Origin of the sequence: Brucella pituitosa (assembly GCF_003049685.1) — a bacterium.
GTDB lineage: Bacteria > Pseudomonadota > Alphaproteobacteria > Rhizobiales > Rhizobiaceae > Brucella > Brucella pituitosa.
Genome location: NZ_PYSY02000008.1, coordinates 56,838 through 112,695 on the forward strand (window position 1 = coordinate 56,838; position 55,858 = coordinate 112,695).

Genomic DNA, 55,858 nt, shown 5'->3' on the forward strand with positions numbered 1-55,858 from the left:
TGGTCTGACAACATACATTTTCGGAAAACGATGGGATACGTCTACAATCCCTGTATTATAAAGTTTGCTCTCAGGCTCCAGCAGTGAAACCAACACCGCATACTCACAGCCCTTAGCGCTACGATCCTTGTCTAGCTCTTTGAAAAAGTCTTCATTCCTCTTCTTTGTGACCGTGTCCTCGTTCTCGTTCTTCATCTCGAACATGATCAAAACAATTTCAGAACCTGCATCGTCCACGTCACGGAAGATAAATCGCCCTTACTGCCGTTGCGCGCGTCGTTATTCTTCTCAAAATAAGCGCGGGGAAATGCAGTGGCGCGAATGCGGTCGAACTCAGTTGCGCAATGCTGTTCCAGCGTCTCACCGATCATTTTTGTCGATAGCTTCGCCTTCATATCACTCAGACGCTCAATAGCCTCGTCGCGATCCTTAAGCTGCGTTTCGTACTTGTCCTTGAGGGCAGTTTCAGCAAGTTGCTTTTCAAGTGCGACACGATCAAGACCGTTCTCAACTCGTCTCGCTCTTTCTCAACTACGAGGACACCTTCGGTCACGGCGATCTTCTGTGAAAGCTCACCCGCATCTAGCCTGGCCTTAAGACGCTCAATCTCAGCGTCCTTAATAGAAGCTGCTTTATGTAGTTCGGCATTAAGCTTCGCCTCGGCGAGTTTTGACGCAGCCTCCTGCTCTCGTCTGGCAGTTTCCAGGTCGTGCAGAAGGGTATCACGTTCTTTTTCCACGACACTTAAGGCCTCGGCTACCGCGAGTTTGTGCGACTTCGCTAGATTCGAGCCTCGCCTTCAGTTTCTGAATTTCAGTATCCCTGGCTGCAGCAGCTTTCTGCAGTTCACTGCTAACCTTGGCCTGTGCAAGCTCGACCGCGTTCCGCTTGTTCTGTTCAGCCAATTCCAGACGCTCATGCAGTTGCTTGTCGAAATCACTATCGCGAACCTGTTTCAGGATATCTGCATAACCTGCTTCATCAATCTTGAATGCCTTGTTGCAATGCGGGCAGATGATTTCATGCATATTTGTAGCGGCTTGCCAACATAAGCGCCTCTGCTCGCAAACATCGGCATTTTCTGCTCGAATTATCTGACAATGGAGCGGGCGTCGTGCTCACGCTCTTTGCCAATGTGCTCGCAAACATCCGGGTCTGCTTGCAAACATCCGCCACGTGCTCAGATTAATTGCCAGCGACGGCATGGTCAAACCGGGACGCCTGCCTGTCGTAGTTGCTCGGTCAGCTGACGGGAATATTCGGGATCAAGGGTGCCCGCCAGGAAGGCGCGGATATACGGACATGCGCTGTGGCTTTCCCTCCTTGGCGCTTCGGGTGCAGGAGGTTCTGCAGCATGATCCGTTGTCAGGGCATCTCTTCGTCTTCAGGGGCCGCAGATCGGATATTTTGAAGATCATCTGGCATGATGGTCTGGGCGCCTGCCTTTTTACCCGGCGGCTGGAGAAGGGCCGGTTTATCTGGCCGAATATGGGATAGCATCCGTCAAGGTGGTGTAGAATTGGGACCGGGCCGTCATGATCAGGCGGCTCTGGGTGAAATTTCTCCATCGCAGCTACGCGAGGAGGTAGAGCTGAGTTTAAGTGCTGTCATTGAAGTTTCACGAGCCTGATAAACGGACGTCATATGTCGCCCATAGTGATGCAAATATTCAATCGATGCACCACTAACGATCAGGATTATTGTGATGCTGGCTCTGAACGGAGTTGCCGTGACCTATGCCAACGGCACCCAAGCTTTGAAGACAACGACATTGACGTTCAACCAGGGTCAGTTCGTCGTGCTCCTCGGTAGATCCGGCGCAGGCAAATCTACCCTCATCCGGACACTCAACGGCTTGGTTGCGCCGACGTCTGGTTCGATCACTTCTAACGATATTGGTGCTCTGGATGCGGAAACTAAGCTTCGCATTCACCGAAGGCGAACTGGGATGATATTCCAGCAGCACCAACTCATAGGGCGCTTGAGCGCGCTCGACAACGTCATGACGGGCCGCCTGGGCTACCACTCTGGCTGGCGTACGTTGTTCCCTATGCCGCGTTCGGATCGAAGGCTGGGGTTGGAATGCCTTGAACGCGTAGGCCTTCTTGATAAGGCTCTCGTCAGGGCGGATCAACTATCCGGCGGTCAGCAGCAACGGGTGGGCATTGCGCGCGCGCTGGTCCAGAAGCCCCAACTGGTCCTTGCAGATGAGCCCGTTGCAAGTCTGGACCCTGAAACGGCTGTCGAGGTCCTGTCGCAGCTTCGCGAAATATGCACAGCCGACGGCATCACTGCTGTGATCAGCCTTCATCAGATCGATCTAGCTCGCCGGTTCGGCGACCGGGTCATTGCTATGCGCGACGGGGAAGTGGTTGCGGACGCCGCTGTCGACGAACTGACCGATCAAATGTGTGCGTCGATCTACCGCAGCGCCCCAAGAAATCCGACCACAACACAAGATTTGTCCAACTACGAGTATGATCAACCTTTAGCTGCCATGGAGGCCGCATTATGAAGAAGCTTCTGTCCCTCGCATTCCTCGCCGTTCTTGGCTGGAGTTCGTTGGCGCATGCTGGCTCAAATCCAGAGACATTGCGCGTCGCGTTGCTACCGGACGAGAACGCCGCCACTGTCATCAAAAACAATCGTCCTCTCGAGGAGTATCTTGAGAAGACACTCGGTCGGGAGATTGAACTGATCGTAACGACCGACTACTCGTCAATGATCGAAGCGATGCGTTTCGGCCGGCTTGAGTTGGCTTATTTCGGGCCGCTCTCTTACACGCTCGCGAAAACCAAGGCTGATATCGAGCCTTTCGCAGCACTTATGAAGGATGGCGAAACTACCTATCGCGCTGTAGTTGTCGCCAATGCAGAGGCTGGCATCGAAAGCCTTGAAGATGCAAAAGGGAAAAAGGTCGCGTTTGGGGACGTGGCTTCCACCTCAAGCCACCTTATCCCGAAATCTATGCTGCTTAAGGCCGGAGTTGAGGCTGGAAAAGACTATAGCGAGAACTTCGTAGGGTCGCATGATGCCGTGGCTATTGCAGTGCAGAATGGCAATGCTCAGATTGGCGGACTTTCGTTGCCCATCTACAATTCAATGGTCGCTCGTGGCACCATTGATCCTAAGAAAGTTATCGCCCTCGCCGAGTCCGATCCGTTCCCGCAGTACCCCTGGACCATGCGGTCGGATCTTGACACTTCGTTGAAAGAGGCGATCACCAAAGCCTTCATCGACCTTAAAGACGAAAAGGTATTGGCATCCTTCAAAGCCGATGGGTTCGCTCCGATCGATGACAAAGCCTACGACGTCGTCCGTGAGCTCGGTAAAGTGCTGAACTTGGACCTGAGTCAGTAAGGCGCGTTCGAGACAGTTTCTCACCTTTCGACGCAGGCGCTGGCCTGCGTCCTTTCTTCCAGGATATGTGATGACACAGCCGTCGGCCGACTACGACTCTATCCTTCAACATCAAAACAAAGCTTGGACCAGAGCTGGCGTGATCGCGTTGGCAATTGCGTGTGTGATCATTGTTAGCAGTTATCACTCCGGTCTTCTTGATCTGGAGCGTCTGGGATCTGGGTTTCCTGCGCTCTGGCAGCTCGGTACGGAAATGTTTCCCCCGGATTTCAACCGAGGCTTGGAGTGGATCAGCCCTCTCATCGACACTCTGGCGATGAGTATAGCTGGGACTGCGATCGCGGTACTGATATCACTTCCAGTTGGCTTTTTCGCCTCAGGGAAAACAGCACCCAACGCTGTCATCTATATGATCTCGCGTGGATTGTTGAATGGTCTACGGTCGATCCCGGAGCTGATTATGGGCATCGTCTTCGTGGCGGCAGTGGGATTTGGAGCGCTCCCAGGCGTGCTGGCTCTTGGTCTTCACTCGGTTGGCATGGTGGGCAAGTTCTTTGCGGAGGCGATCGAGCATTGCGATAATGCGCCTATAGAAGCCGCACGCGCAGCTGGTGCGTCGCCGTTCCAGATCGTGACGCGGGCGATCTTGCCACAAGTTCTACCGCAATTGGCCGATGTGACCATCTATCGGTGGGAGTACAACTTCCGCGCCTCGACAATCCTGGGCACTGTGGGAGCTGGTGGTATCGGTTTCGAGTTGATGACATCCCTCCGGATCATGAATTATCAGGAGGTTCTTGCGATCATGCTCGTTGTCCTTCTGATGGTCACCATCGTTGACCAGGTCGGCGCTCTCCTCCGCCGCCAGCTGCAATAGAAGGATAAATTAAATGCTCCCAAAGGTAGTAATCACCCATCGCGTCCACGAGGAGATTATCTCAAAGCTATCTCCCCACGCTCGTTTAGTTTGCAACGATACTGATGATACATGGCCCCGCGAGAAACTGCTCGCAGAATTGAGCGACGCCAAGGCGATGATGGCGTTCATGCCGGACATGATCGACGCGTCTGTACTCGCGCACGCTCCCGATCTTCAACTTGTGGCATGTGCGCTGAAAGGCTTCGATAACTTCGACATCGAAGCCTGCACGCAGCGTGGAGTCCACGTCACGATAGTGTCCGATCTTCTCACTGACCCGACAGCCGAACTTACAATCGGTCTGATGATTGCTCTTGGGCGGCACATTCTGCCAGGCGACAAGAGCGTCAGGAGGGATTACAAAGGTTGGCGCCCTCGGTTTTACGGCCTTGGGCTGCAGGGCACAGCAATCGGCATTTTAGGGATGGGAGCGATCGGAAAAGCTATAGCACAGCGCCTAAGTACCTTCGGCGCCATTGTGTCGTACTGGGATCGTCAATCCCTGGACAAAGCCGATGAGATCAGACTGAACGTAAAGCCTCTTGAATTTGACCAGTTGATCTCGTCGTCTACCTTTCTTGTGTGTGCACTCCCGCTTTCGGCCGAAACGAAGCATCTCCTCGGCGCTGAACAACTCGCCAAAATGCCCAAAGGAGCACTTCTTATTAATCCTGCACGCGGAAGCGTGGTTGATGAAGAGGCTGTTGTCGCTGCATTGCAGGCGGGGCGCTTGGGAGGCTACGCCGCTGATGTTTATGAGATGGAGGACTGGGCCAGACCCGACCGGCCTGACAAGGTCCACGGGGGTCTCCTCAATCGCGAACATGATTCGATCTTGACACCCCACATAGGCTCAGCAGTGGCGAAGTCGCGTTTGGCTATCGAGCACGAGGCTGCTGACAACATTATAGATTTTGTCCAAGGCCGAAGACCTCGTGCGGCAATTAACGAGGTTCAACTAATTCCTTGATTAGAGAAAGTAATGTTTAGCCTTTCGCATGTCGCAGCATTCATAGAGGTAATCGAAACTGGCAGCTTTCACGAGGCGTCGCGACGGCTTCAGATATCCCAACCGACTGTCTCACATAATGTGAAACGATTGGAGGATATACTAGGGGTGCGGCTGGTCGAGAGGAGGAAGGACAAGTGTGTGCCGACTCGGCAAGGGCTCGTATTCTTGCCATTCGCACGCAGCCTTTTGACCGTCACGAAGAGATCTCTGGACCGCCTGCACAGCGGCCGGATTACGTTGGGTGCCAGTACTAACATCGGTACCTATATTTTGCCAGTCCACTTGAAGCGTTTACAGGATGCTCAAGGCCGGCCACCTGAGGTGGCCGTTGCCTCAAATCCTGAAATCATCGAAAAGCTCTTGAGGAAGGAGATTGATCTAGCCTTTACCGAATGGTGGGACGATCGAAAAGGATATCAAGCCCGCCTTTGGCGGAAGGAAAAGCTGGTAATAATCGTATCCCCACAGCATAATTGGAGGACGCGAAAAACAATTGAAGCGGCAGAGTTATTTCAAGAGTCCCTCATTGGCGGAGAACGTGGAACCGGTACCGGATCCGTGCTCCGCGAGGCCTTCGGCCAAGCGGCAGAGCAATTCCCAATCTCATTCAATGTCGGGAGCACTGAGGCTGTGAAGCATGCAGTTCGAGCTGGTCTCGGCATTTCGATCGTGATGAGGAGCACTGTCCTCGATGAGCTCGCGTCGGGTAGGCTTTATGAGGTTTCTGTTGAGAATGTGGTTCTCGAAAAGTCTGTGTGGGCTGTACATCCCGTACATATGGAGGATGGTTCACCGGAAGCAATCGCGCTTAAGGTTATACTCGATGCGAGCGCCCCTCTGGGTGACCTAGAGCACGTCCACATTACTCGGGGTCATATCCGCAAGATTTGAAGTAGTTGGCGCATTCCTGCGGCTCGAACATGGTAACGGCCTGGCCGACCGCATCCTTTGGTATCGCCGCCTCAATTCCCGGAGTATCCCATACAAGGGGGACAAGATCGGGGACCGCCCGATTTTCGATGCGTAAGGTTCCCTGCTCCATGTCGCGAATATTCGGCCGTCAGACACATAGTTGGTTTCCATGGATCGTTTGTCATAAACGAGGGTTTTTGAGCATGCCATAGCGCATGCCGTCACGCCCCTTGAATGGCGCGATGGAATCTTCTCAAAACTGTTATAGAAACGGTTGTCGCAAAATGCTATGTGTCCAACGACTTTCAAGAACATTTGGATGGCTATGCGGGTCGGGTACGCCAGGGTCAGCACGATCGATCAAAATCCGGAGCTTCAGCTTGAGGCGCTGAGACGCGCCGGTTGCGAGAAGGTGTTTACCGAGCGCGGGTCAGGCGCTCGCGATGACCGCCCGGAATTGGGCCGAATTCTCTCCGACGTGCTTCGCACTGGTGACACGCTCGTTGTCTGGAAACTCGATCGGTTGGCGCGATCGCTAAAGAAGCTCATCGCGACGGCGGAAGAGTTGGAGCGCGCGAAGATCGGGCTCGTGTCCTTGACCGAGAGCATTGATACGACGACGCCGGGCGGCATGCTGACCTTCCATGTCTTCGGTGCGATCGCCCAGTTCGAACGTGCTCTGATCCGCGAACGCACGACGGCTGGACTGGTCGAGGCGCGGCAACGTGGCCGCAAGGGTGGCCGCCCGCCCGCGATGCGCCCGGGCGATATTGCCGCGGCGCGCGCCCTGATGAAGGAAGGCAGCATACCGGTACGCAATATTGCGCAGCGCATGGGGGTTTCTGTTGCAACCCTCTATCGTCATATCGGCAAGAAGGGTGGCTCTCCCAAAACAGTGGAATCCGAGGACGTCCATGGCTGAGCGGAGAAAGCGGCCGCCCGGAGAGGCTCTTGTCGATCTTCGACGCCGATTGTCGCTGCTTTCTCCCCGTGATCCAGGCCGTACCGAGATTGTTGCTCGTGCCGCCGATGCCTACGGCATCTCGATCTGGACCCTGTATCGGGCGCTGCGGGAGTTGAACCGCCCGAAATCCGTACGGCGCGCCGATCACGGAACCTCCCGGATCGCCCCGCAGCCGGAGATGGAAACCTATGCCGAAATCATCGCGGCCCTGAAGATCAGAACGGCGAACCGGAAGGGGCGGCATATCTCCACGGCGCGCGCCATCAAGCTGCTTGAGGAAGACGGCGTGGTGACGCCCGATGGCCTGGTCCGTGCACCGCCCGGCATCTTGAAACGCGCAACGGTCGATCGGCTGCTGCGTGTTTCCGGCCTGGATTATGCGCGCGTCACCCGCCCGGTGGCTGCCGTCCCATTCCAGGCGCGGCGTTCCAACGAACTCTGGCACTTCGACATGAGCCCGTCCGACCTGAAGCAGGTGGAAGCGCCGCTTTGGGTCGAGGAAGGGCGCGGCCGGCCGACGCTGATGCTGTTCTCCGTGGTCGATGATCGCTCCGGCGCGAGCTATCAGGAATACCGCTCCGTCTACGGCGAGGACGCGGAGTCCGCCTTGCGCTTTCTCTACAATGCCTTCGCCGCCAAGCCTGAACCGGAACTGCCGCTTCAGGGGATTCCAACGACCATCCATATGGATAACGGGCCGGTGAGCCGCTCGCGCGTTTTCCAGTCCGTCATGGGTAGCCTTGGTGTCCGGGTTCTCACGCATATGCCCCCGTCGGACAGCGAGCGGCGCACGCCGGCGCGAGCGAAAGGCAAGGTCGAGCGGCCGTTTCGCACGATCAAGGAAGTGCACGAGACCCTCTATCATTTCCACAAGCCGAAGGACGAAGAGGAAGCCAACCTTTGGCTCAGGCGCGCCTTGGTCACCTACAATAACGGCGACCATCGCACAGAGTCTCATGCACGCATCGAGGATTGGCTGCGGCATCTTCCTCCTGACGGGGTGCGGGCGATGTGCTCCTGGGAGCGGTTCTGCGCCTTTGCGCGCGAACCGGAACGACGGACGGTTGCTGGAGACGCGACCGTATCGGTCGAAGGCGCATCCTATGAGGTCGAGCCCGAACTTGCCGGCGAAACGGTGACCTTGCTCTGGGGCCTGTTCGATCAGGAACTGTTCGTCGAGCATGAGGGCAAGCGCTTCGGTCCATTCCAACCTTCGCGCGGGGCGGTTCCCCTCTTTCGCTATCGCAAATACCAGAAGAGCAAGCTCGAAGAGCGGCTCGACAAGGTGGTGCGCCTGGCAGACCAACTTGGGCTCCCCCGCGCCGCGGTCACCGGCGGGGATCGTCCATTGCCTTCGCTGCCCCCGACCACGGCTGGGCTGAGTGTACGGCGGACACCGTTTCCGGAACCCGCAATAGAGACCGCTTATCCAAATGGCCTCGCAGCCCGTGGGGCCATCGCCGACCAGCTCGGCCGGCCGATCGGCGCGATGAATGCCGGTGACCGCGCCTTCATCAATGAACTGCTTGGAGAAACACTCGACAAAAAGATGATCGCGGCCCGTATCCGCGAACGCTTCCAGGCGCGAAGAAAGGAAGAATGATGCTCGCTGACGTTCAATCCAGTTACGGCCTCGACCGGCCTTTCCAAGGGGCCGGCAACTTTGAGACCGAGCATCAGCGCACGATCATCCGCGAGGTGTGTGCGGCCGTCCAGACCGGTCGGCTTGTCGTGGTCTCCGGCCTGGTCGGTTCGGGGAAAACCCACCTTTTGCGCCGCATCGAGGCCGAACTCACCAAAGCCGGCAAGGTCGCACTCGCCAAATCGCTGGCGGTCGACAAGCGGCGCACTTCGCTGCCATCGCTCATTGAAGCCCTGTTCTACGACTTGTCTCCCGGCGATCGTGCGCAGGTCAAGATCCCCAAGCAGGCCGAGCGCCGGGAGCGCGACCTGCGCGACATCATGAAAAAAGGCAAACGGCCGATCGTCCTCGTGGTCGACGAGGCCCATGACCTGCACCACAAGACCTTAACCGGCCTGAAGCGACTGATGGAGGTGGTCGCCGACGCCGGCGTGCTCCTTTCCGTACTTCTTGTCGGGCATCCCCGGTTGCGCAATGATCTGCGCCGGCCGCAAATGGAGGAGATTGGCTACCGCACGACCATTTTTGACTACGAGGGGATCGGCTCCGCGCGCCGCGACTATGTTGCCTGGCTGCTTGGCGCCTGTGCGGCCGAAGGCGTAAAGGTTGGCGAACTCCTCGAGGAAGAAGCCATCGACCTCATCGCCGAACGTTTGCGCACGCCGCTTCAGATCGAGATGCATCTCACCCTCGCATTCGAGCAGGGCTTTCGCCTCGGCGCCAAGCCGGTTACCGCCGAAATCGTCGAGCAGGTCCTGTCCCGCGCCATCGACGATCTCGAACCGACGTTGACCCGAAATGGTTACGATGCGACGGCTCTGGTCACGCACCTCAATGCTCGGCCGTCGGATATCCGCGCCTTCCTGGCGGGCACCCTTGATCCCGAATATTCCCGTCAGCTGACCGAGCAACTACGACAGGCAGGCGTCCCGGTTTGACCATGCCGTCGCTGGCAATTAATCTGAGCACGTGGCGGATGTTTGCAAGCAGACCCGGATGTTTGCGAGCACATTGGCAAAGAGCGTGAGCACGACGCCCGCTCCATTGTCAGATAATTCGAGCAGAAAATGCCGATGTTTGCGAGCAGAGGCGCTTATGTTGGCAAGCCGCTACACATATTTATTTCGTTTGGCCTTAGCGCCAACCTGTCAGAGGATCTCGTTGCCCATGATCCAGAGCCACCTTTGACCTTCCCTTGCGGTCGTAGAATAAAAGTCATCGATCCTTGCACCATTCACGGCAGGTTGGGAGTAACCAGCACGACGGTTGGAAAGTATGTCCGGTAACGTCCGACATCTCGTGTCAAAAGTGGAATTTTTTGTACTGCAGCATGTGCACCAATGAAAAAATCGGGCAGCACACCAGTTCGCGAGCCGCCTGCCCTTCGATATCGGGTAAAGACTTTGCCTGCCAGAAAAAGTGCCTCTCTGGGAAAAGATGTAATTTGAAGACCGGCCGTTTCAATAAATTGGTCCAGTTCCTCTATTCGCTCGTAACGAACTGAAAGTTCTGCGTAGATCACATCATTAATAAGCAATGGCCCCGTCAAACTTGCGGTTTCGAGTTGTCCAATCGACCATTCCGCCCACTGTGGATCATCTGTCACAAGATCCAGAAGAACATTTGTGTCAACGAGCGTCACTTTTCACCGCGTGTCAGCGCCATAATTGCATCTGTATCGAGCCCCTTGCCAGCGTGACCACGCAGCTTCTGGAAGCGATTTAATGTTTTTGGCGCATCAGCCTTAACAAGAAATACGTTTCCATCAGAAGTTCGATGAAAATCCACTCTGGTCCCAGGCCTGATCCCAAGCAATTCACGAACTGCTTTTGGGATCGTGACCTGGCCCTTCGATGTCACTGTCGTTGTCATTGCCGCACCTATGTAATACCAGATTTTGATAAGGTAATACCATCGTGGTGCGATTTCAAGCGCCATGTAAACCACGCAACTTCTTGCATAGTCTCTGAATCCGCACACAATCCGTGAAAATCGTAATGCGTGGAAGCGCAGGGCCGCTCCACATTCCAGGTCGAAAGGTAACGACCCTGATCTATTCAAGCAGATAGCCAAGGGACCGATATCCTGTGCGACGTTTTGCTGCCATAGGCTCGCAGACGTTCTGACCGACCAAGATGTCGAGACGCTTCGCCATCTGGTCAATGAAGGCAGGGGAAAAACACCCTGCGTGCCCTGACTTCGGACCTGGCCTATCTCGAGGCATGGGCTTTTGCCGCAACCTGTGGTCCCCTCCCCTTGGGGGGTCCGTGTTACCGGCGTGCAAACGCCAGGGTGCGTCTGCAAAAGCCAGTAAGCTCCTGATCGTTGATGACGGCTGTTTGCCAAGCCGCGTTGCTATCGTGGTGGAAACGATTACCGTAGTCTTTAAGCGCTTCCAGTTCTGTGATGTCGGCCTGTGATAAAATCTCATCTGCAGTTCCAACGCGCTGCCGGCAAAGTCCCAGGAAGGGACCGAGCAAAGTCTCCGGGGGATAGTGCGCTGGGAAGGCGACACGCATGAAAGCCTCCAGGATCGGGCGTAGTGCTTGCGCCGCCTCGCGTTCGGTCTGCGGGCTGCCGTTTGCAATATAGTCGCTGACGAGGGCATGCCTACGGTCATGTTCGGTGACCGCGTCCTGCGTCACGTCCCAGGCGGACAGGGTTGATCCGGCACCCTGCCGGGCGATCCGGATGGCAGTACGGCTTGCAGCCCGGTCGGCGCCATTCCAGACACCAAGAAGGAACGGCTTGGAGTGCGAAAGCACGATCATCTGGCTGACGCGATCGTGGAGCGCCCGCATTTCGTGGACGGTGGTCAAGGAGCGGTGCTCATCGAGGCTCGTCATGGGGTCGTCGATCACGACGATCTTGTCGGCGAGCGACGGGTCGCGATCGAGCGAAGCAAAGAAGAACGCGAGCGCCAGCGTGTTACGATCGCCGGCACTCAGGGTGTTGCGGAAAGACGGGCCGGTTCCCGTCAGTGCGACCGAGGCGTTGTTTATCACAACGTTATAATTGGCCGACGAACCACTACGGCTGTTGACCGAAGCAACAGCGCCGATGCGGAACCCCGCATTGAATCGTTGGAGGTAGACGTTGATGGCCGTCTGGTAGGCCGGAAAGACTCTCTGGCGATACTGGTCGAGCGCATCACGGGCATTGTCGCGCAGCGTCTCTGTTGCGGTTTTAGCCTGCTTTTCGGCCAGATAGGCCGTGCAGAGATCCGTCGCAGGTTGTGTATGGCGTGTTCGCACTAGAACAAGCCGCTGCAAGTCGGCCGTGAGGGCTGCAAGGTTGGCGCCCGCCGCACGCTCCTTGACGATGGCGATATTTGCGTTGGCGGCCTGCAGGCCTCCGGAGAGCGCCTCGATATCGCGACGCGCGGCTTCATAGGCATCGATCGCAGCCTGCGCCTCAGCCGAAAGCGCCGACGGCTCAAGCGGGGAAGCCTGCTTGCTCCGCAGCGCAGCCACAACAGCGGTGCGCGCCGCGTTCCAGACGCGGGCAATTGCCGCTGTATCAACCCCGATCGCAGGGACGTCCTGTGTAAAGCGCGTCCAGAACTCGCTGGTCTGCGCGGCGGTGCGGATACCGCGCTCGAATGCGGCCGGGATGTCGCCGGCATGGGCGGTGTTGACGCCCGATATCGCGGTAGCGATGTCCGTCTTTAGCGTCTGATATTCGGCGCTGAAATACGCCTGGTAATGAGCAATGAGCGGCGAACCTCTTAGATCTTGGGCACAAAACGGACAGACCTCGTGATCTTCACCGGCCGAAGCCGGTCCGATGCGGCTCATCCCCTGGTTGACCCAAGCTTCGCCGCCCTGGCCGAGCACGCCGAAATGCGCCTGAACCTGGGCGGCGGCAGCGGCTTCCAGAGCGGGGCAGATTCCGCGCGAGCAGGCTGTTGATCGCAACCGCGTCGAATGCCGGCAGGCTCACGAGCTGGAACGCGTCCTGGCGCTGGACCGCGTCGGCAGCCCGCGCAGCAGCCAATTGACGTTCCGCCTCTTCAATCTTGCCGTCCACCCGCGCATCGGCCTGGAGTGCACAGAACGCATCAGCCGTCAGCGCCCCGCGCATGGCTGCAGGAATGGCGTCGGTCCGTTCCTTCAGCGTCCGGTTATGCTGTTCTATCGCGGCGATATGCTGAAGCACCGTCGCATTGAGCTGTACCCCCCTGCCCGCCGAGGATTAGTTCATGCAGGTTCTGGCGATGGGCCGTTTCGATCTCGATGCCGGAGCAGACATTTTGCGCCACAAAGGCATCGTCGAAGACCGCAATATGCGGAAGCGGCTGGCTCCAGGCACCGTTTTGAAACATGTGAGGTGCCATGCCCTGCCGGGCCACGATGATATGTGGCGGATGTTGCGCTCCGAGGCGCTGTCGCTCGCTGACTAGATCCGCATCACCCGAGCTGAGCGACCGAAGGATGGTTGCCAGCGTCGTCTTGCCTCGGCCATTCTCCGCGTATATGAGCGTCAGCTTGCCGAACGGCAGCTGCGTTCCCGTGGCGACATTGTCAAACTGCCCGACATTGCGCAAAAGTTGAATTCGATCGACCGTCATATCCCCCCCCGAAGTTGCATGCAATGTGCGCCACTCACGTAGTTTATTTCAAGCAAAATCGCTTGCTTAGTCTGCATTACATTGAAGCTCGCAGTGTCGCTATCAAGCAGCACGCTATTTGCAAGCGCGTTGTGGCCGAGTTCTTGAGCTTTTTTTCGCTGAGCGGATGTCAAGGCTTTCCAGATCCGATGCACATTGCGCGATGGCATCGCGCCGAGATCCGTGACGTTGCTTGCTTTGCCGAAGCGCACCTTAAAAAACGACGGATCATGATCCATGGCGTTAGCTGTTGCTGTTCTTGACTATACGTCAACACACGCCTTTCAGACGGGGTTCTCAGCTGAGAACCTCCTGAACGCTAAACGCGGGTTCTCAGCTGAGAACCCGGCATGCTTCGCAAGCAATTTTCGTCGCGTCGCTCCCGAAAGTGTCGTTAACCAAGTATTAACTTTAAAGTTGTTGACGACTCAACAAAACGAAGCCATCTTGACGCTCAATATCTCAAATAATGAAGTTGAGCGCTTTTAATGATCACCACCGCCAATGCTGAAACGAAGCAATCACCAATCGAGAAGTCGCTCACCCGGCTCATCGAAGGCGACGCTGACACATTGAGCGCACAGCTTCAACAGTTACGCGCCCGCGCTTTTCCTCCAACAGCTCAGAAAGAACTGAGAAAATTTGCTCCAGGTGAAGCTGCAAAGTTGTTAGGTATCAGTGACGTTTATTTGCGAACCCTCGTTAACGAGGGCGTTATCGGCGACGCTGAAAAAAATGCCGCTGGGCGCCGCCTGTACTCACTTGAGCAAATCCATGCTCTTCGCGAGCATCTGGGAAAAAATAAGAAAGCTTACATTCAGCGTCGCGAAGCAGATGATCGTCTTCAGGTCATCGCGGTCACTAACTTCAAGGGTGGCTCGGGCAAAACCACAACGGCCGCACATCTCGCGCAGTATTTCGCGCTTCGCGGCTACAGAGTACTTGCTGCCGATCTCGATCCCCAGGCCTCACTCTCGGCTCTGTTTGGGATTCAGCCCGAATTCGATCTAGAGCCAAACCAGACACTTTACGGCGCAATCCGCTATGACGACGCGCAAAGACCGTTAAGGGACATTATCAGAAAAACGTACTTTACCGGTCTCGACATTATCCCAGGCAACCTGGAGCTTCAAGAGTTCGAACATGAAACTCCGAGAGCACTCACATCCTCGACCCGTTCAAGCGATAAGATGTTCTTCACACGGGTCGCTTCTGCTCTGAGCAGCGTCGAAACCGATTACGACGTCGTTGTGCTCGATTGCCCACCGTCCCTTGGTTATCTCACGCTCTCTGCCTTGTGTGCTGCAACATCTGTGCTGGTTACGATCCATCCCCAGATGCTCGACGTCGCTTCTATGAGCCAGTTCCTGCATATGACGGCAGGGCTGTTCGATGTCGTCGAGAGGGCAGGGGGGAATGCTAGCTACGACTGGTTCCGCTATGTTCTCACCCGTTACGAGCCCAATGACAGTTCCCAATCGCAAATCGCCGGATTGCTGAAGAGCTTGTTCGGAGATCGTGTTCTTACCAGCTCGATGGTTAAATCTGCAGCAATTTCTGACGCCGGAATCACAAAACAAACTCTTTACGAGGTCGGCCGGGAGAATTTCCATCGTCAAACCTATGATAGGGCAATCGAGGCTCTCGATGCGGTCAATGGTGAACTGGAGCAACTCGTAAAAGAAGCATGGGGTAGGTGATGAGTAAACGTCGGGACGCCCTCAAAGATTTTCTGTCGCCGATAAAACAGGATGCGGAGTTCTCAGCTGAGAACTCTCCGCGTCGACCTCAGGTCACATCGGGTGCATTGCAAAGCATGAATGACGCCATCTCTGGCCTCTCTCATGAAGCTGATACACTGCGTGAAGCCCTTTCGAATGGAAGCGCGATCGTTGAACTCGACGCGAATACCATCGAATCCTCTTTCGTGTCTGATCGCCTTCAGGACCACAACTCGGAAGATTTCAACGGTTTGCTTGAGAGCATCCGAGAAAACGGCCAGGCAGTGCCTGTTCTCGTTCGCTCACATCCTCTCAAAGCAGGTCATTACCAGCTCGCCTATGGCCATCGTCGCGTTGCGGCTCTTAAGCAGCTTGGTTTGAAAGTTAAGGCTTTTGTTCGGGAATTATCAGATGATGATCTGGTCATTGCGCAGGGCAGCGAAAATCTGGAGCGAAAAGACCTGAGTTTCATCGAAAAGGTCTTCTTCGCCAAGCGTCTTGAAGACCGTGGGACTTCACGCGCAGTGATCATGGCAACATTTGGGACGCGCTCGAAGGGCGTCCTATCCGAAATGATTGCGCTTGCGAACCAGTTGCCGATCGACATTGTCGAGAAAATTGGGACGGCTCCAGGCATTGGGCGTCCCAGGTGGGAAAGCTTCTCGTCGATTTTGTCGCCCGCAGCTATCGAGCGGGTTAGAGCGCTTATTGAAACTGAGGCGTTTGCTGAAAAAAGTAGCTCGGATCGTTTCGATGCCGCTTTCGCTGTTGCCAAAGAGCCTCGCCAGAAACAGGACAAAGATCTCACGTCGTGGCAATCGCAGGACCACAAGGTAGAGATTGTTTCACGTCCAAAAACTAAATCTCTGACGCTGGAATTTTCAAGCGCAGAGGGTAAAGCGTTCGGAGACTGGATTTCCAGGAATTTCGAACGACTTCATAGTGAGTACTGCGAGAGCAGCCGTTCAACAGGAGATTAACTGCAAAAGAAAAAGGCCCCCTAACGTCACCGTCGTGGAAGCCCTTCTCGAAGTTCTAGCAGACTGAGAATCGCATTTCCTCGAATCAGTGTCAAGAGTCACAGGCGTCATTTTGGCGGGCAACTTTCTTTTGCCTTTAGAAAGGTAGAGGGAAATGCAAATTCTGGAGAATGTCACGTCTGCTTTACGCAGGCGAATGGTTTCTGTTACGCCAAAGCAACCTGTCGAACAGGGCAGAGCCATCAACCGATGGGCATTGTATAAGCAACTGTGTGTCGCAAAATCTGACTTCGGTCTGAATGATCGCTGTCTGGCAGTCTTGAGCTCGCTGTTGTCATTCCTTCCGGAAGATCAGATGACTACCAAAAGTCATCCTGTCGTATTTCCATCGAACCGGCAGCTGTCGCTGCGCGCGCACGGTATGCCTGAATCCACGCTTCGTCGGCATCTGACCTCACTTATCAATGCTGGTATCATTGCACGTAAAGACAGCCCAAATGGGAAGCGCTACGCACATAAAGATGGGGCAGGGGCTGTTGAGCTGGCTTTTGGCTTTTCTTTTGCGCCTTTGATCGAGCGTGCTTGCGAAATAGCTCAGAAGGCTGAGGTCATTCTTGCACAGCAACGCGCACTCAAGATGCTACGGGATGAGGTCTCTGTCGCCAGACGAGAACTCGCTGCGAAATTTGAGACCGTTGAACAAACGGAAGCAGTGAGCTCTCTCTTCTCTCGCTTTCGCTCGATTGTCGATGCTATACCGCGCCGCGCCTCTTTGACCGAACTAACCGCAATCAGGGCAAAATTTGTAGCGCTGAACGCTGAAATCGCTAACCTTCTGGAAATCAAAGATAATGTTCCAGATCTGAGCGGCACAGCCGCTCAGATTGAGCGGCATTATTATGAATCTCTTACAGAATCTCTTTTAGAAAATAAGAAGAAAGAAAAAATTGATTTGAAACCGGATTCTTCGGAAGGCCCAGTTCCTTTGAGAACTCAGCAGAAAAGCAGTACACAAGCTTCACAAGCCATTTCTCTTGATCAGGTGCTGAGAATCTGTCCGGATATCAGTGAATATGGGGCAAACGGTATCAGCACATGGCGAGAGTTTCATGATGCTACGCGCATCGTTGCCAGCTTTCTTGGTATTAGCCCCTCAGCCTTTCGAGAGGCTCAGAACTTCATGGGCTTAGAAGTGGCGTCGACAGCCATCGCATGGATTCTGCAGAAACTGTCTACCATCAAATCGCCAGGTGGCTATTTGCGTTCCCTGACACAGAAGGCGAGGGCAGGAGGCTTTTCAATCAGCCAGCTTTTGTTTTCAGGGATGAATGGCACAGGCAATTTAGCAAGGTAGAATCCCATTGAGGGCCATTGCTGCGACTTCTGATTTTTAACCTTTATGAAAAACACTCTTGTTCCCAATATGGGAATATGGTAGATAAAGACAATGCAGATTATCGCGAAGTCCACGCTGAAAAAATTCTGGGAGCAACACGCTCAGGCCGAAACTCCATTGAAAACATGGCACGCGATTGTCAGCAAGGCCGATTGGACAAGTCCCGCCGACGTGAAAGCGATCTTTGGAACGACAGTTGATTTTGTTTCTGACAATCGCATCATTTTCGACATCTCAGGCAATAAATACCGGCTTATCGTTCACGTTGCCTACACATACAAGCGAGTACTGATCAAGTTTGTAGGCACCCACAAAGATTATGACAGGGTCAACCCGGAGACAGTGTAATGGATAACATTCGTGCCATCAGAAACGACGATGACCTCGCATGGGCCATTGCAGAGGCAAGCCAGTATTTTGATAACCAGCCCGACCCTCACAGCACGGACGGCCTTCGTTTCGATGTTCTTTCTGTTTTGATCGAAGCATACGAAGACAAGCACTACCCCATAGACGCTCCTGAGCCGGTTGAACTTATCAAGGCTCATATGGAATTAACAGGTCGCAGCCAGGGAGATCTGGCAATACTGTTCGGTTCGCGCTCTCGTGCATCTGAAGTGCTCAACAAAAAACGCGCTCTGACTGTCGACATGATACACAGGCTGCACAAAGAATGGGGGATACCTGCCGATTGCCTCGTTGAGCCTTATCATCTTGCCGCTCCGGAACTTAAATATGCCTGACGAGGGCAGCCTTTTGATTGCTTCATCCTGCGGAAGCCGCGGCCATTGCCGCAAGTGAAGGTACGGTCAATCACGCACGCCTGTGCACCGTATCCGTTAGCCATCCCGCTGAAATATGGAGAATTTTACAATATTTGACTAGCACTACTTTGGCAGAATGTATTTTGACGTTCTGAAGCGGATTCGGCAGTGGGGACATCGTTGAGGTGGTTGGTGCTGGTTCAGCGCGGCAATGACCGCACGTCGGATGGCTGGCAGGGTCGGCTTAGGCGGGCCGTGCCTCTTCTTTTTTTCCCGCTTTGCCTGGTGCCGGCGCTGATGTTGCAGAAAGGCATAGGCAATCATCGTCATCAGTGGCTTGATTCATTGATGGATACTTCAATTTCCCGGACCAGAAGGCGATATTGGCCACGACTGACACGAACAAAAAGGGCGGCGTCTTCACAGAGTTTCTCAGTGCAGTTTTCCGCTAGAAATCTGAATTGACGTGTATATGGCCATTGCGGACAAAATCGTCTTATGTCTTTTGCGGTAAACGGCTCCTTCAATTTCCGGTCAACGTGGACTGCATGGCAGATCTCACCATAAACCTGCTGATCGCTTTTTTTCATGATGGGACTCATATCATGAGGAATACGATACGAGCGCGAACACTCTCAGCGGCTAAAAGCCGATCCATTGAATGTGATTTCATCTTGTTAATCTCCCCTTAGAATGAACGGGCCGTCGTCAAGAAAGCTAGCACTGAAAATCGATTTTACAAATTGTCGCTTTATCCAAACGATATCCGACTTTTGGAAACTGTGCCTCGGTCACACTATTTGAGCTATCGCTCACTCGTTGCAGCGCGCAACACGCGGAGTCGGCAGAAGGAACTAAAACCCCGGTGCTTTTCCCAAAGACACCGGGGCCGTTCAACCCAATCTGGTCACGTCTCCATCCGCTTTGAACGCCGAAAATATAATTGCCTTGAATCCAGATTCCAACTCGTCGCTTATTTGAAAACATCGAAGACCCTTCAATAGAATCCTGATCTTGGGTTAATCCGTTTTGGATCTTCAAACAATTTTAGTGTGCCATTTGCGGTGAGAGCGTAGCGAACGCCGCCGGCCGGAGGCACCCGCGCGCTCATATCGCGCTGTAGGGTTGCCGGAGGCCCATAAAGAGAGGCGAGATGGCTTTGGTTAATAGAACGGATAAGTTTGATCCATGTTACTTAAAAGGTAATATAGGAATACCGGCTGGATGACTTATAAGGGAAATTCTGGTCCTCAATTCTAGAGATATTGGCCTCTACGGCGCACTTTACAGGCAGAACGTCTGTTTTTGGGTTGTCTGAATGAACCAAATCGGTAACATTCCTTGCTGTCGAATACCAAATTTTGAGGAGAATGTGACCGGGTAAAAAAAGGAAAACCGCTCCCAAAAAAATCCGGAAGCGGGGTGCAAATTTCAAATATTCCGTAAAAATAAAGTCGCACTCCCAACTTCCAAAGTCAATAAGAAACGCTTATCGGCGAACGGGAAAGCTTTGCCTGGTCCCCACTAAGGAGACGAGGAAGATGGAGGAAACCCTACAGCCCACCCGGCAGGTTGGCCGCAAACAGACACCACAACGAACAGAGTTTCGACGGCTGGCTCAGACTGCGGAAATTGGAACGGTGACACGCGGCCAACTGATCGGACTTGCGCAGTCACTCCCTTGCCTTGGCCTCATCAATGGCACAGAAGCGCACTTGCTTGTTGTACTGATCAATACGGCTCCAGCAGAGTGCTATGACAAAGGTGGCCGACCGATCGTGTTCAAATCCAACGCTGCGCTTGCGTTCGAAATCGGGCGATCCGAGGGACGTGTCAGCCGTGTGTTGTCCCGGCTGTTTGATGCCTGTGTTATTACCATGCAGGATAGCGGTAACTATAAACGTTATCCGGTCCGTAATGCGGACGGCAGTATTGCCGACGCTTGCGGTATTGATCTGCGCGTTCTGATTGCCCGCTTCGCGGAGCTCGATGGAATGGTTCGGCAGGCAAAGGCGGAAAAGAAATCACTCGATGCGAACCTGCGCCGCTATCGCGGCGCCGTTCGCAATCTGCGTTACGCGCTCGCCTCTGTCGAGGATCTGCCCGCGCGGCTGCGCGCCATGATCGAGCAGCGTTTCGCGCGTGTTCTTGATGCCGTAGGCATCGCGACCAAAGCATCCAGTACCGTTCTTCGTCGCGCAACAGGCTTAATCGAATGGATCGTCGAGAGGGTAATGCAGCTGCCTCACGGTGAGCAGCCTTCCGCTAGAAACGAAGATTCGACACGCCCATATGTCGAAAACGACATGCACAAACAGATTACAAACCCCTATTCCCTTGGATATTGTAAAGATGAAATGCGTTCGGGATACGCCGAACAACTCAGTTTCCCTAAAACCGGCTTCGCCGGTAAGAAAGCTCTTGAGAAAAGCTTGAGGCGCAATTCGAGCCAGGTCAATCAACCGCATTACTCCCCACAAGCGTTAGTGGCCCTGCAAGATCTGTTACGGGCACTACCGGCACTGACGACTTACGGAGTATCGCGCCCCCGCACCTGGGCTGAATTGGCCCGGCTCGCCCCGCAAATTTGCCGCATGGCGGGCATTTCCGAAGATGCACGCCGCCGCGCTGTCGATCAGATGGGAGAACAAGCCGCCGCTATTGCCATCGCGATCACGCTGCAGAAGTTCGACGAGAGGCAAGTGAAATCGCCGGGCGGCTATTTGCGCGCCATGACAGCGCGCGCGGCCGCTGGCGAATTGCATCTGACGCGATCGGTTTTCGGGCTTGCTGCCCGTCATGGAACGGAAGCAATGCAATGATCTTTCGCTACGTTTTCGCCGCAGCGGTGGCCTTATGGCCGCAATCGACGCTTGCGAAAGGGAGGAGAGCGGCTTCTTGAGCGGCAAGACGTGGTCATGCAGCCTGGTTGCTCACCGATCAGGCTGAAGCGATGTTACGCTACTTGCCGCGAAACCACAGCCTCGACATTGTCGAATATGGGCATGCCGAGAATGTAGCACGCGAGCGGTTGCTTTTAATCTGGGCGGAGGACGTAGAGCGCTCGCATCTCTATCAACGGTCCATGCCTCCAGATAAGTCCGCCCGTGCATAGCCATATTGGCATTATAGGATGATAAGCGTAGAGAACCGATCCGGTTATCCAAAATTGCCAAGATTACACGAATACTGTTGTAAATGCGCTGTATCCGGCTACCATGCGTGATAATTGCGGTATTGTGTCTACGGTCTATTTCGACGAGATGAATTGCCATATTGGCGTATAGAACACACCTCTAATTCGGTTGCTTTTGACGCTCGTTCGCACGTCGACGCGGTTGCCGCAAAGCCGGAAGCCTGAAATTTCCCCGCCTACGGCTCCTCGCGCGACAAATTTTTCGGCCCTCGGCTTCCTCCGCTGCGCTCCGGCCCAAGGGTGCAACACCGCTTACCGCCGTGCCAGTGAACGATCATCGCAACCACATAGAGGAGTGAATACCATGGCCAACGAAATCACCAACTTCATCCAGTTCGACAGCGAAGACCTCGACACCGCATCCGGCAAAGGCCGCATCTCGACGCTGACCGACGACATCGACATCGAGGTCGTGCCCTTCAACTCGGAAAACCCGGACGCTCCGACGCACCGCGTTTTCGCCAAGTCCCCGCGTGGCTTCAATATCGAGGTTGGCGGGATCTGGAAAAGGGCAAAAGCTGATGGCGAAGGCTTCAAGCGCAATCTCTCGATCCGCCGCCTGAACTACAACGCCAACCTCGGCCGTTTCGGCGGACAGGACGACCCAAGCCTTCAGGCCGTTCTCGAATGGGATCCGCGCAGTTGATAGTCCAATAGCGCCCGGCCAAGTGCCGGGCGCAACGCACCGAAAGTCGCGAAAATCCCTTTGTTTTCTGGATTTTGGTCGCCTTTTGTGCTAGCGTTAACTGCAACAGGAGTTTTGAAGATGAACGTTCATGCCCCCCGTCCGGATCGATCTCCGGAAGCTGTTGCCAGGCGCAAAAAAGCTACGGACCAGGCGCGCGCCGCAAATATGCGACAGGGCTATATCCACGATCCACTGTTGGAAGAGGCAACAGCGGCCTATGTCGCCGGCGATATCACGCGTGACGAATACAGAGATCGCGTAGTCCGCAAACCGCAGTAGTTCAACCTCATTATTTTTAGTTTGATGCCGCCTGCCCAGGGCAGGCGGCTTTTTATTGGTCTTCGCCATGGCTGAAACGGAACCTAAAGGCTCCTATACCTATCCGAACATATCGGACGATCCCGATCGCAGGGATCTGCTGCGCAACAAACTCGGAATCCGCTCTCATAAGGAACTACGTGTCGAAGAATATCGCGTGACAGCATTCCGGACGGCTGAAATTGCCGAAGGAGACGGCCCGAAAGGGCTCTCGACGCGCAACATCTGAAGGCCATTCATGGTCATATTTTCCAAGACATTTATGAAGGGGCCGGCCATACGCGCAATGAAAGCCCCGTTGTCGATGGCCAGAGAGTGGAGTTAATTGGCAATCTGTCGAAAGGCGGAACCTCGTTCCTACACGGCTCGCGTATCGAGATGGGCTTGGATGAAGCCTTTAGACCGATCCGGAATCCCGAAATTTTGCGCGGATCGTCGGTCGAACGGTTCGCCGAAATCGCCGGTAATGTCTAGTGACACGAATTTTGGCCCTTGATGTTATTCTAAGTCATTGAAAACAAACATGTCAAATTTAACTGGTTTCAGATATTTTGCCTTTTTTGTCACGATACTCTGCCCTGGAAATAATAAAGGCGTTCGCGATCCGGAAAAGGCGTACCTCACAACGGGTTTTTGGCATCGGGATTTTTGGCACAGCGGTGCCTGTTGACGCTAACTATTCGTCACCCGTCAAATCGTGGTCAAGCTCGTGATAGGCTTCTGGAGGAACGGGCTTTCGATCTGGCGGAAAAGATCGGCCATGTTTGGCAAGGATCTTTTGTGCCGTCTCCCATGGCTTCTCCTGGTTCATCCGGTTACGGACGGTTTCACGAAGGGCGACGATTACAGCATCGGTGATGCTTGTGCGGTCAATGCGCGCAAGCTCGCGCGCGAGCCTATCGGCCTCCGGATTGCGAATATGCAGTGCCATTTGAGTAGCTCAAAGGCGGCCGACCTCTATATTAAAATTGAAGTCATGCTAAAAAAATGTTGACATGACTCGCTAAGTGGGTTGTATTTTGAATAAATACTAAAAAAGAGGGACAATGAGCGATCTCGCCAAAATTATCGAGGCTGATCAACAGCCGCTAGGAAAGCGTTTACGTAGCCGCCGAAAGGCGTTGAAACTAACGCTTCAGGAAGTTGCAGATCAAGCAGAACTGTCAGTAGGATTCATATCTCAAATCGAGCGCGGTATTGCCGTGCCTTCCCTCGTTTCACTGGTTGCCGTTTGCCGGGTGCTTGACGTCGATGTGGGAACCTTTTTCCAGAAGTCTCAGCCTCAGGGGCCGATTACACGTCGAGATAATAGACCGCTTTATGGCCTCGGCTCATTGACGGGAAAAGATGTTACTTACGAGAGGTTATCGGCGGCCTTTCCCGGCAATATTCTGCGCTCGACATTGATCCACGAACCTCCGGGCTTTCGAAGTGAACCGACATCTCATGAGGGGGAAGAGATCTATTACATCGTTCGCGGTTCGTTGACGCTTGAGCTGGAAGGCGAAATTACGATCCTGAACGAGGGCGATACCGCACATTTCCCGTCCTCCCAGACACACGTTATCTGGAATCATACAGGCGACACGACGATCGTTTTTCACACATGCACAATGGACGTGTTCGGTGACGAAAATCAGGGGACCGGTTCGGAAAATGTCCTTGCTGTAACAAGAGCTGTCAACCGACGTGGTGCACCAAAATAATAACAAATAGGGGAACTCAAAATGAGATCTGGCATCAAACTGTTATTGGCCGCATTTTTGGCCACTACATCTATCCAGAATCAAGCGACCGCAGACACCGTACTCAGGCTTGATGAGTCGCCCGTTGGCGAACTCGATCCCGCCAAGGCTTCAGATTACGCCGACTCCATTCTGATGTTCAACATCTATGATGCACTGGTAGTTCCCAAACAGGGAAAGCCTGGCTATGAGCCGTTTATTGCTGAATCATGGGAAAGCACTGACGGCAAGGTCTTTACGTTCAGATTGCGCGACGATGTAAAATTTCAGAGCGGAAATCCGCTTACCGCAGATGATGTCGTCTTTTCGCTTGATCGCATGCGCGCCCTTGGCCAAGGGCTGTCATACCTCTTCGACAAAGTGGAAAAGGCAGAGGCGATAGATGCTTCAACTGTCCGTTTCACCTTGAAAGAAATCTATGCCCCTTTCATTTCGGCACTCACGCGTCTGCCTATTGTCGACAAGAAACTCGTAATGGCCAATCTGGGGGATGGCAATGGTCCTATGAAGGACTGGGGCCAGGCATTTCTTTCGAACCATGCTGCTGGCAGTGGTGCTTACACCGTCATTTCGCACAATCCGCAAGAAGAGACGGTAATGGCCAAGAACCCGGCTTATTTTCTCGGAGTACCCGCTACAGCGCCAGATAAGGTGCGTCTGCGCTATGGCCTGGAAGCAGCCACTGTGCGCACGTTGATTGCGCAGGGCGAGCACGAAATCTCCTCGCAATGGCTGCCTCCGGAAGTACTCAAGTCGCTCGCTGCCGATGGAGCCCAATTGCTCACAGAAAGGGGAACGTCCGGGTTTTATATCAAGCTGAATACGACGAAGCCTCCTTTCGACGACGTTAACTGCCGCCTCTCAGTCAGCTACGCCTTTGATTATGGCACGGGCGTTAAGATGGTGGCCATCACAGACAATGTTTCCCTGGGCAGTCCTGCTACCGGACCACTCCCGGTCGGCATGTTGGGAGCTCTTCCCAATGAACAACCCCTCAAGCAGGACCTCACCAAGGCGAAAGAATATCTCAGCGCGTGCAAATATAAGCCCGAGGATATGAATATCGATATATCCTGGACGGGTGAGGTTCCAATAGAGGAGCGGTTCGCACTCCTTCTGCAGGCCAATCTCTCGCAGATTGGTATAAAGGCGAAAGTCAGCAAGGTGCCTTGGGCTCTATTCTCCGATCAGGTATCAAAGGCCGAACGTACACCCGTTGTCTCGCAGGTCTTCGTGAACACGATGACGGGTGATCCGGATACTCTCCTATCTAACATGTATCATTCGAGCGCTGCGGGCACCTGGATGTCGCCAGAACATCTGAAAGATGAACAAGTCGACGCTCTGCTGGAGAAGGCTCGTACAACACTTGATGAAGCAGCGCGTGCCAAGATCTATGAAGATCTCAATAGGCGGCTGCTCGCAATCGCCCCCTCGATTTTCGCTCAGGATCAGATTTCAGTCTTCGCCGCTTCTGACAAAGTCTTGGTTCCGGCGCTGACTGATCCGTCCAAGGCCTTCGCGCTAGCCGGGTTCGGCATGAGTTTCCGCCTGATGGAAATGAAGCAGTAGTTACCGACGAAACCCGGGTCGTTCATTAGCGGCCCCGCCTTTCAACCGGAATTTGATTATGTCACCGTTCATCCGCCTCCTAGCGAAGCGGCTAGGTACCTCTTTGCTTGTTCTCATAGGGGTATCAGTGCTGATATTTGCTATCGCTCGGGTAATTCCCGGCGACCCGGCGCGCATCGCGCTCGGACCAAACGCGACGCCCGAAGCAATTGCCGCCCTGCGGGATAAATTGCATCTCGATGCTTCCTTCTTCGTCCAGTACGGCTATTTTCTTGCCGATCTTATGCACGGCAATCTTGGCATCTCGCTGTACACAAATCGCCCTGTTACGACCGACATCGCCCAGTTTCTGCCCGCAACGCTGGAGTTGGTCATGGTCGCAGGTTTGATGATGATCGGCATCGGCCTTCCACTCGGGGTCTTGTCAGCCCATTACCGCGGAAGATGGATAGATCACGCTATTCGGCTGGTGACTATGCTTGGTGTCTCCGCGCCCGCCTTCGTCTGGGCAGTCGTGCTGATGCTCGTCTTCTCCTACTTCATAGGGCTTTTTCCGATTGCGGGTCGGCTCTCAGACAGTATCGCTGTGCAGAATGTAACCGGCTTCATGCTGATCGATACGCTGCTTGCCGGCAATCTCAAAGCGTTTGCAGATGCCGTCTGGCACTTGGTCCTCCCTGCCTTCGCTCTTGCCCTTTCCGGTATCGGACAGGCCGCCCGCCTCGTGCGATCGAACATGGTCGAGACTTACGAACGGCCTTACATGGAGATGGCAGAGGCATATGGCTTCCCGGAAAAGCGCATCGCTCGACGCTATGCCTTCCGACCATCTCTGATCCCTTCTCTTACCATTATTGGTCTCGATTTTGCCGCCATGCTGGGCAGCGCCTTCCTTGTTGAAGCCGTGTATGCCTGGCCCGGCCTGTCGCGCTACGGCGTGGCCGTGATCCTGCGTAAGGACCTTAACGCCATCGTGGGAACCGTTCTGGTCATCTCGGCCATGTTCCTCATCGTCAACATCGTCGTGGACTTGCTGGTTTCTATCGTAAATCCACGCATCCGCCTTTCGCAGAGAGCGTCATGAAGAAGACCCTCGTCATCCTCGCCGCCAATCCTCTGTCGCTGATCGGGCTGGTGCTCGTCGGAATCGTAGTGTTCTCGGCGATTTTCGCCGATTTCATCACGCCCTTCCCTGAACATGTCGGCGCTGTGGTGGACTTCGCCAACTTCAACCAACCTCCACACTGGCCGAATATATTCGGCACAGATCTCGTTGGTCGCGACCTCTTCACCCGCGTCGTCTATGCCTACCGGATCTCGCTGATCCTCGGCATTGTCGTGCTCATCATCGCCGTTCCGGTCGGCGTCGCCATCGGTCTTGCTGCTGGCTATCTTGGCGGCTGGACTGAATATTTGCTGATGCGGCTTACGGACGTCTTCCTGTCAATACCGCCACTGGTGCTCGCCATGTCGGTCATGGGCCTCCTCGAGCCAACCCTTACCAATGGTATGATCGCGGTGACCGTGATGTGGTGGCCCTGGTACACCCGCCTTGTCTACAATATCGCCCGTTCTGAGAAAGAAGAGGGCTATGTGCTGGCGGCGGAGGTGATCGGCGCCTCGAAACGGCATATCATGTTCCGCGAGATATTGCCGAACTGCGTTCCCTCAGTCATCACCAAGATGACGCTCGACTTCGGTTTCGTCATTCTCATTGCCTCCTCGCTGTCTTTTCTCGGTCTTGGCGTTCAGCCGCCGACACCCGACCTCGGCTCCATGGTTGCAGAAGGTGCGAAGTACCTTCCAGACAGCTGGTGGCTCACCGTGTTCCCTGGCCTTGCCATCCTGATCGCCGTCTTCGGATTCAACCTGATCGGCGACGCGTTGCGTGAATTCCTGGGAGTGGATCAATGACGGCCCCTACACTCAAGATCGATAACCTCCGGCTCGGCTTCAAGACGTGGTCCGGGATGATCGACGTGCTGCACGGCATCTCTCTGCATATCCGCAGAGGTGAGCGTGTCGCCCTTGTCGGCGAGTCCGGTTCCGGCAAATCTGTGACAGCGCGCATTGTGCTGGGCATGCTTCAGCACCTGCGCACAGCTCACATCTCCGGCACGGTTGAATTCGAAGGCATTGACCTCGAAACGCTAAAATCCGCTTCGCGCCATGCGCTGCGCGGTACCGCCATGTCGATGATTTTTCAGGACCCGACCTCGTCGCTGAATCCGGTCTACAAGATATCCACGCTGTTTCGGGAAGTCCTGCAACGCACAGAACCTAACATCAATTACGAGACGGCTCGCCGCAAGGCCCTTGCAGCACTTGCAGACGTTGCGATCCATGACCCGGAGCGTGTGCTCGAATCCTATGCCTTCCAGCTTTCCGGTGGCATGAACCAACGTGTCATGATTGCCATGGCGCTCGCCAACAATCCGGCGTTGCTGCTGGCTGACGAACCTGGCACGGCGCTCGACGTGACCGTGCAGGCGCAGACGCTCAAGCTGATGTCCGAGCTTGTCGAGAAACACCACACCTCCGTGCTCTTCATCTCGCACAATCTCGGCGTAGTGCGCGAATTCGCGGACCGGGTCTATGTCATCTACAAGGGCAACATTGTCGAGCAGGGCCCGACCGCCGCGATCTTCGAGGATCCCCGCCACCCCTATACGCGTGCGCTCCTCTCGGCCGTGCCGCGCATCACCGGCGGCGGCATTCCAGACCTCGACGACGATCCTGCGCAATTCCTCGCCCCACTAGTTGCTCATGAAGGCTTCAGCGAAAAGGAACTCCTCAAATGAGCACGATTCTTTCCGTTTCCGACGTCTCCAAGAATTTCGAGGTCAATGGAGGCACGGTCAAAGCACTCGATAGCGTTTCTTTCAGTGTCACAAAGGGCGAATGCCTCGCCGTGGTCGGGGAATCCGGCTCGGGCAAATCAACCATCGCCAACATTATCCTCGGCATCTACGCCGCGACCACTGGCAACCTCACCTTCAAGGGTGAGGCGCTGCCGGCAAGACGTACGCAGGAGCATCGCCGGGCTATCCAGCTGGTGCAACAGAATCCGCTCTCCTCGCTCAATCCGCGTCGTTCAATCGGGGCATCGCTGCGCCTCGCGCTTGATGTCCATAATATCGGCGCTAAGGCGGGCCGCGCCAAGCGCACTGGCGAACTGCTGGAGGAAGTCGGATTGCCGGCAGAGCTTCGCAACCGTGCCCCGTCGGCCCTTTCCGGCGGTCAGCGCCAACGCGTTGCTATAGCCCGCGCCCTTGCTTGCCAATCGGAGCTCATCGTGCTCGACGAGCCAACCTCCGCACTCGACGTTCTAGTGCAGGCGCGCGTGCTCAAACTTCTGAAGGCACTCAAGGAAAGCCGCGGGTTAACCTACGTCTTTATTACCCACGATCTCTCCGTCGTTCGTAACATCGCAGACCGCGTCGCCGTCTTCGAGAAAGGTCGGCTCGTTGAATTTGCCACGACCGACGTCATTTTTCACCCGCCCCGAAAACCCCCTACACGCGCCGGCTAATCGGCGCCGTTCCCGTCGTCAGCTCTGAGGAAGCAGCGCTTCGGGATCACATTATGGAGCAACTGCAGAATGGAAATACCTGACTTCACCGCCTTCGTACACGCTGTTGCCGACGCTGGCAGCCAGCCGGAGAAGGCCTACGCCGCACTTGAGCAATTGGTGAAAGGCATTGTTGGCGCCAAGCTTTTCACCATCATGACAGCCGATACGTCCGACAAGCAGGCGGAACGCATCTATTCAAGCATGCCCGACGTCTACCCGGTTTCCGGGACCAAACCCTATAACGAAACCGAATGGTCGGAAATCACGCTGAACCGCAAAGACACCTTTGTCGCCAACACGATCGAAGACATCGCCAAAGTTTTTTGATGACCACGAGTTGATCCTTTCACTGGGCTGCGAGTCAGTCATCAACGTACCAGTCATCATCGACGGTGAAGTCGTCGGTACGCTGAACTGCCTCCATGATCGTGACTACTACACCGAGGACCGCATCCGAGCCGCCGACGCGCTGAAACTGCCCGGCGCCGTTTGCATGCTTCTGCACGACCGGCAGAAGAGGGAGAAAAAACCAATGAGCCAGAAGACCATTCGGGTCGCGACCGATGTCGGCGGAACATTCACCGATCTCGTCTGCTTCGAGACGGACCACGCGACAGGCCAGTTCCGCATCACGACGGCTAAGTCCGACACCACGCCTCCGAATTTCGAACAGGGCGTTCTGAACGTTCTCGACAAAGGCGACGTCGATCCGAAGACCGTGGATTTTCTCGCCCACGGCACCACCGTCGTCATCAACGCGCTGACCGAGCGCAAGGGCGTCAAAGTCGGCCTCATCACGACGGAAGGTTTTCGTGACTCGTTGGAAATCGCCCGCGGCAACCGACCGGACTTCTTCAACTTGAATTATGAGAAGCCAGAACCCTTCGTGCCGCGCTATCTGCGCCGTGAACTGTCTGGGCGCTTCGACTATCACGGCACGGAGATGAAGTCGCTCGACCTTTCGGGCCTGCCAGCCATCCTCGACGACTTCCGTGCAGAGGACGTCGAGGCGATCGCCGTCTGTTTCCTGCATTCCTACGCCAACCCCAGCCACGAGCAGGCGACGATCGCGGAGATCGCACGTCTTTGGCCGGAGATCGCGACCGTCGCCTCGCACCAAATCACCCGCGAATGGCGTGAGTACGAGCGCACCAATACGACCGTCATGTCCGCCTATGTGCAGCCGACGGCCGAGCGCTACCTGTCGCGTCTCAACGACGGCCTTACCGGCAAGGGGTTTGACGGAAACCTCTTCGTCATGCAGTCGAACTGCGGTGTGGATTCGCTTGAATCGGTGAAGAAAATCCCGATCACCATGGTCGAAATCCGGCCCGGCCTCCGGCTTCTGGGGGCGCGGCCGAACTCGGCAAGCTGATCGGCGAGCCGAACGTGCTGGCGCTCGATATCGGCGGCACGACGGCGAAATGTTCGCTGATCGAGAGCGGCCAGGTCCGCATAATGACGGACTACTGGATCGAGCGCGACCGCACGTTCGCCGGCTATCCGATTATGGTGCCGGTGGTCGATCTCGTCGAAATCGGCAATGGCGGCGGCTCCATCGCTTGGGTCGACGACTTCGGCAAGCTGCATGTCGGCCCGAAGTCGGCCGGCGCCATGCCTGGCCCTGCCGCCTATGGTCGCGGTGGCACCAATGCCACTACCACAGACGCCAATCTCTGGCTCGGCCGCATCAACCGCGATTATTTCTGTGGCGGCTCAGTCGTCGCGGACATGGCGGCGACGGAAATGGCACTCTCGGAGGTCGGCGAGAAACTCGGTGTCTCGACCGATGACGTCGCGCGCGGCATCGTGCGCATCGCCAATAACAACATGGTCAACGCGCTGAAGCTCGTCTCGCTAAATCGCGGCTTCGATCCGCGCGACTTCACCCTGGTCGCTTTCGGCGGCGGCGGCGCGATGCATGCGGTGGCGCTAGGCATGGAACTGGGCGTAAAGAAGGTCGTCATCCCGGCGGGCGCCTCGGTGTTCTCGGCTTGGGGCATGATGATGTCGGACCTGCGTCGCGACTATTTCGTCACCAAGCTCGCCGACCTCAATGCCGGCGCCGCAGCCACCATTGAGGCGCTCTTCGCCGAAACCGAGGCGCTGGCCCACCAGCAATTCGGCGAGGAAGGCGTCGAAGCGGCGAAGGTCCGGTTTCTGCGTTACGGCAAGTTCCGTTACCAGAACCAGGAGCACACGACCGAAGTTCTTATCGAGGACGCGATCACAGATGCGAGCCTTGCCGCCATCGAGGCCGCGTTCCACGAGACCTACGAGCGGGAATATACCTACCGCCTCGACGCCCCCGTCGAGCTGGTCGGCATCCACCTGGTCGCGTCGGCCGAGGTCGGCAAGCTTAAGATGCAGGAAAAGCCGCTTTCCGCAACGCCGGCCTCCGCCGCGCAAAAGGGCCAACGCAAGGTCGACTATGCGCTGGAAGGCATCCATCCGGCCGCGATCTTCGATGGCGAAAAGCTGGAGCCTGGCATGACCTTCAGCGGCCCCGCGATCATCGAGGATGCGGGCACGACGATTGTTATCCACCCCGGCAACCGCGTCGAGATCGACGGTTTCGGTAACACTCACATCCACTTGAAAGCCTGAGGAGTGCGGAACATGACGACAGCTTCCCACGATCCGATCACGCTCGAGATCATCCAGAACTCGCTGCAAGCCACCGCCGACGAGATGTTCGCGGCCATGCGCAAGACGGCGATGAGCTCCATTATTTACGAAGTGCTCGACATGGGCACGGGGATCACTGACGCCGAAGGCCGTCTCGCTTCCTCGGGCGCGGGCATTCCGGGCTTCATCGGCGTGCTCGACAAGTCGGTGAAGGTGCTCTTGAAGAAGTTCTCCAAACCAAGCGACATCCAGCCCGGCGACGTCTTCATCACCAACGACCCCTACTACGGCGGCGTCACGCATCTTAACGACCTCGTCGTCTGCATGCCGGTCTTTTCCGGCGACCGGTTGATCGCCTGGACGGCCAATATCGCCCATAATTCGGACGTCGGCGGCAAGTCGCCGGGCTCGCTCTCAGCCGATGCGACGGAAATTTTCCAGGAAGGTCTTCGCCTTCCGGCCATCAAGATGATATCGAAGGGCGAGGCGATTCCCGGCATCTTCGACATCATTACCGTCAATTCTCGCATGTCGGACTTCCTCGAAGGCGACCTCTGGGCCGCCATCGCCTCCGTCCGCATCGGTGCAAAGCGCCTTGCCGAGCTTGCGGAGAAATACACCGTCGCCACCTTCGAGGCGGCGATGGCAGGTTTCATGGACCATGGCGAGAAGATCGCGCTCGCCGAGCTCGCGAAACTCCCGCACGGCACCTTCGAGCTGACGGAGGAGCAGGACGACGAGCGCATGTTCAACGTCAAGGTGACGATATCGGAAACGGAATTTGTCATCGACCTCCGAGACAACCCGGATCAGGACAGCGGCCCGTCGAATGCCGGCTACGACGACACGCTCGTCAGCATGCAGGTGATCTTCAAGGCGCTGACCGACCCTACCTCGCCGGCCAACGAAGGCTCCTTCCGCCCGCTCAAGGTTTTAACGCGCGAGGGGTCGTGCTTCCATGCGAAGGAGCCGGCGGCCGTCGGCTTCTACTATGAAATCGGCATTCGCGGCTACGATCTCGTCTGGCGCTGCCTTGCCCCGCACATGCCAGAAAAACTGCCCGCCGGGCACTTCTCATCCATCGCCGGCACCTTCATCGGCGGCATCCATCCCGATACGGGGCGGCAATACACGATCATCGAACCGCAGATCGGCGGCTGGGGCGCATCGGAAGGGCGCGACGGCAATTCGGCGATCTTCTCCGGCGTGCACGGCGAGACCTACAATTGTCCGGCAGAGATCTCCGAGGCACGCAACGGCCTCGTCGTCGACCGCATGGAGCTGAACACCGATCCGGGCGGCGAAGGCAAATGGACCGGCGGCCGCGGCATCCGGCTCGACTACCGCATCCGCCGCGACGATTCCTTCCTGACGCTCGGCTATACTCGCTCGCGCATCGTTCCATGGTCACTCGACGGTGGCAACGAAGGCTCGGCCAACTATGCGCTCGTCCTGCGCAAGAATGGGGAATCGGAGCGCTACGCCTTCGCCTCCGGCATCAGGGTCGACAAGGACGACGTGATCCGCGTGATCACGGGTGCTGGCGGAGGGTTCGGAAATCCGAAAGAACGTGATCCAGCCCTCGTGCTCGAAGACATCCGCAACGAGTACGTAACGGCGGAACGTGCACGCGCGATCTATGGATCGAACGTGTGAGTCATCGAACTGATCTCCGACGGTATCGACGGGGATCATCATGAAACTGTAGAGGAGGATAACAAAATGAGCACTGAGCCGCTCAAGATTATGTATCTTAACCCCGTCGGCGCAAACGACGCAGTTGATGCGATCTTTGCAGACATGGCGCGGGACCACAAACTGCCGGGCACAGAGGTACACGTGGCTGCGTTGCCGAAGGTCGGCTACAGCTTCTCCCATATCGAATTTCGCACCTATGAAGCGTTGGTGACACGCGGCATCATGCGTGCGGTGCGCACCGCAGCGCGCGAAGGTTTCGATGCACTGGCGATCGGCTGCTTTTACGACACCGCTTTACATGATGCGCGCGAGATTTCCGGCTCGATGATCATAACCGCGCCCTGCATCGCTTCTTGCGAAATCGCCGCCAGCCTTGCCAACCGCTTCGGGATCATCGTCGGTCGACGGAAATGGGTACATCAGATGCAGTCGACCGTCCACGGCTATGGCCATGCGGAACGTCTTGCCGGTTTCTACGATGTCGGCCTCGGGGTAGATGATTTTCAGAAAGATCATGTGGAAACCAACCGCCGTTTGCTAGCCGCCGGTCGCAAGGCGGTTGAGGAAGGCGGCGCGGAAGCACTCATCCTCGGCTGCACGATGGAAATCGGTTTCTACAAGGAGATTGAGAAGGAACTTGGCGTGCCGGTCATTGATCCATCCATCGCCGCTTTGAAGCGAGCGGAATATGCTGCGATTCTCAAGCGCCAGTGCGGCTGGGTACCTAGCCGGAAAGGCTCCTGCGAAGCACCTTCCGAAGCCGAACTTTCTGCCTTCAAAGCGTTCCCTGACAACGAACCCGTCTTTGGCAGTCGCATCATCATTCCTGCTTCCTGAGTGAAGACGACAAACAGGATAGGATAGCCGCTCCCGGTCAAGGTCTTGTTCTGACGCGTATCAGCCAATTCAGGGCTGTACGCGAACGGGAAAGCTATGAGTCGAGAGTGAGAGATCGGTCTGATCTCCGACAATTTCGTCGGGATCGCAACGACACTACTAAGGAGAATAGCAATATGAGTCCTGAACCGTTCAAGATCATGTATCTCAATCCCTTTGCTGCGAACGATGCAGTAGATGCCATCTTTGCCGACATGGCGCGCGACCACAAACTGCCTGGTACGGAAGTCCACGTGGCTGCCTTGCCGAAGGCGAGCTATGGCTTCTCCCATATCGAATTCCGCACCTATGAGGCATTAGTGACACGCGGCATCATGCGGGCGGTGCGCACCGCAGCACGGGAAGGTTTCGATGCGCTGGCCATTGGCTGCTTCTACGACACAGCGTTACACGATGCTCTTGAGATTTCGGACCAAATGGTCGTCACTGCTCCCTGCATTGCCTCCTGTGAGATCGCCGCAAGCCTTGCCAACCGCTTCGGCATCATCGTCGGCCGGCGCAAATGGGTGCACCAGATGAAGTCCACCGTGCACGGGTATGGCCACGCGGAACGTCTCGCGGGCTTCTATGATGTCGACCTCGGTGTCGATGATTTCCAGAAGGATCATGCGGAAACCAACCGACGGCTGCTGGCCGCCGGTCGCAAGGCGGTGGAGGAAGGTGGCGCGGAAGCGCTCATTCTCGGCTGCACCATGGAGGTCGGCTTCTACAAGGAAATCGAGAAAGAGCTCGGCGTGCCGGTCATCGATCCGTCCATCGCCGCTTTGAAGCGCGCGGAATATGCAGCGATCCTTAAGCGCCAGTGCGGCTGGGTGCCAAGCCGGAAAGGCTCGTGTGAATCGCCTTCTGAAGCCGAACTTGCCGCGTTCAAAGCCTTTCCGGACGACGAGCCGATCTTCGGCAGCCGCATCATCATTCCAGCTACGTGAACGAGGACAAGACCATGCAAAAACAGATCGCCTCCCGACTTCTAGCCCTGCGACAGCGCATGGCCGAAGCAGGTACGGGCCTCGTCGCCGTCGCACCCGGTTCTCACATGGACTGGGTGCTGGGCTTCCACCCGCATCCCGACGAGCGCCCCTGCCTGCTGCTCATTGGCCCGGAAAAGGAGGCTTTCCTGATGCCAGCGCTGAATGCGGAAGGCAGCCGGGAATTCACGAATATCAAGTTCTACACCTGGGCTGATGATGAAGGCCCCGACGTCGCCTTGCGAGCAGCATTATCGGCCATCGGGGCGGAAGCACCCGGCCTCGTCACGCTTGATGAAACGATGCGCGCTGACTTCGCGCTACTGCTCCTCGATGCTTTGCCTGCAGATACGTGTCGAAATTTTACGCCCGCAACGCTCGGCGGTCTCCGCATGCGCAAAGACAGCAATGAATACGCAAAACTCAAGATGAATGCCAGCATCGCCGATCGCGCCATGGAAGCGGCATTCACCGCAATCAGGCCGGGCATGACCGAGAATGAACTTGCCGCGGAAATCCGCGCACATTTTTCGTCGGAAGGTGCCGAGCCGTGCTTCTGGATTGTGGGCGCGGGAGGCAACGGCGCGTTCCCGCACCATTCTGCTAGCGATCGCGTTATCCAGGAAGGGGACGCGGTGGTGATCGACATTGGCGGACGCAAGCAGGGGTTCCCTTCTGACATCACCCGCATGGCCGTCGTCGGCATGCCGCCCGAAGGTTATGGCGAGATCCACGCCATCGTCGAGAAGGCCGTGCAGGCGGCGCTGAAAGTAGCTCGTCCGGGCGTCATGGCGCGCGAGGTGGATGCAGCGGCTCGCAACGTCATCGCCGATGCGGGCTATGGCGAATATTTCGTGCACCGTACCGGCCACGGCATGGGCATCGATGGTCACGAGCCGCCCTATATCACTGCAACCTCCGAAACGGTGCTGGAGGAAGGGATGGTCTTCTCCATCGAACCTGGCATCTATCTGCCCGACCGGTTCGGCATCCGCCTAGAGGATATTGTGATCCTGCGCGAATACGGACCGGAAATCCTCTCCGCGCTTCCGCGCGACGTGCATATGGCGAGGGGCTGATATGGGCGCCACAGCAAGAGCATGGGTCATCAATGGTTATGACGGTTATCAGGGACTGAGACTAGTCAAGGTTCCTATTGAGCAACCAGGTCCCGGAGAAGTTCGGCTTCGAATTGAGGCATTTGCTCTCAATTGGGGTGATATGGATCTGATGGTGGACAATTATTCATTCAGCTTCCACCATTTTCCAGCTTGTGTCGGAATTGAGGCGGCCGGCATTGTTGAGGCCGTCGGCGACGGGGTTGAGGGAATAACCATCGGAAGCCGCTACTGTACTTTGCCCTATTTCTATTACAATCGTGGGGCCAGCACAGAGACACTCATTGTCGATGCACGGTATATAACACGGGCGCCTCCCGGACTGTCGGCCCCAGAAAGCGCATCCATATGGATGCAGTACCTGACTGCCTATTATCCCCTCGCTGAAGTCTCGAAGGTTGGGCCGGATAGTTTCGTTCTCGCTACCGCTGCAACGTCGACAGCCGGATCAGCAGCACTTGAAATAGGCCGCATGCTCGGCGCAACCATGATCGGCACGACACGGTTTCCCTCCAACGTTCCCTATCTGAAGGAAAGAGGCGCTTCTCATGTCATCGTGACCGATAGCGACGGGACTTCAATTGCCGAACAACTTCTGGCGGTGACCGGCGGTAAGGGAATTGATGTCGCCTTTGATCCAATCGGAGAGGGACTGATCTCCAAATACAGTCCTGCCTTTGCGCGAGATGCGCATGTCTATTTTTACGGCACTCTGGACACAAAGCCGCCCGAACTTCCTTTGCGAGACATGTTTCAAAAGAACGTGACGTTCCAACCGTACTCAGTATTCAACTATGTTGAACATCAAGAAATGAGACAGAGAGGCGTGGATTATGTAAATAAAAATCTAACTTTGAAAAATATTATTCCGAATATAGACCGCTTATTTCCTATGAATGGATACATCGAAGCTTGGAAATATATGAAATCCACCAGGAGTTCACATGGGAAAATCGTAATAGACGTCACAAATTGATCTACGAAATGTAAAAATACTATGTCCACGCAAGTATGCCAATAAGAAGGGGAACACTATGCTACTTTTTCGTAAAATGAGCATCGCTGGCTTACTAATGTCAACGATCGCTCTTTCATTCGTTCCAAATGGTGCGTACGCAGGAAATTTCTTAGGAAACGCCCAACCCGGGACACCGGGTTGGGCGCTTCAACTGTGGCCTTACTATACGAAGGAAAATAGCAGCCAAACGGCAGCAAATTTTTTCCAGCTGGCCTGGTTCAGCGAAACTGGACTGACCGGCACAAAGCAGGACCAGGTTGAACTCTGGCTAGGTTTTAATGGTGGTTATCAAAAAAGCGATTTTGAGGGTGATGACTCACGGTGGGGTGTTACATCTCCTCAACTAGGATTCGAATATTACTATCAGGTTGCAGCCACAAAAGCCAAACCAAACACAGAAGGTTATCGAGCCTGGTGGATCAGCCCTACGATATTCATGAACTTTCCTAACGGATCGGATAAATCCAGCGGGTACGGTGCTGGCGCGAACCAGTATTCCATCAGCGCGAGCGTCAATAACTTCTTTGGTTATGACAAATGGCAACTAAGCATATCGCCCACGAATATTAACTACCTCTTCCGCGATAAAAATTATACCGACCTGGAAACGGGAGGCCGGAAGCGTATGCAGGCAGGCCTTTCGCTCAATCTGGCGGATATCGCGTTTGGATATCAGCTGACGGATACGCTGGCCGTTGGCGTCCATCACCAATATGACATCTACAATCTGACCGACTCTGATTATGCTAGGTCGGAACGCGGGAGGGTAGGACCGACTTTTACCTATTCAGGCCTGGCGGATAAGGGTTATTGGATTTCCGGCACCCTCGATTTCGATTATTCGAATCGAAATACTGAGAGGGCGACGACGTTCAGCGCGTTTATCGGAAAATCACTTTGAAAAAGTCGATACGAACAAAGCCATGATTGAATAAAACCTGTCCCTGAGGCAGGTGAAGCTTGGAGAACCACAGGAAACAAGCGGGTTCCGCTGTAATTTCTCTTAACGATTATCTCCTTTTAGCTTCTTGTCATAAACGGCACACGAAGATGTATCGAGTAGCCCCGACACGATAACCTCGCGTTGGGGCATTTTGAATATCGGTGCGAAGTTTACAGTATTGCCAAGTTATCTGATGGGTAACCGGTGTTCTGGCCCCACATTCTATTTGATTTTGTGTTCTGTCATTGAGAGTTAGCGAATGGACAGAACGGAGTTTCTCCATGGAGCCTCGAATGGAGTTTCTCTCAATGGATCAGAGTAAGCGGGATAGCCATCGCCAGTGGCCAGCTGATTTAAAAGCCCGGATTGTTTCGGAAAGCTTGCGCCCTGGCGTGAGCGTGCAGGAAGTTGCCGATCGCTATGGCGTGCGTGCGAACTATCTGTCTTCATGGCGCACGCTGGCACGTCAGGGGAAGCTTGTTTTGCCTTCGCCTGAAGATGATACGGAATTTGCAGCGATCATAGTAGCGGAGCCTGCAATTGAACCGGTGACGCCACCATCTTCACGCGTTGAGATATTCTGCGGGGAAGTCATCATTCGGCTGGAAGAAGGAGCATCTGCTTCCCGGATTGCCGCTGTTGCAAGCGCGCTTGCGGCTCTTAAATGATCTTCCCTGCCAATCGGGTGCGTATCATGGTGGCGACAAAACCTGTCGACTTCCGTAAAGGCCACGACGGCTTAGCGTCGCTAGTGAAGAACGAATTGCGCAAGGATCCGTTTACGGGAACTGTATTCGTGTTCCGCTCGCGCAAGGCCGATCGGTTAAAACTGATCTACTGGGATGGCACAGGGATGGTTCTGGCTTATAAGCGTTTGGAAGCCCATACGTTCAGCTGGCCAGAGATCCACCCGTTCTGGGAAGGTAACGGGCGGGCCCAGGAGGCACTGCTAACAGCCATCGGTCGCGAACATGGTCATGTGGTTGACTTCACGGTCATTACCAAGCCGCGCATGATCGAAGCGTCGATAGCGACGACCAACGATCCCTCCAGTCCGGCGATGAAACATATCTTTGAAGACGCGATCGATCCAAACCGGCAGGAAGCCATAAGAGCTGCATTCGTCGATTTGGAAATGCGCGGTGAGAATGCTTTCGAGCACAACGTGCGCACCGCCAGGCCGGGCGAACAGATTTCAGGTCAGGTTCTCGGGCACGATACACGTGTAGCCAGCCTTGTTACCGACCACGGGATTGTCGCCGTCGATCGCGCCGACCTTCCAGAGCGGTTGCCCGATGACGATACCGAAATCACATTTACGGCACGTTCTGACTTCTCCCGCCTGTCGCGCCCGGATCAGGTCAGAAATGCAGATAATCCCGCCGTCGAGCGAATGTCACCAGAGCAGAAAATAGCCGCGGACCCATCCCGGCTTGCGGAACTATCGGCGCAAAAGCAGCCCGAGCGGGATTCCGACGACCGCGAACGATAAGAGATGCAACCCTCTGCGCAGAGAGCCAGTCTGTGAGCTTCGGTGAGTGACATTTGGGCCACCCCACTCGTTGGCTGATTGACGGACAAGCTGCGATAGCCTCTCCCCCATGCAACCGCTTCGCGGTCCTCCACTTCTGTTGCGGCCCAAAGGGTGCATGGGCTCGTCTCGGCTATCTCCGTTTCTTGCCGTCAACCAACGAATGGAGACGGCCATGAACAACGTCAGCGACACCTATCAGCGCATCACAGACCTCATCATCGAGCAGCTGGAAGCCGGCACCAAACCCTGGGTGCAGCCTTGGCGCGGAAATACCCGCCCGACCTCCATCATCCCCCGCCGATCCAGCGGCGAAGCCTATCGCGGCATCAATGTTCTCATGCTCTGGATTGCATCACAGATGAACGGCTACGAGGAGACCAGCTGGATGACCTATCGTCAGGCGAAGGATCTCGGCGGTCAAGTCCGGAAGGGCGTACGTGGATCGCTCGTCGTCAAGTATGGCACCTTTACGCCCAAGGATCAGGACACAGATGACGACCGTTCAATCCCTTATCTCAAGGGCTACACAGTATTCAACGGTGCGCCGTAACGGCGAAAGTATGGGAGTGTCACGATGAGTGAATGAGCTTGCTGGAATAGCTCATGTCCGCCGGACTAACCTTGATCGGCAACGATTGTAACTCCGAAAGGGGCGAGGGAAAGTAGCATGTTCGGAAAAGGCCCAAAGCATCCAAGTCGTTTACGATGCGGCGGGTCAGGACAAGATGTGTATGGTGAAAGCTATACTGCCTGAACCCTAGTTTGCAGCGGCCTACAACCGGCGCGGTGTCGTAGAACGACTGACACGACACACCGAATGGACAGAGGACAGGGCGTTGAGGTCCTCCAACCCCGATATCGGGAAAGCCAGCCCATTCGGCGCATCCTCCATCGGAGGGGTAAGTGAACGAACGGGGCACCTAACCACATCGTATCTCCCGCTTTCGTAATTACGGGATGCCCTAAGCAGGCATCGGTTCTCCGACGACCTGTATGGGTACGGAGCCGTCATAGTACTCAAATGCCCGGAGTAATGACCGGGACAGCCGAAATCATCGGATGGTCGAGAATATAAGCTTAGGGCAACTTAAGTGAAAGTTCTGCGGATCAGGGGAAGGACGGCAGCGACTACGATCCAAAACCTTGGGAAGAGGTGTGCTAATGCTGCCAGATACTATCAAAAGGGCTGTTGGATCGCTCCCGATCATTGTTAGATCGGGTCGGCGGGTCAATGGGCTCTATCGCCTTATGAAAGCTCCGCTCCTTTGGGAGCAAGCCTACCATAAAATCGCACAGAATAAGGGTGCGATGACGCCGGGAGTTGATGGGCAGACCTTTGACGGCTTCACGTCGGAAAAGATACGTTCGATCATCGAACGGCTGGCGAATGGGACCTATCGTCCGCAACCAGTACGTCGGGTGTACATTCCCAAAGCCAACGGCAAGAAAAGGCCGCTTGGTGTGCCGACGACGGAAGACCGCTTGGTTCAGGAGGTTGTTCGAATCCTCTTGGAGCAAATCTATGAGCCGCTGTTCTCGCAGCACTCTCATGGATTCAGACCGAACCGATCTTGTCACACTGCACTGGAAAATATCCGAGCAGTTTGGACAGGGGTGAAATGGCTGGTCGATGTCGATGTGGTCGGATACTTCGACAACATTGATCACGACATCCTCATCGGCCTGCTTGAGAAACGTATCCACGACAGCCGCTTCATTGGCTTAATCCGTGGGATGTTGAAGGCAGGTTATCTAGAGGATTGGGTTTATCACCGAACCTACAGCGGCACCCCTCAGGGCGGAATCGTCTCTCCTATATTGGCCAACATCTACCTCCATGAACTCGACGAGTACATGGAATCGAAGATCGCAGCCTACCATAGGGGCGGGAACCGTGCTCCATCGGTCGAAGGCCGACGGATCATGAATCGTCTGACGCGGCTCCGTAAGCAAGTGGATCAGCTTCGTCTGAATCGAGACGAGGATGATGCAGAGATCAAATCCAAGCTGGAGGAGATCAGTCGGCTGAAAGCGGAACGGCTAACCGTTCCGGCCACCGATGCATTCGATCCGAATTACAAGAGGCTCCGCTACTGCCGTTATGCTGATGACTTCCTTATCGGCATCATTGGTAGTAAGGACGATGCGCGACAGATCATGGCCGAGGTCAGGACATTCCTCTCCGAAAACCTGAAATTGAGCGTGTCGGACGAAAAGAGCGGTATCCACAAGGCTTCGGATGGAGCGCGGTTTCTTGGATATGATGTCAGGACATCGACCAATCGTAATCCGCACAAGGCGATCTTTTATGGTCGTCCCGTGCTGCGGCGAGGGTTGGCAGATCGTTTGAAGCTAAATGTACCAAGGGAAAAAGTGGTCCGGTTCGTCAATGGCAAAGGATGGGGGGACTATGACGCCTTCCGTCCCCGCCAACGCCCCGCTTTGACATGGGCGAGTGACGTCGAAATTGTCATGGCCTACAATGCCGAATGGAGAGGCTTCGCAAACTATTATGCGCTAGCAGATGATGTGAAACGTAAGCTCAACAAGGGCGGATACTTTGCCTTGATGAGCTGCGTTAAAACCATCGCGGCAAAGCACAAAACGTCTGCGAGGGAAATCTTCTCCAAGATGCGTAGAGGGCAAGACTTCTTCGTTCGCTTCCAAGTTGGAGAGAAAACCCGAGAGATCAAAATCTGGCAATTGAAGGACTTAGAGCGCGAACCGCGAAAATGGAGCGATATCGATCGCCCACAATCATCAAAGTTCGTGTTCAGCAGGACCGAAATGGTCGAACGCCTCAACGCGCAGAAATGTGCACGGTGCGGTCGAGATGATCTGCCCTGCGAAATCCATCATGTCAGAAAGATCGCGGAAATGGAGAAAGCAGGGCTCACCCGGTACATGCCGGCAGCACGACTGCGCAAACGCATCGTGCTGTGCAAACCCTGTCATCGCTCCGTTCATGCTGGTGGCCAAGTCGATCAACAACGTGATGGAACACGTAGTCGTGGAGAGCCGGATGCGCTGAAAGGTGCACGTCCGGTTCGGAGGGGGGCTGAGCCGCGTCCTCATTGAGGCGCCGCCAGCATACCCTACTAGAGCAGATCGAGAACCTGCCTATCGAATATTACAGCCCAGCTGAACCAATGCCGACGACGCCCGTGCCGCACAATGAAACCGTCGATAACTTTGTCCGCCAGGCGGGTGCTGTCATTCACTACGGCGGCACGAAGGCTTGCTATCGTCCTGGATCTGACGACATTCTCATGCCCGACCGCGAGCGCTTTTTAAGCGACGTCCACCTTTATTCGTCACTTTTGCACGAAATTGGTCATAATGCCGTAACCCGGATTATGCCGCGTGGCGTCCGCTAGAGATTGGCACATCTAGCATCTGCCGCGCGGCAATTCGGCATAATCAGAGCCTTTCCAGGAACGCGAGAAGCTGATCATCGGGCCGGAAGCGGCTCAATGGAGTGGCAGGGGCGGCCACGAGGGCGAGCGCTTTCTCCTTCAACCTCATGTCGGCATGGATGTAGACCTGCGTAGTCTCGACGTTCTCGTGACCGAGCCAGAGTGCGATTACCGCTTGGTCGACGCCGTGGTGGAGCAGATCCATAGCCGTGCTGTGGCGCAATGTATGGGGTGTGACCCGCTTGGAGCCTATACTCGGACATACGCGCGATGCCTTGAGGCAGTGCTTGCGGACCAGATGTTCGAGCGCGTCGCGGCTCAGCCGCTCGCCCCGGATCGACGGGAACAGCGGCCTGCTCTCACTTTTATCATCGCCGATCCACGCCGCCAGCACCTTGGCCGTCTCGCGGCGAATCGGAGTAGAGCGCTCCTTGCGACCTTTGCCCATACAGCGGATGTGCGCACAGCTCCCGAGTACCAAATCGCCGTGTGTGAGACCGACCAGTTCGGATGCCCTAAGGCCAGTCTGAACCGCGAGCAGAAGCAGTGCATGGTCGCGCCGCCCCGGCCATGTCCGGCGATCAGGAGCTGCCAACAGCGCGGTGATCTCGTCGGCGTCAAGGAACGTCACCGCGCGCTTCACATAGCGTTTGTTCGGCATCGCGAGGATGCGCTGACAGTGCAGAAGCCAGGTTGGATCGCTCATCGCGACGTAGCGGTAGAACGATCGGATCGCGGCGAGCCGGGTGTTGCGGCTGCGAGCGCTATTGCCCCGCGCCGTCTCAGTATGGACGAGGAAGTCGGCGACCAGATCGGCGTCAATATCCTCTACCGTGAGTTTGACCGGTGGCTTTCTGTGGTGGGCGCTCGCGTATCGGAGCAGCAGGCGGAACGTGTCGCGGTAGCCCGCAACCGTATGTGGGCTCGCCTCCATCTGGATGCACAGCCGGTCGGTGAAGAAGCGCTGGATCAGCGCGGGCAAGGCAACAGCGCTCATCGGACTGCCTCCCTGCCATTATCGCTCGCTCGCGTCATCGCCAGATCAAGCAGCTCGGGGACCGCTTCCAGATACCAGTACGTATTGGAAGGATTGCTGTGGCCCAGATATGTGGTCAGCCGGATCATCTCACGCGCCGGGTCTTTGCCAGTGCGGTACCAGCCGATCAGCGTCTTAACCGCGAAGCTATGGCGAAGATCGTGGATGCGCGGTCCCCGGCCATGCTTGCAATATGGCTGATGGTTTCGGAGCCCGATCTGCTGGCAAGCCCGCGCAAAGTTGTAACGGGCCGAGCAGTCGGAGAGCCTCGTTGCCTTGTCGGTGGCGAACAGAGGCTTGACCGGATGCCCAATCAACCTATCACGTTCGGCAAGGTAGTCGATCAGCTTCGTGATGACGCTGGGATCGAGTGGCAGCAACCGCTCTTTGCCGAGCTTACCCTGACGGACACGCAATATGCCATGATCGCAGTCGAGGTCGTCACGATCTAGCGCCAGCGCCTCGTTTATCCTCAAGCCGGTTACCGCGATCAGCCCGAACAACGTCGAGCAGGTCAATCCGCGCAGGCCATAGATCGATGGCAGCGCCGTGGCCGCTGCGATAATAGATCCGATCTCGGCGTCAGTGTAGATATGTGGGCGCGACCGGTTGAAGCTACCCTGCACCAGACCGCGCGGTGGAGCTTGATGCTCCGGATCGAAGCTGCTCAGCCACTGCGCGAACAGACGCACGGCACCGAGCCTCGCCGCTCGGGTCGAGAGACCTCCTTCGGCCAGCGTGGCGTGCCAGCGTAGGAACAACGCGGCGCCGATATGAACGGCGCCCTCGCGGTCGGCGAACCGGGTGAAGCGGCGCAGGATGCGCTCGGTGGTGCCAAGATTGTAGCCAAGACTGCGGCGAACCCTGAGATAGCTGTCGAGCTGAGAGGTGAGGCTCATTGCACACCTTCCGCTGCCGGCCAAGGCTGCGCGACTGACCGCAGTCCATCGATGTCGAGTCGTGCATATATCATTGTCGATGATCGGGATCGGTGCCGCAGCACGTCGCCCACTTCGTCGAGTGACGCGCCATTGTTCACGAGCTGGGTCGCAAGGCTATGACGCAAAAGGTGCGATCCCACATAGGGTGTCGACGGCTTCTGGCCGGTGGCTTTCAGGGCATCCTTGAGGATGGCGTTGACTATCTGCCCATCCTTGAACGGACGATGCGGCGCGCGATGGGAAACGAACATCGTGCGGCACGTCGTCGGTCCTCGCTCCTCGCGAAGATAGCGGCTCAATGCGTCACCGACCTCCATGGTCACCGGCACGCGATCGTGCAGCTTGCCTTTGCCGCGCACCGTAAGCTCGCCCGAGCGCCAGTCGATATCGTCGAGTTGGATCGCAATGACCTCGGCCGCACGCAAGCCGAGCCGGGCCATTAGCAGCAGCATCGCATAGTCCCGCGCGCCATGTCTGGGATTGTCGCGCACGCAAGTCAGCACCGCCTCAACGCCATCGGGAGACAGGTGTCGTGGCAGTCGCGCGCCCCAGACGCCCTTCGCCGTCTTCGGCACACTCAGCGCTAGATTGGTCGCCGTAGCCCCGCAGCCGAATAGATATTGAAAGAAGATACGGACATGGGTGGCGACCGTCTTATCGCGACGGGCGCTGATCAGCACATGCTCTATGAAGCCGATCACGTCGGCAGGACGCAGGCTGCCAAGATCGAGGATCGTCTCGCCGAAGCGATAGTCGAGAAAGCGGCGCGCAAAGCCTATCGTGTGGGGGATGCTCCGCGGACTGAGTCCACGCTGTTTGACAAGATAGGTCTCGAAGTTCTCCAGTAATGCTGCGCGTGCGGCCTGTGCTTCGGTCAACGGTATCGGTCGAGCTACGCCGATATCGATTAGATGCTGGGCAAACCGACGGGCCAACTTATACGGCAACGCTGTACCTACACTCTTGCGCTGCACCTTACGGCCCACCTGCTCAGCCATGTCGGGGGTCAACGCCGAAGGGTTGATACCCTCAGCATCCATCTCGTGGCCCACCTTCCGAAGAATCAATCGATAGGCGTTGATCGTGGCGGGCGTGTAATTCTCCGCCGCAAAACTCTCGGCGAACGAGTCCAGATAGGGCTCGATGCAGGTCTGCAAATATTGAGGCATATTCTTCGTACTCCATGTTGCTGGAGTAAGATTCGGGCCTTACGAGCGTCATAACGGCAAGGTCATTGATCACTTCTAGGTTAAATGTGGCCAGCAAAATGCGGAACAGTTCAATATTCGTGGCTGGCCACTGATAGCCTTACCGCCAACAAGGATCCTTGCAGTTGTTGCTGTCGGTGAAGATTGAGGGCACGCGTTCGTCACCCCAGATGCGTTTACCGGCCCGTTTGGGGTTATCCAAGAAGTGCTGATTGCGGTCGGCAAAATAGCGATCAATCGCAGTGCGCGCATCCTCCACCGATAGGTAGTTGCTGTTGTGGATTACGGCTCGCGCCATGCCACTGAACACGGACTCGATAACATTAAGGAACTGGGCTCCGGATGGGAGTGGCGCTGTCTCAACGCGCGGAAGACCCAATGCGCTGGCAGTTGCGTTATGTTCATTGATCCGTTGATTAAGCTTCTTGGAGACGTGCCACGATGCCGCATCCCATGACAGATACAAGGTTCGACGGGTCGCATACCTTTCGAGAAGAACATCCATCATGCGGATTATCTCGGCTGTGTTTTTCTTGTCGCTGTAGAAGTGTGTGACCTGATTGCCGCTCAGTTCAAGGGCTGCCGTCATGATCATGCATCCCTTGGATTTCTGCCATTGTGGCACGATCCGATGGGGACCAGGCGGATCGAGCATCAACCCCGGCTTCATCTTGACGGCAAAGGGGCCGAACTCGTCGATCGAGAAGAAAGCTTCATCTGATGCCAGATTGGACAAGATCGCTTGGACCGCTGCGAGCTTTTCACGATAATCCGGGTCTTGAGATGTGAGGGCGATTCTAGCTTTTCGCCACTTCCAGCCTGCATCATGAATGATCTGGCGCAGAATCTGCAAGCAGACTGGATGCCCTTGGGATATCAATGCTGCCCGGAGATCACGCATGATCCAAGACGTCCGGTTCATTCCGTGATCTTTCGGCGGCTCATGTAAGGTACGGAAGACTGCCGTCTTCAAATCGTCATTTTCAGATTTTCGCGGCCCTCTCGTCATTGGAGCAAAAAGCCGTTCGACGCCCCCTTCTCGATATATTCGCAGATAACGGCGACAAGTATTCCGGCTTACGCCTAGGCAAGCGCTGATTTGCCTCGTGGGGAAGCCTTGTTCGTGCGCCAATGCTACGATGGCGCGATTACGCTGCCGATTTCGCGGATCGTGAATACTGCGAAGAAGCCGGTCGTTGGTGTTAGGGTTCCCACGCAAGGGCAGTTCCACGCGGTCTGCGCGCAGCCGATCAATCCAATTCTCCACTTCAGCGGCTTGCTCTGACCGGCGGTCGCGATGAAGGCGCAGCTTTATTTTGATTGATCCCTGCATCGCACTGGGATCAAGACGGTAAGTACGTGATTCTCTTTCAATACTTAAGCTATTAATCGATCCGATATCGCCCAGAGGCCGAACCACAAAATTAATCTGGTGCAGTTGCACGCTGCAACAATATCGACGGATAGAACCGTAACTGCCACCGTAGCCATGATGATCCCGGACAGAGCGGAAGATGTCGGCGACGCTTCGACGATGGCATTGTGGCCGAGCTTCGTCCTCAGCGAGCATAGCATCGATCAGACGCTCGAAGTTGCTAACCGACGTCAATCGCCTCGGGCGCAAGTATTGTGAGGGCCTGTCACTTTGCAGCATTTTTCGGACTGTTTTGCGGCTGATTTTCTCTGTTCTCGACACCCCTCTGATGGTTTCACCTTCCGCTACCCGACGCCGGATGCGCGTCCATTGGACTGGATCATTGTACATTGGTGGTCTCCTTTTTTGGCATGCCTTCCGAATAGTCACGAAGTGCGCTCAATAAGGGCCAAGATAACGTACCACGCTGTCAGAACTGGAGCGTTAGGTCCTTCGATTATGCCGAAAAAGCCGCATGGCCGATGCCGGGAAAATGAGCCTTCAGAGGACGCCATGCGGCATAATCCGGGTTACGGCATTATGACCATTATGCCGATATCGGCATAATAGTCATTGGTCAGGCGCAAAACATCGCCTTGATCGCGACCTATCAGGCCGCTTCGGTACCGACGCTTACGCGGTCGAAGAGCTCGTCGCAGAACTGTCTGCAGCATTTCTCTGCGCTGACCTCGGTGTTTCCCATGATCCTCACGAAAACACAGCCGCCTACGTTGATAATTGGCTGGCCGTCCTGAAGGCTGATAAACGCGCCATTATCACCACTGCAGCCAAAGCCCAGGCTGTTGCCGATTATCTGCACAACCTCGTCTCGGACCAAACAAAAGAGGTCGCTTAGGCGACCTCCAAGGTAATGAACGGTCGTATCATTGTCCATCCTTACCGCCCCATGCAAGCCGGACAACTTCTGGAGAATTTATTGGGTCCTGGAGCGAGCGGTATTATAAACATCGCCACGCTCACGTTTTCCAACGGCCACAACCGACACCGTCACAGTGTCGTCATTGACGGAGTAAACAAGTCGGTAGCCCAACTGGCGAAGCTTGATCTTATAATGATCGGGCATACCATGAAGTGAAGCACTCACGACGCGCGGCGTTTCCAATCGTTCGCGTAGTTTCTTCTTCAATTGCTGCTGGATCGTCGCGCCGAGTTTATTCCATTCTTTGAGAGCCGATGGCAAGAATTCAAGCTTATAAGGCATCGATATCGACCGAAATTCCTTTTTCGTCGGCTCGTTTCCGGATTATCTCAGTGAGGCGAATATCATCCAGCTGTTCGAGCATGGCTTCATAGACGCTAGCGGGAACCATATAAGCCATAATTCGATTGTGATTAAGAACGGCGACAGCCTCGCCATTAGCCTCGTCCATTACCGCTGACGGACTTTTTTTGAGGTCCGAAACACTAACTGCTATATTTGCTTCCACACGTTGCATAACAAATTCCGTATCCAATTGGGTGCGAAATTTAGTATCATATTAAGTATGGAAGTGCAACAGTGAACCCGATCCTCCCATTGAGGATTGGTTCTTATCGCGCATTTCGAGCAATTGTCGGCTATTCGCAATTGCCATTGCCAACTTCGACTATTTGATTGGATCCGTGCTTTGCGGTTTGGCATCGACCTGGCTTTGTAAGTCTGCCATTTTTTTAACCAACGAAAGCAAGTCACGCGTAGTGCTGTGCGGGAGATTTGCCACGAGTTTCGCAAGTTCGACGCGATCCTTGGCTTCCTCCTCACTTTTGCCCCACAAATGAGGTGCTGCCTCGTAAAGCATGTCGATGGGCATAACGTTCAGCACTTCGCAAATATGAACCATGCGTGTGACGTGGAGTTTTGAAAACGCCCGCTCATAACGGCCATAAACTGGCGTAGACAGTCCCATCAGTGGCGCAAAATCAGCTTGTTTCAGGCCCGCTTTTTCACGTGCGTCGCGCAGGTATTTTGCAAGTCGCTGATCTATTTCTTCAAACGTGCTTATTCCGTTAAAACCTGAACGCCTGAAGACTGGCTTATCGATCTCAGGATCATTGGTCCTTTCCAAAGAATGCTCATTTGCGAAATCCAATGACTCACTACTCACGCTGGAACCCCTTTTACCTGCCGTGCCACAACGGCGATCATTACCATATTCTTCAGAAATTGCAGCACTTCAGAGTTCGTGTTCGCCTGTTTTCAGCGCGCGTTTATATTGAAATGAAGGAGGAGGGCGCATTCGGCGCTAGCGTTTGGGATTCCAATGCCGATCGTCGTCACATCGGTTATCTGGATTTCACCGCCACAAGGCGCCAATCATTGGCCACCCCCTCGAAGACGGCTTCGATAGCTTTGGGCTCATTCAGCCAGCTTAGCGATGCAGACAATTCGCATGCAACAGTCTGCTCTTTGATTGGAATACAACGCAGGACCGACACTTTGGAAGAACGGCCGTAATCGGCGTAATTCCAGTTCGACAATCGAAATAACTCCGTCCTGGCTGTTTCGTCATCAGGCCAAATGGCCTCGTAGCTTTGCTTTGCCAGACTAGCGACCTTCCGTTCGTCGGTATGAAGATCCAGATTGGTGCGCAGCGATGGAGCGATATAGATCCCAACGGCAATTCCGACCGCAATGCCGATGAGAAAACTTCGGCCAAGCATGATCAGTATCCGTTATCTTTAAGATATCGATCAATCGCGTCGCGGAGTATGACGGTCATTTTGAGACCGTTGTCGTGTGCTGCTTTCTCAAGTCGACGCTTGGTTTCATAATCAAGCGAAACGTTGACGAAATGCTTGCTTTCACGCTCACGAGACTTGCGAAGCTCACGCAGCCGGTTACGCGAGTCTTCCCGACGGTTCGCATTTTCAACAGCACTTGCCCGGTGTTGTTCCGGTGTTGTCTCGAGAGGTTTGTGCTGCTTTTTCTGACTTGATGTCGCAGACGCCGATTCATTTCCAGCTTTTGCAGCGCCTTCTTCTTGCACGTGAGAAATAGGCGGGGCGGCAGTGTCTTTATCCAGATCAACAGAACGTTTTCGACGTTCCGCGACAGGGAAATCAGAAAGAGAGATTTTTCCCTTAGCCATTGATAGTCTCCCCGCGGTGTTCCTTTTTAAGTTGCTCCAACTCCTCGACGAATGCATTCACCTCCGCTCTGGCCTTGAGAACCGGTTCACTCGGTTCGAGCATTTGTAGTGTGCCAAGACCGCTACGGATTTCTCGATAGCAATTTCGTTCGATCAATTCCGTATCGAGAAGTCCGGAATTGTATCCGTGTTCGCTCAAATTTCGGACGAAAGGGCGAATGATCCGGTATTCTTCGAGATGCCGATTGACGATGGTGATGCGCGTTCGAAGAACTGCTTGAGGAATACTACGGTCAAGAAGGTCCGTTCGTGTCGCAATTGCCTCCGCGGCCTCACCAACTGCTTTAATCTCGTCTTGGGCGGGCTGAATGGGTGTGATGACGATATCTGAATGGTCGATTATCGTATCCATCACAACACTATCGACGCCCGGCGCGTCGATCAGTATGGCGTCATAGTTGCCCTCCTGTGACGCCATTAATTTCTCTATATTGTTCTGACGAAGTGCGGTCGCGAGCGAGATCGATGCCGGTACGTTGTCCTTTGCTTCGCACCGCTTCCACCACTCGGCTAAGTTCTGTCGTGGATCGGCATCAATGAGCAATACCCGTCGATTTTTGAGTGCGAGTTCACCTGCAGTCAAAATGACCGCGGTCGTCTTCCCGGCTCCACCTTTGCCGCTTACCGAAGATATTCGAAGTGTCACGATGGCCCTCCTGTACCTGGATATGCTGGTTTTCTTGGTGTCGATTATTGCCTGAAGCGCCGGCAATGCTGCCAACAGGGCGCGAGAATGCATGTGAAGATAAGATAGTTTCACACGATGTGACAATACGATTGGTAGCATGTGACACACCATGTGTTCACATCAAATAATCACATCACTCGATAACTGGAGTTTGGGAACATGTTTCTCCCAATGGAGTGTGAACCCCGGAGCCGCGCAAAAGCCGTTCGTGCCGCCCGCTCGTAGTCCGGCAAGGGCGAAGAGCGAAGCGTCCCTTGCTGGTGAGTACAGGGGTACACAAAGGCGAACAAAGCGTTCTGGTGGTGAACCTTGGTGAGCGTAATTTCTTTGCAGCGCCGGGGCGCAGCCTCGGCGGCAGGGCGAGCTGCGCGAGGCCAAGGTAGACGAATAATGAATGATTCCCTCTCAATTGGTTAGGCAGGATACGGAAAAATGTGCTACATTTTTGCTAAGCAATCGCGAAACACGTCCGCGATTGTCGATTGCTGCGCTGAATTGGAGCTAACAACGCCTATGAATGAAGCAATTAATGAGGGTATGGGGGGCGTAAAACCCAAGCCGCAAACCATTCATAGCCGTGTCTCGGCGGACGAATATGACGCGATCGACGATGCCGCGAAGGCGGCTGATATGACGATGAGCGCATTTTTCAAGGCCGTGTTGCTGCAAGGCGCAGGGGTAAAGCCCATCTTCAATGATGAAGACAGAGCGCTTTTGTCCCTCATGCTTGAGGATATGCGCATGATTGGCATCAATCTTAATCAGGTCGCTCGAGCGCTGAATAGCGGCAAATCGGTTTCAGATGGCGAAATCCGCATGGTGGTGGGTGACGTACAAAAGATGCAGGTTGCGGTTCTGAGCGAATTGAGGCGCGTCACCAAGCGGTCAGGATACAGACACCGCAGCAAGGAATAGCGACCATGGAATTCTTTCTCGGGGCCTTTGAGAGCGAATGGGAGCAGCGCCGTGCGGCGATGCTGCATGAGCTTTCGTTGGGTTCGGGAGTAGCAAGTAGCGCCGAAGAGGAAATGCGTCGTAGATTGCGTGAATTGCAAATCGCTGGCGGTGCTGCTGCAGCAAGTGGCGGCTTGGTGCCGAAAATGCGCGCGCGATCCTCAAAAGCATTTGCGTCCGTACAAAGTGCGGCGAACAGACCGATTGCCGCCGCAAGGCCGATGGAAGCCCGTTTGGTCGCGGTCGCAGCAGGTAGTCAACCGGCTGTGGTGAAAATGGCGTCGTATGGTGGCGGTGCGCGGTTCGGCGCGATGGTCAATTATGTATCGCGTAGCGGGGAAATACGCGTCGAAAAGGAAAACGGTGAGCGCCTTCAGGGTCGCGAGGATCTGGCCCGGTTGCATGGAGATTGGGAGCCATTGTTTCAAAATCGGGCTGAGAGCAGGGATATTGGAACTTTCCGGGTGACGATCGAAGCTGCCGGGTTCGCAACAGAAGAAGCTTTTCACCAGCACGTGCGCGATAGCCTGGCGAGCGCATTCGGTAATCGCAGCTTTGCTTATGCCGTTTCGCAACCATCACATGGCGTTTTAAAGGTTGAAGGTGTGGTGGTCTTGCGCAGCAAGGAAGGGGAGCGGTTGACCGGCGACTCGAAGGCGGCGGACATTATTCAGAGGCGTTACAACGAAAGCGCAGCGTCCGAGCTCGGGAGGGCGCGGTTCCGTTTTACCGGGTATGGAAATGGCGTTGAATATGGCGCTGCCAAGCTGAGAAGTCTGGTCGAGGATCATAAGGGTGACGTTCGTGATCATAAGGGGCGCGTTGTCTCTGATGCGCGCTCCGCAGGCAACCTGGTGCAAAAGCAGTGGCGTCGGGAGTTGCACAGCCGTAAGGGCAGGGATGTGATGCATGTCATTATGTCTGCCAAAGCTGGCACCAACGTTCAGGCTTTTGAAGGTGCTGTTCGGGATTTTCTGGCCGCGCAGTTCGAAGGACACCGCTACATATTTGCGATGCATGATCCGTTCAGCGACCCGAAAGAGATGGGGCAGGGCGGAAAGCGACCGCATATCCATGCACATGCCATTATCGCTATGCGTTCGGATGCCGGTGATCGGGTCGAGACCTCGCCACAGGTTTTTCGCCAATGGCGTGAGCTTATGGCTGAAAAGGCGCGCGAGCACGGAATCGCTATGGAAATGACGGACAGGCGCGAGTTTGCAAATGCTCCAGCCTACACGCGCAATCAGGTGCGGCCGGTTAATCGCGAGGGACGAACGGAACATGAGGGGACGAGTGCGGCAGCTCAATCGCGCTATGATGCCAAGCGATCGGGTCGGCGTAGCATGGCTCGAAGCATCCGAAGCCGTGAATATACCGTAAAGGTAACACAGGGATGGGAGAAAGTAGCAATGGCGAGCGGCGATCGTCAGATTGCGGCGTACGCCATGCAACAAAGAGATATAGTTATATCAACCAGTTCGCTTCAATCTGAAGCGAAAACTTCTAACATCCTTCATGCAGATTTCGGGTCACATTACCGCACCAATTTGGTAAAGTTGCAAAACATCATACTGGAGGGTGACAAAGTGCGCGAAATGTCGAGAAGCGATTTTGAGGATTATGAGAAAGAAGTTGAAACAGCCTTGTTCCGGCTTAGCCGCAATCTCGGACCGGAGGAGAAAGCCGATCTGGATCAGGTAGCGCAGTATACGCGCGAGCATGTCAATCTAATGCGCGAGCATATGGAATTGACGGAACAGCGTGGATTGAGCGTCGAAACCCCATCGCGTGAAAGCGAGCAGGATAGCTCGTCGATGCAGATTTCTCGCGAACCCGATTCCGAAATTGCGAAGCCAGCGCATGTTGTCGCGGAAACAGAGCAGGGTCGGCCATCGGCAGATAATGCCAACGAACCTCGTTCGAGCATGGATGACGAGGAGAAAGCGGCGGCAGCATCTTATCAGGCCGAAATGGATCGCTCATTCCCGATTGAAATCACGAGGCGATATTATATTCGTGAGGATCACGGGGGGACGCAGCGAGTCTTTGCCGATTCAAAGGGTGAGCGCGAAGTGTTCCAGGACAATGGAGAGAAGCTGCGCGCAAAATCGTTCGATGCTCAGGGCGTTCGATTGATGATCGAAACAGCAGCGCATCGAGGCTGGACGAGCATCGAGATAACGGGGAGCAAGGAGTTCCGCCGTGAAACTTGGCTGGAGGGCCAGGCGCACGGAATTTCGGTGAAGGGTTATCAGCCGACGGAACTGGATTGGCAAGATCTGGCGCGTCGCGAGCAGTCCTATTTGCGCAATGAAATTGTTCCGATCGAGGGCAGGGCGCTGGAGGCGGCTCACCGGGATCAGGAGCAATCTGCAGGTTCGGATCGGTCGATCAAGGTCGATAGAGAGCAACAGAATGCAGATAATTCCGGAGCGCCGCACTCCAAGACAATCGACTATAAGGAGGGCGTTCAGGGCATCCTCGTCGAGACAGGCGAGAAGGCCTATCAGGATGATGAGAAGAACGAGCCTTCGCCGTTCGTTGTTATTGAAACTGCCAACGGCAGTCGCACGGTCTGGGGTGTCGGATTACCAGATGCATTGCATCGCGCCGGCGCCGATATCGGCGATGAAATTCAATTGCGGTCCACTGGTACGGAACGCGTCATGAAAACCGTCATACAGGAGATCGACGGACAGAAGCATCGCGTCGAACAAATGGTCGATCGCCGGGCATGGGAAGCGAACTTGCTTGAAGAACGGGATCGGACCGACGAGAAAGTTGAAGGTTCCAAACAACTCGATAATCGGGCTAGTATGGAAACAAAGGCCGTCGTTCGGGACGGAGAGACTGCCCGTACAGATCCTCCGCAA

General features: G+C 55.3%; 58 protein-coding genes and 6 pseudogenes (2 of these 64 only partly in view). 43 read left to right on the forward strand and 21 right to left on the reverse strand.

Annotated features, from left to right (window positions below; all coding sequences use genetic code 11):
- The 4 genes and pseudogenes from C9380_RS28760 to C9380_RS28415 all read right to left on the reverse strand — a co-directional run.
- Nucleotides 1-204 (reverse strand): annotated as a pseudogene (locus C9380_RS28760) (DUF2130 domain-containing protein); it reaches 383 nt to the left of the window's first position.
- Between the two features lie 2 nt (nt 205-206).
- Nucleotides 207-413, reverse strand: coding sequence for a DUF2130 domain-containing protein (locus C9380_RS29035; protein WP_328587908.1), 207 nt, complete (start codon nt 411-413; stop codon nt 207-209).
- Nucleotides 401-739, reverse strand: a complete 339-nt coding sequence (locus tag C9380_RS28410; protein WP_235819123.1) for a hypothetical protein — start codon at nt 737-739, stop codon at nt 401-403. The genes C9380_RS29035 and C9380_RS28410 overlap by 13 nt, the downstream gene beginning before the upstream one ends.
- Nucleotides 723-1,028 carry a hypothetical protein gene (locus C9380_RS28415; RefSeq protein WP_235819122.1) on the reverse strand — a complete coding sequence of 102 codons (306 nt, stop codon included), beginning with the start codon at nt 1,026-1,028 and terminating at the stop codon, nt 723-725. The genes C9380_RS28410 and C9380_RS28415 overlap by 17 nt, the downstream gene beginning before the upstream one ends.
- Nucleotides 1,029-1,302: 274 nt before the next feature.
- On the opposite strand from C9380_RS28415, the gene tnpB (C9380_RS28075) reads away from it, so the two are divergent.
- The 9 genes from tnpB (C9380_RS28075) (at nt 1,303) to C9380_RS25290 (ending at nt 9,747) form a co-directional block, all read left to right on the forward strand.
- Nucleotides 1,303-1,497: an IS66 family insertion sequence element accessory protein TnpB gene (gene tnpB / locus C9380_RS28075; protein ID WP_006473174.1), complete on the forward strand. Its 195-nt coding sequence runs from the start codon at nt 1,303-1,305 to the stop codon at nt 1,495-1,497.
- A 208-nt stretch (nt 1,498-1,705) separates the two neighbouring features.
- Nucleotides 1,706-2,515 (forward strand): phosphonate ABC transporter ATP-binding protein, encoded by an 810-nt coding sequence (phnC, locus tag C9380_RS25255; RefSeq protein ID WP_006473175.1) that lies wholly within the window; start codon nt 1,706-1,708, stop codon nt 2,513-2,515.
- On the forward strand, nt 2,512-3,360 hold the full coding sequence (phnD, locus tag C9380_RS25260; protein ID WP_003501103.1) for a phosphate/phosphite/phosphonate ABC transporter substrate-binding protein: 849 nt from the start codon (nt 2,512-2,514) through the stop codon (nt 3,358-3,360). The genes phnC and phnD overlap by 4 nt, the downstream gene beginning before the upstream one ends.
- Nucleotides 3,361-3,430: 70 nt before the next feature.
- Nucleotides 3,431-4,237: a phosphonate ABC transporter, permease protein PhnE gene (gene phnE, locus C9380_RS25265; protein ID WP_006473411.1), complete on the forward strand. Its 807-nt coding sequence runs from the start codon at nt 3,431-3,433 to the stop codon at nt 4,235-4,237.
- 13 nt (nt 4,238-4,250) lie between these two features.
- Nucleotides 4,251-5,249 carry a phosphonate dehydrogenase gene (locus C9380_RS25270; protein WP_003501101.1) on the forward strand — a complete coding sequence of 333 codons (999 nt, stop codon included), beginning with the start codon at nt 4,251-4,253 and terminating at the stop codon, nt 5,247-5,249.
- Nucleotides 5,250-5,261: 12 nt separating this feature from the next.
- Complete coding sequence (locus C9380_RS25275; RefSeq protein ID WP_003501100.1) at nt 5,262-6,182, forward strand: LysR family transcriptional regulator; 921 nt, start codon at nt 5,262-5,264, stop codon at nt 6,180-6,182.
- Between the two features lie 340 nt (nt 6,183-6,522).
- On the forward strand, nt 6,523-7,125 hold the full coding sequence (locus C9380_RS25280) for a recombinase family protein (protein WP_003501098.1): 603 nt from the start codon (nt 6,523-6,525) through the stop codon (nt 7,123-7,125).
- Nucleotides 7,118-8,770, forward strand: coding sequence for a DDE-type integrase/transposase/recombinase (locus C9380_RS25285; RefSeq protein ID WP_128095045.1), 1,653 nt, complete (start codon nt 7,118-7,120; stop codon nt 8,768-8,770). The genes C9380_RS25280 and C9380_RS25285 overlap by 8 nt, the downstream gene beginning before the upstream one ends.
- Nucleotides 8,767-9,747 carry an ExeA family protein gene (locus C9380_RS25290; protein ID WP_003501092.1) on the forward strand — a complete coding sequence of 327 codons (981 nt, stop codon included), beginning with the start codon at nt 8,767-8,769 and terminating at the stop codon, nt 9,745-9,747. The genes C9380_RS25285 and C9380_RS25290 overlap by 4 nt, the downstream gene beginning before the upstream one ends.
- A 296-nt stretch (nt 9,748-10,043) precedes the next feature.
- Here the strand turns inward: C9380_RS25290 and C9380_RS25295 are convergent, their stop codons facing one another.
- On the reverse strand, nt 10,044-10,451 hold the full coding sequence (locus C9380_RS25295) for a type II toxin-antitoxin system VapC family toxin (RefSeq protein ID WP_094515334.1): 408 nt from the start codon (nt 10,449-10,451) through the stop codon (nt 10,044-10,046).
- Nucleotides 10,448-10,681 carry an AbrB/MazE/SpoVT family DNA-binding domain-containing protein gene (locus C9380_RS25300; RefSeq protein WP_094515408.1) on the reverse strand — a complete coding sequence of 78 codons (234 nt, stop codon included), beginning with the start codon at nt 10,679-10,681 and terminating at the stop codon, nt 10,448-10,450. The genes C9380_RS25295 and C9380_RS25300 overlap by 4 nt, the downstream gene beginning before the upstream one ends.
- Before the next feature lie 235 nt (nt 10,682-10,916).
- On the opposite strand from C9380_RS25300, the pseudogene C9380_RS28080 reads away from it, so the two are divergent.
- Nucleotides 10,917-11,077, forward strand: a pseudogene (locus C9380_RS28080) (integrase); the annotation flags it as partial.
- A 2-nt stretch (nt 11,078-11,079) separates the two neighbouring features.
- On the opposite strand, the gene C9380_RS25310 reads toward C9380_RS28080, so the two are convergent.
- The 3 genes from C9380_RS25310 to C9380_RS25315 form a co-directional block, all read right to left on the reverse strand.
- Nucleotides 11,080-12,726 (reverse strand): AAA family ATPase, encoded by a 1,647-nt coding sequence (locus C9380_RS25310; protein WP_252869894.1) that lies wholly within the window; start codon nt 12,724-12,726, stop codon nt 11,080-11,082.
- A gap of 206 nt (nt 12,727-12,932) precedes the next feature.
- On the reverse strand, nt 12,933-13,379 hold the full coding sequence (locus C9380_RS28085) for a hypothetical protein (RefSeq protein ID WP_252869895.1): 447 nt from the start codon (nt 13,377-13,379) through the stop codon (nt 12,933-12,935).
- Nucleotides 13,376-13,657: a hypothetical protein gene (locus C9380_RS25315; RefSeq protein WP_094574565.1), complete on the reverse strand. Its 282-nt coding sequence runs from the start codon at nt 13,655-13,657 to the stop codon at nt 13,376-13,378. Before C9380_RS25315 ends, C9380_RS28085 begins: the two co-directional genes overlap by 4 nt.
- Here C9380_RS25315 and C9380_RS25320 point away from each other — a divergent pair.
- The 6 genes from C9380_RS25320 to C9380_RS25345 all read left to right on the forward strand — a co-directional run bounded on the left by C9380_RS25320 (nt 13,656) and on the right by C9380_RS25345 (nt 18,258).
- The gene (locus C9380_RS25320) at nt 13,656-13,907 is read left to right on the forward strand and encodes a hypothetical protein (RefSeq protein WP_128095046.1); all 252 of its coding nucleotides are present in this window, start codon (nt 13,656-13,658) and stop codon (nt 13,905-13,907) included. The two genes, C9380_RS25315 and C9380_RS25320, sit on opposite strands and share 2 nt — an antisense overlap.
- Nucleotides 13,907-15,118, forward strand: coding sequence for a plasmid partitioning protein RepA (gene repA / locus C9380_RS25325; protein WP_128095047.1), 1,212 nt, complete (start codon nt 13,907-13,909; stop codon nt 15,116-15,118). Before C9380_RS25320 ends, repA begins: the two co-directional genes overlap by 1 nt.
- Entirely contained in the window at nt 15,118-16,119 is a 1,002-nt protein-coding gene (gene repB, locus C9380_RS25330; protein ID WP_128095048.1) for a plasmid partitioning protein RepB, read from the forward strand. Before repA ends, repB begins: the two co-directional genes overlap by 1 nt.
- Nucleotides 16,120-16,273: 154 nt before the next feature.
- A complete protein-coding gene (gene repC, locus C9380_RS25335; RefSeq protein WP_128095049.1) occupies nt 16,274-17,473 on the forward strand; it encodes a plasmid replication protein RepC in 1,200 nt (399 codons plus the stop codon).
- Between the two features lie 93 nt (nt 17,474-17,566).
- Entirely contained in the window at nt 17,567-17,863 is a 297-nt protein-coding gene (locus C9380_RS25340) for a type II toxin-antitoxin system HigB family toxin (protein ID WP_128095050.1), read from the forward strand.
- Complete coding sequence (locus C9380_RS25345; RefSeq protein ID WP_128095051.1) at nt 17,863-18,258, forward strand: helix-turn-helix domain-containing protein; 396 nt, start codon at nt 17,863-17,865, stop codon at nt 18,256-18,258. The genes C9380_RS25340 and C9380_RS25345 overlap by 1 nt, the downstream gene beginning before the upstream one ends.
- A gap of 350 nt (nt 18,259-18,608) precedes the next feature.
- Here C9380_RS25345 and C9380_RS25350 read toward each other — a convergent pair whose 3' ends face one another.
- Nucleotides 18,609-18,869, reverse strand: a complete 261-nt coding sequence (locus C9380_RS25350) for a hypothetical protein (protein WP_128095052.1) — start codon at nt 18,867-18,869, stop codon at nt 18,609-18,611.
- A 951-nt stretch (nt 18,870-19,820) separates the two neighbouring features.
- Between C9380_RS25350 and repC (C9380_RS25355) the strand changes: the two genes are divergently transcribed.
- From repC (C9380_RS25355) to C9380_RS25370, 4 genes and pseudogenes are all read left to right on the forward strand, one after another.
- Nucleotides 19,821-21,101 carry a plasmid replication protein RepC gene (repC, locus tag C9380_RS25355; protein ID WP_128095053.1) on the forward strand — a complete coding sequence of 427 codons (1,281 nt, stop codon included), beginning with the start codon at nt 19,821-19,823 and terminating at the stop codon, nt 21,099-21,101.
- A gap of 678 nt (nt 21,102-21,779) precedes the next feature.
- Entirely contained in the window at nt 21,780-22,121 is a 342-nt protein-coding gene (locus tag C9380_RS25360; RefSeq protein ID WP_128095054.1) for a DUF736 family protein, read from the forward strand.
- A 120-nt stretch (nt 22,122-22,241) separates the two neighbouring features.
- Entirely contained in the window at nt 22,242-22,442 is a 201-nt protein-coding gene (locus C9380_RS25365; protein ID WP_128095055.1) for an antitoxin VbhA family protein, read from the forward strand.
- Between the two features lie 67 nt (nt 22,443-22,509).
- Nucleotides 22,510-22,952, forward strand: a pseudogene (locus C9380_RS25370) (Fic/DOC family protein); the annotation flags it as partial.
- A gap of 205 nt (nt 22,953-23,157) precedes the next feature.
- Here C9380_RS25370 and C9380_RS25375 read toward each other — a convergent pair.
- On the reverse strand, nt 23,158-23,412 hold the full coding sequence (locus C9380_RS25375; RefSeq protein WP_162792733.1) for a type II toxin-antitoxin system VapB family antitoxin: 255 nt from the start codon (nt 23,410-23,412) through the stop codon (nt 23,158-23,160).
- A 115-nt stretch (nt 23,413-23,527) separates the two neighbouring features.
- Here C9380_RS25375 and C9380_RS25380 point away from each other — a divergent pair, with 115 nt between their 5' ends.
- The 20 genes and pseudogenes from C9380_RS25380 to C9380_RS25475 all read left to right on the forward strand — a co-directional run.
- Entirely contained in the window at nt 23,528-24,187 is a 660-nt protein-coding gene (locus C9380_RS25380) for a helix-turn-helix domain-containing protein (RefSeq protein WP_128095056.1), read from the forward strand.
- Nucleotides 24,188-24,208: 21 nt separating this feature from the next.
- The gene (locus C9380_RS25385; protein ID WP_113731495.1) at nt 24,209-25,798 is read left to right on the forward strand and encodes an ABC transporter substrate-binding protein; all 1,590 of its coding nucleotides are present in this window, start codon (nt 24,209-24,211) and stop codon (nt 25,796-25,798) included.
- Nucleotides 25,799-25,856: 58 nt separating this feature from the next.
- The gene (locus tag C9380_RS25390) at nt 25,857-26,882 is read left to right on the forward strand and encodes an ABC transporter permease (protein ID WP_128095057.1); all 1,026 of its coding nucleotides are present in this window, start codon (nt 25,857-25,859) and stop codon (nt 26,880-26,882) included.
- A complete protein-coding gene (locus tag C9380_RS25395; RefSeq protein WP_128095058.1) occupies nt 26,879-27,712 on the forward strand; it encodes an ABC transporter permease in 834 nt (277 codons plus the stop codon). Before C9380_RS25390 ends, C9380_RS25395 begins: the two co-directional genes overlap by 4 nt.
- Nucleotides 27,709-28,599, forward strand: coding sequence for an ABC transporter ATP-binding protein (locus C9380_RS25400; RefSeq protein ID WP_128095059.1), 891 nt, complete (start codon nt 27,709-27,711; stop codon nt 28,597-28,599). Before C9380_RS25395 ends, C9380_RS25400 begins: the two co-directional genes overlap by 4 nt.
- On the forward strand, nt 28,596-29,330 hold the full coding sequence (locus C9380_RS25405) for an ATP-binding cassette domain-containing protein (protein ID WP_252869896.1): 735 nt from the start codon (nt 28,596-28,598) through the stop codon (nt 29,328-29,330). Before C9380_RS25400 ends, C9380_RS25405 begins: the two co-directional genes overlap by 4 nt.
- Before the next feature lie 69 nt (nt 29,331-29,399).
- Nucleotides 29,400-29,699, forward strand: a complete 300-nt coding sequence (locus tag C9380_RS25410; RefSeq protein ID WP_217284127.1) for a hypothetical protein — start codon at nt 29,400-29,402, stop codon at nt 29,697-29,699.
- A 10-nt stretch (nt 29,700-29,709) separates the two neighbouring features.
- A complete protein-coding gene (locus C9380_RS28090; protein WP_252869897.1) occupies nt 29,710-30,747 on the forward strand; it encodes a hydantoinase/oxoprolinase N-terminal domain-containing protein in 1,038 nt (345 codons plus the stop codon).
- 14 nt (nt 30,748-30,761) lie between these two features.
- Nucleotides 30,762-31,979: a hydantoinase/oxoprolinase family protein gene (locus C9380_RS28095; RefSeq protein ID WP_252869898.1), complete on the forward strand. Its 1,218-nt coding sequence runs from the start codon at nt 30,762-30,764 to the stop codon at nt 31,977-31,979.
- A gap of 12 nt (nt 31,980-31,991) precedes the next feature.
- The gene (locus tag C9380_RS25420; RefSeq protein WP_128095060.1) at nt 31,992-33,656 is read left to right on the forward strand and encodes a hydantoinase B/oxoprolinase family protein; all 1,665 of its coding nucleotides are present in this window, start codon (nt 31,992-31,994) and stop codon (nt 33,654-33,656) included.
- Nucleotides 33,657-33,722: 66 nt separating this feature from the next.
- Entirely contained in the window at nt 33,723-34,535 is an 813-nt protein-coding gene (locus C9380_RS25425; protein WP_128095061.1) for an aspartate/glutamate racemase family protein, read from the forward strand.
- 176 nt (nt 34,536-34,711) lie between these two features.
- On the forward strand, nt 34,712-35,524 hold the full coding sequence (locus C9380_RS25430; protein WP_128095062.1) for an aspartate/glutamate racemase family protein: 813 nt from the start codon (nt 34,712-34,714) through the stop codon (nt 35,522-35,524).
- A gap of 14 nt (nt 35,525-35,538) precedes the next feature.
- Nucleotides 35,539-36,642 (forward strand): M24 family metallopeptidase, encoded by a 1,104-nt coding sequence (locus C9380_RS25435; protein WP_128095063.1) that lies wholly within the window; start codon nt 35,539-35,541, stop codon nt 36,640-36,642.
- A 1-nt stretch (nt 36,643) separates the two neighbouring features.
- The gene (locus C9380_RS25440) at nt 36,644-37,657 is read left to right on the forward strand and encodes a zinc-binding dehydrogenase (RefSeq protein WP_128095064.1); all 1,014 of its coding nucleotides are present in this window, start codon (nt 36,644-36,646) and stop codon (nt 37,655-37,657) included.
- Between the two features lie 58 nt (nt 37,658-37,715).
- On the forward strand, nt 37,716-38,600 hold the full coding sequence (locus tag C9380_RS25445; protein WP_128095065.1) for a hypothetical protein: 885 nt from the start codon (nt 37,716-37,718) through the stop codon (nt 38,598-38,600).
- Nucleotides 38,601-38,950: 350 nt separating this feature from the next.
- On the forward strand, nt 38,951-39,310 hold the full coding sequence (tnpA, locus tag C9380_RS25450) for an IS66-like element accessory protein TnpA (RefSeq protein ID WP_128095066.1): 360 nt from the start codon (nt 38,951-38,953) through the stop codon (nt 39,308-39,310).
- A 26-nt stretch (nt 39,311-39,336) separates the two neighbouring features.
- A complete protein-coding gene (gene tnpB, locus C9380_RS25460; RefSeq protein WP_151081326.1) occupies nt 39,337-40,134 on the forward strand; it encodes an IS66 family insertion sequence element accessory protein TnpB in 798 nt (265 codons plus the stop codon).
- Nucleotides 40,135-40,348: 214 nt separating this feature from the next.
- Nucleotides 40,349-40,714: pseudogene (locus tag C9380_RS25465) on the forward strand (ArdC-like ssDNA-binding domain-containing protein); the annotation flags it as partial.
- Nucleotides 40,715-41,424: 710 nt separating this feature from the next.
- Complete coding sequence (ltrA, locus tag C9380_RS25470) at nt 41,425-43,254, forward strand: group II intron reverse transcriptase/maturase (protein ID WP_128095067.1); 1,830 nt, start codon at nt 41,425-41,427, stop codon at nt 43,252-43,254.
- Between the two features lie 20 nt (nt 43,255-43,274).
- A pseudogene (locus C9380_RS25475) lies at nt 43,275-43,514 on the forward strand (zincin-like metallopeptidase domain-containing protein); the annotation flags it as partial.
- Between the two features lie 82 nt (nt 43,515-43,596).
- Here the strand turns inward: C9380_RS25475 and C9380_RS25480 are convergent.
- The 4 genes from C9380_RS25480 to C9380_RS28100 form a co-directional block, all read right to left on the reverse strand.
- Complete coding sequence (locus C9380_RS25480) at nt 43,597-44,589, reverse strand: tyrosine-type recombinase/integrase (protein WP_128095068.1); 993 nt, start codon at nt 44,587-44,589, stop codon at nt 43,597-43,599.
- Entirely contained in the window at nt 44,586-45,527 is a 942-nt protein-coding gene (locus tag C9380_RS25485; RefSeq protein ID WP_024899186.1) for a tyrosine-type recombinase/integrase, read from the reverse strand. The genes C9380_RS25480 and C9380_RS25485 overlap by 4 nt, the downstream gene beginning before the upstream one ends.
- Nucleotides 45,524-46,738: a tyrosine-type recombinase/integrase gene (locus C9380_RS25490; RefSeq protein WP_128095069.1), complete on the reverse strand. Its 1,215-nt coding sequence runs from the start codon at nt 46,736-46,738 to the stop codon at nt 45,524-45,526. The genes C9380_RS25485 and C9380_RS25490 overlap by 4 nt, the downstream gene beginning before the upstream one ends.
- 139 nt (nt 46,739-46,877) lie before the next feature.
- On the reverse strand, nt 46,878-48,542 hold the full coding sequence (locus C9380_RS28100; RefSeq protein ID WP_247877669.1) for an IS630 family transposase: 1,665 nt from the start codon (nt 48,540-48,542) through the stop codon (nt 46,878-46,880).
- A gap of 217 nt (nt 48,543-48,759) precedes the next feature.
- Here C9380_RS28100 and C9380_RS25500 point away from each other — a divergent pair.
- Nucleotides 48,760-49,047 (forward strand): annotated as a pseudogene (locus C9380_RS25500) (zincin-like metallopeptidase domain-containing protein); the annotation flags it as partial.
- Nucleotides 49,048-49,125: 78 nt separating this feature from the next.
- Here the strand turns inward: C9380_RS25500 and C9380_RS25505 are convergent.
- From C9380_RS25505 to C9380_RS25530, 6 genes are all read right to left on the reverse strand, one after another.
- Nucleotides 49,126-49,413 carry a type II toxin-antitoxin system mRNA interferase toxin, RelE/StbE family gene (locus C9380_RS25505; protein ID WP_164844752.1) on the reverse strand — a complete coding sequence of 96 codons (288 nt, stop codon included), beginning with the start codon at nt 49,411-49,413 and terminating at the stop codon, nt 49,126-49,128.
- Nucleotides 49,403-49,648 carry a type II toxin-antitoxin system Phd/YefM family antitoxin gene (locus C9380_RS25510; protein ID WP_128095071.1) on the reverse strand — a complete coding sequence of 82 codons (246 nt, stop codon included), beginning with the start codon at nt 49,646-49,648 and terminating at the stop codon, nt 49,403-49,405. The genes C9380_RS25505 and C9380_RS25510 overlap by 11 nt, the downstream gene beginning before the upstream one ends.
- A gap of 150 nt (nt 49,649-49,798) precedes the next feature.
- Complete coding sequence (locus tag C9380_RS25515; RefSeq protein ID WP_128095072.1) at nt 49,799-50,296, reverse strand: helix-turn-helix domain-containing protein; 498 nt, start codon at nt 50,294-50,296, stop codon at nt 49,799-49,801.
- A 178-nt stretch (nt 50,297-50,474) separates the two neighbouring features.
- The gene (locus tag C9380_RS25520; protein WP_128095073.1) at nt 50,475-50,852 is read right to left on the reverse strand and encodes a hypothetical protein; all 378 of its coding nucleotides are present in this window, start codon (nt 50,850-50,852) and stop codon (nt 50,475-50,477) included.
- 2 nt (nt 50,853-50,854) lie between these two features.
- The gene (locus C9380_RS28105; RefSeq protein ID WP_247877668.1) at nt 50,855-51,280 is read right to left on the reverse strand and encodes a hypothetical protein; all 426 of its coding nucleotides are present in this window, start codon (nt 51,278-51,280) and stop codon (nt 50,855-50,857) included.
- Nucleotides 51,273-51,986, reverse strand: coding sequence for a ParA family protein (locus tag C9380_RS25530; protein ID WP_024899911.1), 714 nt, complete (start codon nt 51,984-51,986; stop codon nt 51,273-51,275). Before C9380_RS25530 ends, C9380_RS28105 begins: the two co-directional genes overlap by 8 nt.
- A gap of 555 nt (nt 51,987-52,541) precedes the next feature.
- On the opposite strand from C9380_RS25530, the gene C9380_RS25535 reads away from it, so the two are divergent.
- Nucleotides 52,542-52,943: a plasmid mobilization protein gene (locus C9380_RS25535; protein ID WP_024899910.1), complete on the forward strand. Its 402-nt coding sequence runs from the start codon at nt 52,542-52,544 to the stop codon at nt 52,941-52,943.
- 5 nt (nt 52,944-52,948) lie between these two features.
- Nucleotides 52,949-55,858 carry the 5' portion of an LPD7 domain-containing protein gene (locus tag C9380_RS25540; protein WP_128095074.1) on the forward strand. The gene runs 75 nt beyond the window's last position, so only the first 2,910 of its 2,985 coding nucleotides appear in the window; its start codon is at nt 52,949-52,951; the stop codon falls past the right edge of the window.

Excerpts from the sequence above, each read along its gene's own strand:
- C9380_RS25270 (WP_003501101.1), top strand. The coding sequence starts at position 4,251 with ATGCTCCCAAAGGTAGTAATCACCCATCGCGTCCACGAGGAGATTATC.
- C9380_RS25300 (WP_094515408.1), bottom strand. The coding sequence starts at position 10,681 with ATGACAACGACAGTGACATCGAAGGGCCAGGTCACGATCCCAAAAGCA.
- C9380_RS25485 (WP_024899186.1), bottom strand. The coding sequence starts at position 45,527 with ATGAGCCTCACCTCTCAGCTCGACAGCTATCTCAGGGTTCGCCGCAGT.
- C9380_RS25360 (WP_128095054.1), top strand. The coding sequence starts at position 21,780 with ATGGCCAACGAAATCACCAACTTCATCCAGTTCGACAGCGAAGACCTC.
- C9380_RS25400 (WP_128095059.1), top strand. The coding sequence starts at position 27,709 with ATGACGGCCCCTACACTCAAGATCGATAACCTCCGGCTCGGCTTCAAG.
- C9380_RS25505 (WP_164844752.1), bottom strand. The coding sequence starts at position 49,413 with ATGCCTTATAAGCTTGAATTCTTGCCATCGGCTCTCAAAGAATGGAAT.
- C9380_RS25510 (WP_128095071.1), bottom strand. The coding sequence starts at position 49,648 with ATGCAACGTGTGGAAGCAAATATAGCAGTTAGTGTTTCGGACCTCAAA.
- C9380_RS25320 (WP_128095046.1), top strand. The coding sequence starts at position 13,656 with ATGGCGTTAGCTGTTGCTGTTCTTGACTATACGTCAACACACGCCTTT.
- repB (WP_128095048.1), top strand. The coding sequence starts at position 15,118 with ATGAGTAAACGTCGGGACGCCCTCAAAGATTTTCTGTCGCCGATAAAA.
- C9380_RS25410 (WP_217284127.1), top strand. The coding sequence starts at position 29,400 with ATGGAAATACCTGACTTCACCGCCTTCGTACACGCTGTTGCCGACGCT.
- tnpB (WP_151081326.1), top strand. The coding sequence starts at position 39,337 with ATGGTGGCGACAAAACCTGTCGACTTCCGTAAAGGCCACGACGGCTTA.
- C9380_RS25350 (WP_128095052.1), bottom strand. The coding sequence starts at position 18,869 with ATGAAAAAAAGCGATCAGCAGGTTTATGGTGAGATCTGCCATGCAGTC.
- C9380_RS25315 (WP_094574565.1), bottom strand. The coding sequence starts at position 13,657 with ATGGATCATGATCCGTCGTTTTTTAAGGTGCGCTTCGGCAAAGCAAGC.
- C9380_RS25420 (WP_128095060.1), top strand. The coding sequence starts at position 31,992 with ATGACGACAGCTTCCCACGATCCGATCACGCTCGAGATCATCCAGAAC.
- C9380_RS25390 (WP_128095057.1), top strand. The coding sequence starts at position 25,857 with ATGTCACCGTTCATCCGCCTCCTAGCGAAGCGGCTAGGTACCTCTTTG.
- C9380_RS25275 (WP_003501100.1), top strand. The coding sequence starts at position 5,262 with ATGTTTAGCCTTTCGCATGTCGCAGCATTCATAGAGGTAATCGAAACT.
- repC (WP_128095049.1), top strand. The coding sequence starts at position 16,274 with ATGCAAATTCTGGAGAATGTCACGTCTGCTTTACGCAGGCGAATGGTT.
- C9380_RS25375 (WP_162792733.1), bottom strand. The coding sequence starts at position 23,412 with ATGGCACTGCATATTCGCAATCCGGAGGCCGATAGGCTCGCGCGCGAG.
- C9380_RS25285 (WP_128095045.1), top strand. The coding sequence starts at position 7,118 with ATGGCTGAGCGGAGAAAGCGGCCGCCCGGAGAGGCTCTTGTCGATCTT.
- C9380_RS25290 (WP_003501092.1), top strand. The coding sequence starts at position 8,767 with ATGATGCTCGCTGACGTTCAATCCAGTTACGGCCTCGACCGGCCTTTC.
- C9380_RS25280 (WP_003501098.1), top strand. The coding sequence starts at position 6,523 with ATGGCTATGCGGGTCGGGTACGCCAGGGTCAGCACGATCGATCAAAAT.
- C9380_RS25490 (WP_128095069.1), bottom strand. The coding sequence starts at position 46,738 with ATGCCTCAATATTTGCAGACCTGCATCGAGCCCTATCTGGACTCGTTC.
- C9380_RS28085 (WP_252869895.1), bottom strand. The coding sequence starts at position 13,379 with ATGACGGTCGATCGAATTCAACTTTTGCGCAATGTCGGGCAGTTTGAC.
- C9380_RS25520 (WP_128095073.1), bottom strand. The coding sequence starts at position 50,852 with ATGCTTGGCCGAAGTTTTCTCATCGGCATTGCGGTCGGAATTGCCGTT.
- C9380_RS25445 (WP_128095065.1), top strand. The coding sequence starts at position 37,716 with ATGCTACTTTTTCGTAAAATGAGCATCGCTGGCTTACTAATGTCAACG.
- phnE (WP_006473411.1), top strand. The coding sequence starts at position 3,431 with ATGACACAGCCGTCGGCCGACTACGACTCTATCCTTCAACATCAAAAC.
- C9380_RS25365 (WP_128095055.1), top strand. The coding sequence starts at position 22,242 with ATGAACGTTCATGCCCCCCGTCCGGATCGATCTCCGGAAGCTGTTGCC.
- C9380_RS25380 (WP_128095056.1), top strand. The coding sequence starts at position 23,528 with ATGAGCGATCTCGCCAAAATTATCGAGGCTGATCAACAGCCGCTAGGA.
- C9380_RS25405 (WP_252869896.1), top strand. The coding sequence starts at position 28,596 with ATGAGCACGATTCTTTCCGTTTCCGACGTCTCCAAGAATTTCGAGGTC.
- ltrA (WP_128095067.1), top strand. The coding sequence starts at position 41,425 with ATGAAAGCTCCGCTCCTTTGGGAGCAAGCCTACCATAAAATCGCACAG.
- tnpA (WP_128095066.1), top strand. The coding sequence starts at position 38,951 with ATGGATCAGAGTAAGCGGGATAGCCATCGCCAGTGGCCAGCTGATTTA.
- C9380_RS28105 (WP_247877668.1), bottom strand. The coding sequence starts at position 51,280 with ATGGCTAAGGGAAAAATCTCTCTTTCTGATTTCCCTGTCGCGGAACGT.
- repA (WP_128095047.1), top strand. The coding sequence starts at position 13,907 with ATGATCACCACCGCCAATGCTGAAACGAAGCAATCACCAATCGAGAAG.
- C9380_RS25395 (WP_128095058.1), top strand. The coding sequence starts at position 26,879 with ATGAAGAAGACCCTCGTCATCCTCGCCGCCAATCCTCTGTCGCTGATC.
- phnC (WP_006473175.1), top strand. The coding sequence starts at position 1,706 with ATGCTGGCTCTGAACGGAGTTGCCGTGACCTATGCCAACGGCACCCAA.
- phnD (WP_003501103.1), top strand. The coding sequence starts at position 2,512 with ATGAAGAAGCTTCTGTCCCTCGCATTCCTCGCCGTTCTTGGCTGGAGT.
- C9380_RS25440 (WP_128095064.1), top strand. The coding sequence starts at position 36,644 with ATGGGCGCCACAGCAAGAGCATGGGTCATCAATGGTTATGACGGTTAT.
- C9380_RS25430 (WP_128095062.1), top strand. The coding sequence starts at position 34,712 with ATGAGTCCTGAACCGTTCAAGATCATGTATCTCAATCCCTTTGCTGCG.
- repC (WP_128095053.1), top strand. The coding sequence starts at position 19,821 with ATGGAGGAAACCCTACAGCCCACCCGGCAGGTTGGCCGCAAACAGACA.
- C9380_RS25480 (WP_128095068.1), bottom strand. The coding sequence starts at position 44,589 with ATGAGCGCTGTTGCCTTGCCCGCGCTGATCCAGCGCTTCTTCACCGAC.
- C9380_RS25535 (WP_024899910.1), top strand. The coding sequence starts at position 52,542 with ATGAATGAAGCAATTAATGAGGGTATGGGGGGCGTAAAACCCAAGCCG.
- C9380_RS25385 (WP_113731495.1), top strand. The coding sequence starts at position 24,209 with ATGAGATCTGGCATCAAACTGTTATTGGCCGCATTTTTGGCCACTACA.
- tnpB (WP_006473174.1), top strand. The coding sequence starts at position 1,303 with ATGCGCTGTGGCTTTCCCTCCTTGGCGCTTCGGGTGCAGGAGGTTCTG.
- C9380_RS25425 (WP_128095061.1), top strand. The coding sequence starts at position 33,723 with ATGAGCACTGAGCCGCTCAAGATTATGTATCTTAACCCCGTCGGCGCA.
- C9380_RS28100 (WP_247877669.1), bottom strand. The coding sequence starts at position 48,542 with ATGTACAATGATCCAGTCCAATGGACGCGCATCCGGCGTCGGGTAGCG.
- C9380_RS28415 (WP_235819122.1), bottom strand. The coding sequence starts at position 1,028 with ATGCATGAAATCATCTGCCCGCATTGCAACAAGGCATTCAAGATTGAT.
- C9380_RS25435 (WP_128095063.1), top strand. The coding sequence starts at position 35,539 with ATGCAAAAACAGATCGCCTCCCGACTTCTAGCCCTGCGACAGCGCATG.
- C9380_RS25340 (WP_128095050.1), top strand. The coding sequence starts at position 17,567 with ATGCAGATTATCGCGAAGTCCACGCTGAAAAAATTCTGGGAGCAACAC.
- C9380_RS25345 (WP_128095051.1), top strand. The coding sequence starts at position 17,863 with ATGGATAACATTCGTGCCATCAGAAACGACGATGACCTCGCATGGGCC.